Source organism: Pseudoalteromonas piscicida (assembly GCF_002744175.1).
Classification (GTDB): domain Bacteria; phylum Pseudomonadota; class Gammaproteobacteria; order Enterobacterales; family Alteromonadaceae; genus Pseudoalteromonas; species Pseudoalteromonas piscicida_B.
This window is the reverse complement of sequence record NZ_NKHF01000098.1, coordinates 1-57,671: the sequence shown is the minus strand read 5'-3', so window position 1 is coordinate 57,671 and position 57,671 is coordinate 1. Positions and strand designations below refer to the sequence as shown.

54 protein-coding genes and 2 tRNA genes (1 of these 56 running past the window's edge) are annotated in these 57,671 nt (G+C 44.4%); 21 read left to right on the top strand and 35 right to left on the bottom strand.

All coding sequences use genetic code 11. The features are described from left to right. The 4 genes from CEX98_RS19600 to CEX98_RS22950 form a co-directional block, all read right to left on the bottom strand. Positions 1 to 485 carry the 5' portion of an MBL fold metallo-hydrolase gene (locus CEX98_RS19600; protein WP_099643688.1) on the bottom strand. 265 nt of this gene lie to the left of the window's left edge, so 485 of the gene's 750 nt are visible here — the first part of the coding sequence; it begins with the start codon at positions 483 to 485; its stop codon lies beyond the left edge, outside the window. A gap of 126 nt (positions 486 to 611) precedes the next feature. Further along, positions 612 to 704 (bottom strand) — tRNA-Ser (locus CEX98_RS19595). Positions 705 to 722: 18 nt separating this feature from the next. Then, positions 723 to 813: transfer RNA gene (locus tag CEX98_RS19590), tRNA-Ser, on the bottom strand. A 222-nt stretch (positions 814 to 1,035) separates the two neighbouring features. Then, positions 1,036 to 1,179 carry a hypothetical protein gene (locus CEX98_RS22950; protein WP_172439810.1) on the bottom strand — a complete coding sequence of 48 codons (144 nt, stop codon included), beginning with the start codon at positions 1,177 to 1,179 and terminating at the stop codon, positions 1,036 to 1,038. Between the two features lie 285 nt (positions 1,180 to 1,464). On the opposite strand from CEX98_RS22950, the gene CEX98_RS19585 reads away from it, so the two are divergent. Then, entirely contained in the window at positions 1,465 to 2,307 is an 843-nt protein-coding gene (locus tag CEX98_RS19585; protein WP_099643687.1) for a diacylglycerol/lipid kinase family protein, read from the top strand. A gap of 41 nt (positions 2,308 to 2,348) precedes the next feature. Here CEX98_RS19585 and CEX98_RS19580 read toward each other — a convergent pair whose 3' ends face one another. Continuing rightward, positions 2,349 to 3,263 (bottom strand): DMT family transporter, encoded by a 915-nt coding sequence (locus tag CEX98_RS19580; protein ID WP_099643686.1) that lies wholly within the window; start codon positions 3,261 to 3,263, stop codon positions 2,349 to 2,351. A gap of 108 nt (positions 3,264 to 3,371) precedes the next feature. On the opposite strand from CEX98_RS19580, the gene CEX98_RS19575 reads away from it, so the two are divergent. Then, on the top strand, positions 3,372 to 4,823 hold the full coding sequence (locus CEX98_RS19575; RefSeq protein WP_431520167.1) for a PLP-dependent aminotransferase family protein: 1,452 nt from the start codon (positions 3,372 to 3,374) through the stop codon (positions 4,821 to 4,823). Positions 4,824 to 4,846: 23 nt separating this feature from the next. Here the strand turns inward: CEX98_RS19575 and CEX98_RS19570 are convergent, their stop codons facing one another. Beyond that, complete coding sequence (locus tag CEX98_RS19570; protein ID WP_099643685.1) at positions 4,847 to 5,632, bottom strand: YggN family protein; 786 nt, start codon at positions 5,630 to 5,632, stop codon at positions 4,847 to 4,849. Between the two features lie 287 nt (positions 5,633 to 5,919). On the opposite strand from CEX98_RS19570, the gene CEX98_RS19565 reads away from it, so the two are divergent. Next, positions 5,920 to 6,105, top strand: a complete 186-nt coding sequence (locus tag CEX98_RS19565; RefSeq protein ID WP_099643684.1) for a PA3496 family putative envelope integrity protein — start codon at positions 5,920 to 5,922, stop codon at positions 6,103 to 6,105. Positions 6,106 to 6,265: 160 nt separating this feature from the next. Here CEX98_RS19565 and CEX98_RS19560 read toward each other — a convergent pair whose 3' ends face one another. The 3 genes from CEX98_RS19560 to CEX98_RS19550 form a co-directional block, all read right to left on the bottom strand. Further along, the gene (locus tag CEX98_RS19560; protein WP_099643683.1) at positions 6,266 to 6,712 is read right to left on the bottom strand and encodes a c-type cytochrome; all 447 of its coding nucleotides are present in this window, start codon (positions 6,710 to 6,712) and stop codon (positions 6,266 to 6,268) included. Positions 6,713 to 6,901: 189 nt separating this feature from the next. Next, positions 6,902 to 7,366, bottom strand: coding sequence for a DUF2721 domain-containing protein (locus tag CEX98_RS19555; RefSeq protein ID WP_099643682.1), 465 nt, complete (start codon positions 7,364 to 7,366; stop codon positions 6,902 to 6,904). A 12-nt stretch (positions 7,367 to 7,378) separates the two neighbouring features. Continuing rightward, positions 7,379 to 7,885: a TlpA family protein disulfide reductase gene (locus CEX98_RS19550; protein WP_099643681.1), complete on the bottom strand. Its 507-nt coding sequence runs from the start codon at positions 7,883 to 7,885 to the stop codon at positions 7,379 to 7,381. Between the two features lie 121 nt (positions 7,886 to 8,006). On the opposite strand from CEX98_RS19550, the gene CEX98_RS19545 reads away from it, so the two are divergent. Continuing rightward, entirely contained in the window at positions 8,007 to 8,435 is a 429-nt protein-coding gene (locus CEX98_RS19545; protein WP_099643680.1) for a YqaA family protein, read from the top strand. 24 nt (positions 8,436 to 8,459) lie between these two features. Here the strand turns inward: CEX98_RS19545 and folX are convergent, their stop codons facing one another. The 6 genes from folX to CEX98_RS19515 form a co-directional block, all read right to left on the bottom strand. After that, on the bottom strand, positions 8,460 to 8,825 hold the full coding sequence (gene folX / locus CEX98_RS19540) for a dihydroneopterin triphosphate 2'-epimerase (protein WP_099643679.1): 366 nt from the start codon (positions 8,823 to 8,825) through the stop codon (positions 8,460 to 8,462). A gap of 7 nt (positions 8,826 to 8,832) precedes the next feature. Continuing rightward, positions 8,833 to 9,387 carry a GTP cyclohydrolase I FolE gene (folE, locus tag CEX98_RS19535; protein ID WP_099643678.1) on the bottom strand — a complete coding sequence of 185 codons (555 nt, stop codon included), beginning with the start codon at positions 9,385 to 9,387 and terminating at the stop codon, positions 8,833 to 8,835. Positions 9,388 to 9,393: 6 nt separating this feature from the next. Further along, positions 9,394 to 10,110, bottom strand: a complete 717-nt coding sequence (gene folM, locus CEX98_RS19530) for a dihydromonapterin reductase (RefSeq protein ID WP_099643677.1) — start codon at positions 10,108 to 10,110, stop codon at positions 9,394 to 9,396. Between the two features lie 74 nt (positions 10,111 to 10,184). Then, positions 10,185 to 11,021, bottom strand: a complete 837-nt coding sequence (gene nadE / locus CEX98_RS19525) for an ammonia-dependent NAD(+) synthetase (RefSeq protein ID WP_099643676.1) — start codon at positions 11,019 to 11,021, stop codon at positions 10,185 to 10,187. 62 nt (positions 11,022 to 11,083) lie between these two features. Then, the gene (locus CEX98_RS19520) at positions 11,084 to 11,710 is read right to left on the bottom strand and encodes a YceH family protein (protein WP_099643675.1); all 627 of its coding nucleotides are present in this window, start codon (positions 11,708 to 11,710) and stop codon (positions 11,084 to 11,086) included. A 75-nt stretch (positions 11,711 to 11,785) separates the two neighbouring features. After that, positions 11,786 to 15,166: an ATP-binding protein gene (locus tag CEX98_RS19515; RefSeq protein ID WP_099643674.1), complete on the bottom strand. Its 3,381-nt coding sequence runs from the start codon at positions 15,164 to 15,166 to the stop codon at positions 11,786 to 11,788. A 194-nt stretch (positions 15,167 to 15,360) separates the two neighbouring features. Here CEX98_RS19515 and CEX98_RS19510 point away from each other — a divergent pair, with 194 nt between their 5' ends. Beyond that, positions 15,361 to 17,649, top strand: a complete 2,289-nt coding sequence (locus CEX98_RS19510; RefSeq protein WP_099643673.1) for a penicillin acylase family protein — start codon at positions 15,361 to 15,363, stop codon at positions 17,647 to 17,649. Positions 17,650 to 17,715: 66 nt separating this feature from the next. Here CEX98_RS19510 and CEX98_RS19505 read toward each other — a convergent pair whose 3' ends face one another. Continuing rightward, positions 17,716 to 18,795: a GGDEF domain-containing protein gene (locus CEX98_RS19505; RefSeq protein WP_099643672.1), complete on the bottom strand. Its 1,080-nt coding sequence runs from the start codon at positions 18,793 to 18,795 to the stop codon at positions 17,716 to 17,718. A gap of 203 nt (positions 18,796 to 18,998) precedes the next feature. On the opposite strand from CEX98_RS19505, the gene CEX98_RS19500 reads away from it, so the two are divergent. Beyond that, positions 18,999 to 20,525, top strand: a complete 1,527-nt coding sequence (locus CEX98_RS19500) for a carbon-nitrogen hydrolase family protein (RefSeq protein WP_099643671.1) — start codon at positions 18,999 to 19,001, stop codon at positions 20,523 to 20,525. 2 nt (positions 20,526 to 20,527) lie between these two features. Then, complete coding sequence (locus CEX98_RS19495; RefSeq protein ID WP_099643670.1) at positions 20,528 to 20,842, top strand: DMT family transporter; 315 nt, start codon at positions 20,528 to 20,530, stop codon at positions 20,840 to 20,842. Here CEX98_RS19495 and CEX98_RS19490 read toward each other — a convergent pair. Further along, on the bottom strand, positions 20,829 to 21,698 hold the full coding sequence (locus CEX98_RS19490; RefSeq protein ID WP_099643669.1) for a DMT family transporter: 870 nt from the start codon (positions 21,696 to 21,698) through the stop codon (positions 20,829 to 20,831). The two genes, CEX98_RS19495 and CEX98_RS19490, sit on opposite strands and share 14 nt — an antisense overlap. A gap of 316 nt (positions 21,699 to 22,014) precedes the next feature. Here CEX98_RS19490 and CEX98_RS19485 point away from each other — a divergent pair, with 316 nt between their 5' ends. Then, complete coding sequence (locus CEX98_RS19485) at positions 22,015 to 22,401, top strand: MAPEG family protein (protein WP_099643668.1); 387 nt, start codon at positions 22,015 to 22,017, stop codon at positions 22,399 to 22,401. On the opposite strand, the gene CEX98_RS19480 is transcribed toward CEX98_RS19485, so the two are convergent. Then, positions 22,379 to 23,098, bottom strand: coding sequence for a pseudouridine synthase (locus CEX98_RS19480; RefSeq protein ID WP_099643667.1), 720 nt, complete (start codon positions 23,096 to 23,098; stop codon positions 22,379 to 22,381). The genes CEX98_RS19485 and CEX98_RS19480 overlap by 23 nt on opposite strands. 79 nt (positions 23,099 to 23,177) lie before the next feature. Here CEX98_RS19480 and CEX98_RS19475 point away from each other — a divergent pair, with 79 nt between their 5' ends. Further along, positions 23,178 to 23,483 (top strand): DUF6482 family protein, encoded by a 306-nt coding sequence (locus CEX98_RS19475; protein WP_099643666.1) that lies wholly within the window; start codon positions 23,178 to 23,180, stop codon positions 23,481 to 23,483. A gap of 2 nt (positions 23,484 to 23,485) precedes the next feature. Here CEX98_RS19475 and CEX98_RS19470 read toward each other — a convergent pair whose 3' ends face one another. From CEX98_RS19470 to lptM, 8 genes are all read right to left on the bottom strand, one after another. Beyond that, on the bottom strand, positions 23,486 to 24,358 hold the full coding sequence (locus tag CEX98_RS19470) for a dTDP-4-dehydrorhamnose reductase family protein (RefSeq protein ID WP_099643665.1): 873 nt from the start codon (positions 24,356 to 24,358) through the stop codon (positions 23,486 to 23,488). Between the two features lie 298 nt (positions 24,359 to 24,656). Next, entirely contained in the window at positions 24,657 to 26,168 is a 1,512-nt protein-coding gene (locus CEX98_RS19465; protein ID WP_099643664.1) for a peptide MFS transporter, read from the bottom strand. A gap of 84 nt (positions 26,169 to 26,252) precedes the next feature. Next, complete coding sequence (locus CEX98_RS19460) at positions 26,253 to 26,954, bottom strand: HAD-IA family hydrolase (RefSeq protein ID WP_099643663.1); 702 nt, start codon at positions 26,952 to 26,954, stop codon at positions 26,253 to 26,255. 2 nt (positions 26,955 to 26,956) lie between these two features. Further along, positions 26,957 to 27,880: a tyrosine recombinase XerC gene (xerC, locus tag CEX98_RS19455; protein WP_099643662.1), complete on the bottom strand. Its 924-nt coding sequence runs from the start codon at positions 27,878 to 27,880 to the stop codon at positions 26,957 to 26,959. Continuing rightward, positions 27,877 to 28,503, bottom strand: coding sequence for a DUF484 family protein (locus tag CEX98_RS19450; RefSeq protein ID WP_099643661.1), 627 nt, complete (start codon positions 28,501 to 28,503; stop codon positions 27,877 to 27,879). The genes xerC and CEX98_RS19450 overlap by 4 nt, the downstream gene beginning before the upstream one ends. Further along, positions 28,500 to 29,330: a diaminopimelate epimerase gene (gene dapF, locus CEX98_RS19445; RefSeq protein WP_099643660.1), complete on the bottom strand. Its 831-nt coding sequence runs from the start codon at positions 29,328 to 29,330 to the stop codon at positions 28,500 to 28,502. Before dapF ends, CEX98_RS19450 begins: the two co-directional genes overlap by 4 nt. 127 nt (positions 29,331 to 29,457) lie before the next feature. Further along, complete coding sequence (lysA, locus tag CEX98_RS19440) at positions 29,458 to 30,711, bottom strand: diaminopimelate decarboxylase (protein WP_099643659.1); 1,254 nt, start codon at positions 30,709 to 30,711, stop codon at positions 29,458 to 29,460. A 1-nt stretch (position 30,712) separates the two neighbouring features. Continuing rightward, the gene (lptM, locus tag CEX98_RS19435; protein WP_099643658.1) at positions 30,713 to 30,889 is read right to left on the bottom strand and encodes an LPS translocon maturation chaperone LptM; all 177 of its coding nucleotides are present in this window, start codon (positions 30,887 to 30,889) and stop codon (positions 30,713 to 30,715) included. 155 nt (positions 30,890 to 31,044) lie between these two features. Between lptM and cyaY the strand changes: the two genes are divergently transcribed. The 7 genes from cyaY to add all read left to right on the top strand — a co-directional run bounded on the left by cyaY (position 31,045) and on the right by add (position 38,183). Then, positions 31,045 to 31,365: an iron donor protein CyaY gene (gene cyaY / locus CEX98_RS19430; protein ID WP_099643657.1), complete on the top strand. Its 321-nt coding sequence runs from the start codon at positions 31,045 to 31,047 to the stop codon at positions 31,363 to 31,365. After that, entirely contained in the window at positions 31,365 to 32,021 is a 657-nt protein-coding gene (locus CEX98_RS19425) for an alpha/beta hydrolase (RefSeq protein ID WP_099643656.1), read from the top strand. The genes cyaY and CEX98_RS19425 overlap by 1 nt, the downstream gene beginning before the upstream one ends. 43 nt (positions 32,022 to 32,064) lie before the next feature. Beyond that, entirely contained in the window at positions 32,065 to 32,949 is an 885-nt protein-coding gene (locus tag CEX98_RS19420) for a DUF2914 domain-containing protein (RefSeq protein ID WP_099643655.1), read from the top strand. Between the two features lie 103 nt (positions 32,950 to 33,052). Next, positions 33,053 to 33,991 (top strand): hydroxymethylbilane synthase, encoded by a 939-nt coding sequence (gene hemC, locus CEX98_RS19415; RefSeq protein WP_099643654.1) that lies wholly within the window; start codon positions 33,053 to 33,055, stop codon positions 33,989 to 33,991. Then, positions 33,992 to 35,809, top strand: coding sequence for a uroporphyrinogen-III C-methyltransferase (locus tag CEX98_RS19410; protein ID WP_099643653.1), 1,818 nt, complete (start codon positions 33,992 to 33,994; stop codon positions 35,807 to 35,809). Then, positions 35,806 to 36,909, top strand: a complete 1,104-nt coding sequence (locus tag CEX98_RS19405; protein WP_099643652.1) for a heme biosynthesis HemY N-terminal domain-containing protein — start codon at positions 35,806 to 35,808, stop codon at positions 36,907 to 36,909. Before CEX98_RS19410 ends, CEX98_RS19405 begins: the two co-directional genes overlap by 4 nt. Before the next feature lie 278 nt (positions 36,910 to 37,187). After that, on the top strand, positions 37,188 to 38,183 hold the full coding sequence (gene add, locus CEX98_RS19395; protein WP_099643650.1) for an adenosine deaminase: 996 nt from the start codon (positions 37,188 to 37,190) through the stop codon (positions 38,181 to 38,183). 20 nt (positions 38,184 to 38,203) lie between these two features. Here add and CEX98_RS19390 read toward each other — a convergent pair whose 3' ends face one another. From CEX98_RS19390 to ubiD, 3 genes are all read right to left on the bottom strand, one after another. Beyond that, positions 38,204 to 38,611, bottom strand: a complete 408-nt coding sequence (locus CEX98_RS19390) for a CBS domain-containing protein (RefSeq protein WP_099643649.1) — start codon at positions 38,609 to 38,611, stop codon at positions 38,204 to 38,206. 140 nt (positions 38,612 to 38,751) lie between these two features. Beyond that, a complete protein-coding gene (fre, locus tag CEX98_RS19385) occupies positions 38,752 to 39,465 on the bottom strand; it encodes an NAD(P)H-flavin reductase (protein WP_099643648.1) in 714 nt (237 codons plus the stop codon). 77 nt (positions 39,466 to 39,542) lie between these two features. Continuing rightward, entirely contained in the window at positions 39,543 to 41,015 is a 1,473-nt protein-coding gene (gene ubiD, locus CEX98_RS19380; RefSeq protein ID WP_099643647.1) for a 4-hydroxy-3-polyprenylbenzoate decarboxylase, read from the bottom strand. A gap of 309 nt (positions 41,016 to 41,324) precedes the next feature. Here ubiD and CEX98_RS19375 point away from each other — a divergent pair, with 309 nt between their 5' ends. Further along, positions 41,325 to 43,937 (top strand): sensor domain-containing protein, encoded by a 2,613-nt coding sequence (locus tag CEX98_RS19375; protein ID WP_099643646.1) that lies wholly within the window; start codon positions 41,325 to 41,327, stop codon positions 43,935 to 43,937. Between the two features lie 256 nt (positions 43,938 to 44,193). Here the strand turns inward: CEX98_RS19375 and CEX98_RS19370 are convergent, their stop codons facing one another. Then, complete coding sequence (locus tag CEX98_RS19370) at positions 44,194 to 44,979, bottom strand: tetratricopeptide repeat protein (RefSeq protein WP_242441769.1); 786 nt, start codon at positions 44,977 to 44,979, stop codon at positions 44,194 to 44,196. A gap of 74 nt (positions 44,980 to 45,053) precedes the next feature. Continuing rightward, positions 45,054 to 46,448 carry a M20/M25/M40 family metallo-hydrolase gene (locus tag CEX98_RS19365; protein WP_099643644.1) on the bottom strand — a complete coding sequence of 465 codons (1,395 nt, stop codon included), beginning with the start codon at positions 46,446 to 46,448 and terminating at the stop codon, positions 45,054 to 45,056. 162 nt (positions 46,449 to 46,610) lie between these two features. On the opposite strand from CEX98_RS19365, the gene dbpA reads away from it, so the two are divergent. Next, the gene (gene dbpA / locus CEX98_RS19360) at positions 46,611 to 47,993 is read left to right on the top strand and encodes an ATP-dependent RNA helicase DbpA (protein WP_099643643.1); all 1,383 of its coding nucleotides are present in this window, start codon (positions 46,611 to 46,613) and stop codon (positions 47,991 to 47,993) included. On the opposite strand, the gene CEX98_RS19355 is transcribed toward dbpA, so the two are convergent. Then, positions 47,982 to 48,566, bottom strand: coding sequence for a DNA-J related domain-containing protein (locus CEX98_RS19355; protein WP_099643642.1), 585 nt, complete (start codon positions 48,564 to 48,566; stop codon positions 47,982 to 47,984). The genes dbpA and CEX98_RS19355 overlap by 12 nt on opposite strands. 71 nt (positions 48,567 to 48,637) lie before the next feature. On the opposite strand from CEX98_RS19355, the gene CEX98_RS19350 reads away from it, so the two are divergent. Continuing rightward, a complete protein-coding gene (locus CEX98_RS19350; RefSeq protein WP_099643641.1) occupies positions 48,638 to 51,475 on the top strand; it encodes an ATP-binding protein in 2,838 nt (945 codons plus the stop codon). On the opposite strand, the gene CEX98_RS19345 is transcribed toward CEX98_RS19350, so the two are convergent. From CEX98_RS19345 to trxA, 3 genes are all read right to left on the bottom strand, one after another. Continuing rightward, positions 51,472 to 52,734: a methyl-accepting chemotaxis protein gene (locus tag CEX98_RS19345; protein ID WP_099643640.1), complete on the bottom strand. Its 1,263-nt coding sequence runs from the start codon at positions 52,732 to 52,734 to the stop codon at positions 51,472 to 51,474. The two genes, CEX98_RS19350 and CEX98_RS19345, sit on opposite strands and share 4 nt — an antisense overlap. A gap of 142 nt (positions 52,735 to 52,876) precedes the next feature. Further along, positions 52,877 to 54,136, bottom strand: coding sequence for a transcription termination factor Rho (rho, locus tag CEX98_RS19340; RefSeq protein ID WP_099643639.1), 1,260 nt, complete (start codon positions 54,134 to 54,136; stop codon positions 52,877 to 52,879). Between the two features lie 205 nt (positions 54,137 to 54,341). Next, positions 54,342 to 54,668, bottom strand: a complete 327-nt coding sequence (gene trxA / locus CEX98_RS19330) for a thioredoxin TrxA (protein WP_099643637.1) — start codon at positions 54,666 to 54,668, stop codon at positions 54,342 to 54,344. A gap of 91 nt (positions 54,669 to 54,759) precedes the next feature. On the opposite strand from trxA, the gene rhlB reads away from it, so the two are divergent. Both rhlB and gppA read left to right on the top strand, forming a co-directional pair. Further along, positions 54,760 to 56,037, top strand: coding sequence for an ATP-dependent RNA helicase RhlB (gene rhlB / locus CEX98_RS19325; RefSeq protein ID WP_099643636.1), 1,278 nt, complete (start codon positions 54,760 to 54,762; stop codon positions 56,035 to 56,037). Positions 56,038 to 56,088: 51 nt separating this feature from the next. After that, positions 56,089 to 57,597 (top strand): guanosine-5'-triphosphate,3'-diphosphate diphosphatase, encoded by a 1,509-nt coding sequence (gppA, locus tag CEX98_RS19320; RefSeq protein ID WP_099643635.1) that lies wholly within the window; start codon positions 56,089 to 56,091, stop codon positions 57,595 to 57,597. The last annotated feature ends 74 nt before the right edge of the window (positions 57,598 to 57,671 follow it).

Sequence of the window (57,671 nt, the reverse complement as noted above, 5' to 3'; positions counted from 1 at the left end):
CCACTTGGTTGATGAAGTAAGCTAATGTCTCTATCTGTGTGGCCTGGAGTATGAATGGCTTGCCATTCGTCAAAGTAAGGTAAGTTATCGCCGTCGGCCAAGAAAAAGTCTGGTGCTAAACGTCTTGGATACCATAAGTTGCGCTTGGGTTTACGCTTTCTTCCTGCAACCCACAGTGCTAACGCCATATCCGATAGGTGCATCATGATACCATCAATACCACGATACCACTGACTAGGGGCATTTGCAGTTGCTATTTTGGCGCCTGTTCGGACTCTGAGTCGGTGGGCTCCGCCAGCATGATCTGGGTGCATATGAGTCACAACAATAAGCTTAAGTGCACTGAGCGGCTTTTGAAGTTGTTGAATAAAGTTGCAGACCAAGTCAACGTCTGCACGACAGCAACCATCTAGCAATAGCAGGTCAGTGCCGTGTTCAACTAAATAGATATGTTGAATATATCCTTCTAAGATATGGATCTTCATTGTTTGCCGTGCTCATTTTCCCAATCAGATCTCAACATAGCACAGGTTAAAGACATCTGACCAGTTATGAGATTGGTAAATTACAGGCATAAAAAAACCGCAATTAAGCGGTTTCTTCACAAGTGATGGCGGAGGGGGAGGGATTCGAACCCTCGATAGGGCTACAAACCCTATACTCCCTTAGCAGGGGAGCGCCTTCAGCCACTCGGCCACCTCTCCGACGCAATACTTTAAAAATGGCGGAGAGATAGGGATTTGAACCCTAGATACGCTATTAACGTATGCCGGTTTTCAAGACCGGTGCTTTCAACCACTCAGCCATCTCTCCATGGGCAAAGATAATACTTAGCGATTTAGGCGCTGTAAACCGTTTTTAAACTGTTTGCTTAAAAAATGTGCTAAAAGTGTGGTTTTTTTAAAATTGTGCGAGAAATTAGCGGCTTGAAAGGTATATTTTGAACAAAAATGCTGGTTGCTTTGGTGGTTTTATGGTCTATTGGAAGGCGCTGACAGGAGCATGGTGGGTTGGGGCACCATGCTCCGTGCAGACTTACTTATACATAATCACGTCTTTTAACGCTAAGTGTTGACCACATACAGCCAACCATTTCGTCCAGTTAATACGACGTTTAGCAGGCTTTGTTTCGTTAAATGTGTTTTGTGATGGGCTGCAAGGCGCAGCTGAATTAAGCATGTCTGACTCCTAATTTGGTTTAATTGAAAACAAGGCTATTTTGCACGCAATTTGTTTAATTTTAAAACGATAAAAATTGTGTTTTTCAGATTAAAATAACTAATGGATTAATGTGTTGTTCATCCTGAGGTATAGCGTTGTTTTGCATGGTTATGCGTTGTTGTATCATAGGTGTTTTTTTATAACTTTATATAAAACAATGTGTTGTGCATTTTGTTGATTTGGTTCGATTGTTTGTGTGGTTTTTTATTCATATAAACTGATTTTTTGAATTTAAGGGGTTTTATGCTGGTGGTAGTTAACCCGTTAGCTGGGGCTGAGGGCAAAACACAAAGCGCGTGGTTAGCGCAGCAATTACAGCAAAAAAAGTGGATGGCAACGTGGTTTTATACCACTGGAAATTTTGTCGCTGATCGGGCGGCTATTACTCAGGCTGCGACAATGCACAAGAGCGTGGTTGTTATTGGAGGGGATGGGACTTTGCACTTGGTCGCCAACGCTATCGCGGAGCTGACCAATACCTTAGCTCTCTTGCCAGCTGGCACAGGAAACGACTTCGCTCGGCAGTTTACATATTCAAATGAACAGTGGCGTGCGGCGGTCTTTTCAGACCAAGTGGTCAGTATTGATCTTGGAAAAATTGCAGAGCGCTGGTTTGTTAATGTTGCAGGGATCGGCTTTAATGCACATGTCATGAATAATTTAGGGCAAAAAAAGCGCCTAGGTAAGTTGAGCTATACTTGCGCGGGGCTAATGTCATTGTTTACGGCTAAGCCAATCCACTACGAGATGCCAGAATGGCCAAATACAGGAATGATGCTACTACTTGCCAATGGCAAACATTTTGGCGCTGGATTGACTCCTGCACCGATGGCGCGTCTTGACGATGGCAGGTTGGAACTATTGTGGTTTACTCCGGGTAATCATTGGCAGCGGGTGATGTTGTTTATCAAAATGATTTTCAAGCGCCATATGAATGATAGAGGCCTACACCACAAGCGAGTTAGCGTTTTGCATATTGCTCAACCAGGATACGATGTAGAAGCCGATGGAGAGCTGATAGGGCAGACTCCAGTTACGATAACGTGTCATCGTCAGGTGCTGAACATAAAAAAAGCGCCATTATAAAATGGCGCTAAAAAGTAAGAAGCTAAAGCATTGGTAAGACTTCAACTTCTAACTGGGGACCGAATGGCCAGCCATGCATAAATGCGATTTAGCGGTGTTAACACAATCGCGTTACCTAGGATGACCAAAATAAATCCAATAAAGGTATTTTGTTGCCATTCAAAGCCTTCAAATAAAGTACTCAAAGCCACGGCAACAAACGGAAATAAAACAATCAAATAACTGGCTTTCTCTGGCCCTATATTTTTGAGCAAAGAGAAGTAGCAGCCAAAGGCAATAACTGTCCCAAACACACTCAGATAAATGAGAGACCACCAATAGGAAGCAGGTGCTTGGTTGACAAATTGATGTTCGCTGAAAGCAATATAGGTCGCGAGCATGATAGCGCTGTAAAGCATACCCCATGCATTTCCTGCCATTACATCAATTTGCTGGTTTGAGTTGCGTACGCTTACCATGTTTCCGAGCGAAGCAACCACTGTTCCCAATAAAGCTAATGATAACCCCATGAAGGCCTCGCTTTGCAAATCAAATGCGACCAAGTCGTGCCAAAACAAGCTGACTATCCCAAGCGTGCCTAGGGACGCACCAAAGTAGATCCTTTTGGCAATAGGTTTAGCAAAAAACAGTTTGGTATTAACGATGTTTACAACTAGCAGCAAAGAAAACGCGATTGAAGCCATTGCTGAAGTCAAATGTGCTTGAGCCCAGTATAAGAAAAGGTAGTTGGCGCCAAAGTTACACAACGCAAGTAGGACAAAAAAACCATGATCGCGACGGCAAAATCGCATGGGTAAGCGCTTATAAAGTACAAAAGCCCACATACAGATAGCAGCAAGACCAAAACGATAAAATAGCGAAACAAACTCATTGATGCTGCCAAGTTGATACTCGATAGCAAGCCAGGTTGATCCCCATATCAGCACAGTAATGGTGTAAAGAAAAAGATTTTTCATGATCGGCTCTAGGTTAAAACAGCAGTAGAAGTGTGTAGTGTACGCTGTTATTCTGTATAAGCTATATACAGAATTTGCTATTTTATACCTATACAGATTATTTTATTTATGAGCACAGTGATACAGCGAAAACAGTCTGCCTTTTTATACCAACAGGTGATCCAGATGATCTTGTCGATGGCGGAGCAAGAATCTATCTTACCAGGAGAGAAGCTACCGTCTCTTCGGGTAATGGCACAAAACCTGAGCGTCAGTATTCCTACGGTAAAACAGGCTTATCAAGCGCTTGAAGACCAAGGCAAAGTGATTGCCAAAGAAAAGTCTGGGTACTTTTTATGTGAGCGCGCCTCTCATCACGACTCACCAAAGCGGGCGAGGTTGCCAGCAAAGCCTGTGGTCGTCAATAAGCAAGCATTGATAGAGCAAGTCTATAAAGGGATCCACCAACCACATACTATTCCCCTCGGCATTGCTAACCCGATTGCCATTGCTGGTACGGAGCAGGTACTTGCTAAAATTATGCGCCGTGCGATGAAAGAGGCGGGTCATGAGCTTATTAATTATGGGCCTATGGATGGCCTAGATAGCTTGAAAAAGCAAATTGTACGTCGTTATCTGGACATGGGGTTGGCCATAGATATGGATGAGGTGGTGATCACTAACGGCGCTCAAGAAGCATTGGCCATTGCACTTCAGGCAGTGACGAAGCCTGGCGATGTTATTGCAATAGAATCTCCCTGTTATTTTGGCATTGTTGAATTAGCCGAAAATCTTGGGCTTAAAGCCATCGAAATACCTGTGTGTCCAGATGACGGTATTTGGCTTAACGATTTAGCGCGTGCACTTGAAAAGCATGATATTCGCGCCTGTGTGTTTTCTACCAGTATTAATAATCCGCTGGGTAGCTTTATGCCAGATTCAAGGCGTGCGCAGCTAGTGGCGCTGCTAGAGCAACGTGGCGTGGTGTTAATAGAAGATGATGTGTATGGTGATTTGTATTTTACTGAGCAACGAGGCATGCCCGCACAAGCATTTAGCCAAAGTGGCTTAGTGATCACTTGTGCTTCGTTTTCAAAAACTGCAGCACCTAGCTATCGAGTGGGTTGGATGGTCGCCGGTCAATTCAGTGCAAAGGCAAAGCGTATAAAGCGTGCGCTGAGTTGCTCTTCTTCTTTAATGAATCAATGGGCGCTTGCCGACTTTCTTAGCTCCGGTGGTTACGAGCGACACTTAAAGCTAGTGCGTAAACGGCTAATTGAAAATCGTGATCGGATGATCCATGCTGTCAACGCGGCATTTGGCGATGAGGTGCGAGTAAGCCGTCCACAGGGAGGTTGTGTGCTATGGCTGGATTTAGGAAAGCAGGTAGATGGAGCGTTACTATTTCAGCGGGCGCTAGAAGCGGGTATAAGCATTACACCTGGAACTTTATTTAGTGCGAGTAAGAAGTATCAGAGCTGCATCCGTATTAGTTATGGTCTACCTTGGGACGACTCAGTTGAGCAGGCGATTGAAACGCTCGGAAAGCTTGCACAAGCGCAAAGAAAAGGCTTGGCATAGCCAAGCCTTAAACTGCAGCGATATTATTTGAATTTAAATAGCTGATATTCAGACATTTCAGGAATCGATTTTGCGACAATGGTTTCGTGGTGTGCAATCTGCTCAAAATCACCACACAGCGCATCGGCTTTTTGCTCGATAGACTTGGCTTGCTGTTCTACTTTGGTCTCGATTTGGGTCGCAAAGTTATCCATGCGTTGCTCAAAGGCGCTCATGTCACCGTTTGAATCTGACATTTCACTACCAATCGCAACAAGCAGGCTGCCAATTGATTGCATCATGGCGCCTTGTACAGCAGTTTCTATTTTCTCTTCAAACTGTTCATCAAAATTATCACCGAATTCGTCAAAGGTTTGTTTACCCATCACAAATGCACCTTGCTGGTAGAATGTGCCCTGTACTTGCGCTTCAAGGTCGTCGATAACTGTATGGATGCTGTCTAAGCTGGTTAAGTTGAAAGTTTGTGCTACTTCGTTCAATGCAACACCAGCTAACTTTATGCCCTCAAATGCGATATCGGCTACTTGTGGTAGGCGGCCTCGCAACTGATCGCTATATTGCGTTAGCATGGTTTTTTGCTGTTCACTAAGAGTAATATACTCGCCATTGAGTTTAAGCTCACCTAGGTGAGTGATTTCGGCTGTTTTGCTTTTCGCTGTGGTGATCACTAAGTTATCTGGGGTGATCCTAACGTCATTTTGAAATTCTACTTCACAGTTATCACCGCTAAAGGTGATGTTATTTTTTTCATGGGCGGCAACTGTGGTTGTCATCAATGTTGCTGCGGTTAATAGTAAAATTTTGTTCATGGTCGATCCTTATTGGCTCAGTGACGAAAATAGTACTTCAAGAACAATGCCAAAAATTAATTCTATATAAATCATTTGGTTGTGCTCTTATCAGTAAAATTGCAGCATCCAAAAAGTGATCAAATTGACTAAAATATAGTGGTTTTAGTCACCATTAGAATAGCGATAAAAAATTTTTATTGTAAAGATAAGAAACTCTCACTTTTCAGAATGCAAATTTAGCGCTAAATAGTGATCTTGAGAGACGGCTCTCATTTTTATTAATGACTATTTATTTGGAGTAAGTTGTGGGTAAGACATTCTCTTACGATGCACTTGATGATGATTTTGCTGATGATGAATTTGAAAAGTTGGGTCGTAACCAACACGATAAGCAAAAGCGTAAAGTCAAAAGAAAGCTAGACGACTACTTAGAGCAAAAACGCCTACGTAGAAATCTAGGCGAAGATGATTTCGACTATATTGACGATTAATACCGTGCGTCGGTGACTAGTTAGCACTGAAAGGCTGACGTTATAGTTTGCGTGAACACGCAGATGGTGGATGTTGTCTAGCAGAGCAAGGCCAAGGTTTGCATATCGTGTATGCTAACCTCAGGCCCTATAAGCAGCCGCATTGATGCGGCTGTTTTGTTTAGTCTTTAAATGACTTATGGCAGTCTTTACAGCCTTTTGCCCAATCTTTAAATGCTGGAGCAATTAACTTCTTGTCACCAGATTCAGCTGCAACCGCTAGGGCTTGAGCATACTGTGCAAATTGTTTTGCTTTGCCGTCAAATTCAGCTCTTTTTGACCAAATTGCTGGTAATGCGTCAGTGCTTCCCTTATCTGAACCTTCAATAAAGGCTTCCCATGGCATTTTTGACAGGTGCGCTGCGTTTTGAGCTCGTTGCTTAAATACTTCAGCATCGAATGGCACTTTGCCTTTTAACATATCTCCCATATTACCAATTTGGTAACGGATTAATTGAAAGGATGCTTGACGGTATTCGATCGCATCATCAGCTGATTCGAACATAGTATTAGCTTGTGCAGTGGCTGCAAGACAGCTAAATAATGTGACGGTAAGTAGTTTCTTCATAATAAACCCCTAATAATTTATCCCTATTTTCAATGTAACTTATAAAGTTAATCAAGCAATTGCGATAAGTGTCAGCGGTGACGGCTGAACACATGAACGGTAATACCATTTTGCCTCAAAGTATTAAGTAAAATGGTATCATTGACGCATATCTGTCGTACTAATTTTATTTCTAATCGTGAATCGGTATTAGCTTTCTATATCTTTAAATATCATGCCTCTGCGCATGCTCCGTGTCGCGAGAAAAATCTCGGCTAATAAAGACACAAATGCACCGATAAGTAAAACCATCGCGGCAATAAAGCATGATGACAAAGTAATACCCAGTGGCATACTGTACAGGTGTGACATGAACAGTAGCATAACCACAGCACATACTAGCAGCGCACTCAAGACACTCATACTAAATGCCACGTGAATAAATCGAGACCGTTTTAATAATGCGCGCATTTCACGACTAAAGTGCATTTTTAACTCTTCGTCTTGGGTCGTGTTAATTTTTCTGTCCAACAGCCGGGCTCTGTCTGTGATCCTTGCTAAACGATTTGAAAGCACACCTAAGGTCGCAGCAATACCTGTAATTAAAAAAACAGGCGCAACAGCCGTTTGGATTACTTTAGCCATTGTGAGAATGCTGACGACTTCTGGGTTCATATAATTACCTCGTTAATTCCAGTGTAAATTTGATAGTGTATTAGGCTGCTCGCCAATGAGCGTTTGGCGCACTTTATTTTGTTCATCGAGCAGTATGAGTCTTGGGATCCCTTTGTTGGCATAAGTGCTATAAATGGCTCTATTTGGGTCTGCAACAAAGTGAATAGGTAGTGCCATGGTGTCATTAAATTGTTTCAATGTCGCTGAGTCCTCCTCGCGACCAATGGCGATAACCGTTAAGTCTGGTTGGTTAAGCAATGGTGACTGTTTAAGCTCTTTCAACAAACGTTGAGAGTCAGAGCACCAAGTTGCAAATAATATCACGAGCTTTTTGTGGTCAGCATCAAATGCTATGGCGTTATTGTTGATATCAGTTAGGTTGAGGTGTTTAAAGCTATCACCAGTTTGAACATAGGTTTGGTATGCCTGCTCTGTTGGCGCTTCGCTGGATGCTTTGCATCCGCTCAGTCCAGTTGTGAGCATAGTTGCCAGCAGCAAGGTTTTTATCGTTGTTTTCATGCTTTATCCTTGTTAGCGAGTGAGTATTTTTGCAGTACGTTGCACATTTAAGTATATTGCCCCACTTAACTGATTTCTGAAAGCCCAATTTCTACTACCTCTTGGTATCACAGTCGTTACTATGATTTATCTTTCGTTATTTGGACTTGCGTTTGTTGCTGCTACTTTATTGCCTGCCTCTTCTGAGCTGGCGCTCAGTGGGTTGGTGACACAACAGCAGGGGGAGTTATTATGGTTATGGGCTGCGGCAACCTCAGGTAACTTACTCGGGAGTTGCGTGAACTATTACTTAGGTTGGTTTATCGTCAAGTGGCGTGATAGACGGTGGTTTCCTGTTTCTCAAAAGCAGTATGAGAGAGCATGCGGGCACTTTAATCGCTATGGTAAGTTTTCGTTGCTTTTTGCTTGGCTTCCTATTGTCGGCGATCCACTGACTGTAGTCGCAGGCACACTGAGAACGTCATTTTCATGGTTCTTGGTGCTGGTGGCGTTAGGTAAGGGGATCCGCTACGCGCTGGTGATATTCCTTGCCTTACAGGTGATGTCGTAAGGCAAGGACGAGCTGAGCTTGTTGCTATTCGCTTTTATGCCAATCGAGCGTCAGTGAAACTGAGTCTGCAAACCTTAACGCGTGGGGTTTATCAACCGTGACTTTTGCGTAGGTAACAGCTTGGTGCTGATGGCATTGAGATAAAATGTCGGCAACCAGTTTTTCAAGTAATAAAAAGTGACCTTCTTCTACCAGTGAGATGACGGCTTTAGTTACGGTTTTGTAATTGAGCGCATGGGCGACGTTATCGTGGTCTAAGCAGGCGGTATCTGCTGGGTAGTGGATTTCAATATTGATCACCACATCCTGTTTCTTCTCGCGCTCTTCTGGGTTGAACCCAATAAATGTGCGCAGCCGTAAATTTGTTACTTTGATAATGGCATTTGACATTGCGTGCTTATCCTTTCACTAACTGCAAAAACTCATTACGGGTTTTAGGGTCGCTTCTAAAGTTACCTAACATGACGGAAGTGCGCATGCTCGAGTTCTGTTTCTCAACACCGCGCATCATCATACACATGTGTTTTGCTTCCACAATCACACCCACGCCCTTAGCTCCCGTTACTTCCTCAACCGCTTTAGCGATTTGATGTGTAAGTTGCTCTTGGATCTGAAAACGGCGTGCAAACATATCAACAATACGTGCAAATTTCGATAAGCCAAGGACTTTGCCATCTGGAATATAGGCAATATGGCAACGGCCAACGAAGGGCAGCAGATGATGTTCGCACATAGAGTACAGTTCGATGTCTTGAACCAGTACCATATCATCGGCATCCGATGAGAATACAGCGTTGTTGGTAATTTCATCTAATGTTTGACGGTAACCTTGTGTAAGATACTCCATCGCTTTTGCGGCACGTTTTGGCGTGTCCAGTAGGCCTTCACGGTCGGCGTCTTCGCCAACAGCCTCGATAATTGATTTATAACTTTGTTGTAATTCGTCTTGCATAGTGTGTTACCTCAAATGGCGGCCACCATCGATTTGTATTGTGCGTCCTGTCATATAGTTACTGTTGAGTATCATTTCGACGCTGTTTATGACTTCTTTGCTACCAGGTTCAATTCCCATAATAGACTTTTTCAACGTTTTTGCTTTGTATTCCTCACTATCATCTTGATTAAAAATAATCAGTGATGGTGCGATACTGTTCACCTTGATCTTAGGTGCAAATTTGGCTGCAAATGATCGTGTAAGGTTATCCAATGCGGCTTTACTCGCAGCGTAAGCAATGTGCTTTGGACTACCTTTTTCTACTACATAATCAGTAATGTGGATCACATCAGTGATGGATCCACCCGCCAGTAGCAGGTTGCTCAAAGCATGATTGAGCAAGTAGGGAACTTTAGCGTGAATTCGCATCATGTTGTCAAACAGTGCCGAATAATCGGAGTTGTGCGCTTCACAATCCCAACTAGAGGCGTTGTGAATGATCCCGCGAAGTGTTGCAGTGTGAGCGCTAATTTCTGTGCTCAGTTTAGCAATCGCATCTGGCTCATCAAAGTCGGCATGAATGCAGATCACCCCTTGTGACTCTAAGTCATCGATCACGTCGTGTCTGGTTCGATAAGTCAGGATGATAGGTTGCTGACTCGCTATAAAGTGGTTAACCATAGCAAGTCCAATACGCTGTGCGCCACCGGTAATTAAGATAGGTGCAGCTGCTGGGCTCATAAATCAGTTACCTTGAGGAGTTAAAAATAATAGCTAACAGGGTGCACTGGTCGCGGGCACCCTGAAAAATGGGATTATAGTTCGTCGTAAACTGTCGGAATAGGCTGACGCTTATGTTGTGTACGTTGATAAATGGCGATCAACTTTTCACTTACCGCGTCACTAACAGGCTTGCCTTCAAGGAAGTCGTCGATATTATCATAGCTAAGGCCAAGCGCTTCCTCGTCGGTTAGACCTGGGCGATCACACTCTAAGTCAGCGGTTGGTGCCTTGCTTACTAATTCTGCAGGCGCACCTAAAAATGCAGCTAGTGCACGAACTTGACGCTTTGATAGGCCAAATAAAGGCGCCAAGTCACAGGCGCCATCACCAAACTTGGTATAGAAACCCGTGATGTTTTCAGCGCTGTGATCCGTACCTACAACTAAGCCTCGTGTCAGTCCTGCAATTTCATATTGAGCAACCATACGTTGGCGAGCTTTGACGTTACCTTTAATAAAGTCAACGCTGGCTTGAGAAGGTAAAGCCAGATCGCTACCGGCCATCGCAGCCAAAGCTTGTTCATGCATCGCGTCTGTGCCTGGTTTGATGTTAACAGTCAGGCGTTTACTTGGCTGGATAAAGTCAAGTGCGAGTTGGGCTTCATCCTCATCTGCCTGCACACCATAGGGTAAGCGCATGGCTATAAATTGATATGCTCCAGTACCATGCTCTGCGTTTAGCGCATCAACGGCAAGTTGACACAAGCGTCCACACGTTGAAGAGTCAACCCCACCGCTGATCCCAAGCACAAGTGTGAAGCAGCCAGAGGCTTGTAATCTCGCTTTTAAAAAAGAGATACGTCGGTTAACTTCAAATTCTGGGTCAATAATTGGCTGGACTTTCATTTCCGCCATGATTGCTTCGCGCATACAGGTTCCTCAATACGATTGTGGGGCAATAAACTTCTATTATGTTGTTGTAGGCGCGTTTTTTAAAGCCCTAAATGCTGTTTGATTTCGGCAAGCTCTTGCTTGAGTTTATTAATCTCAACCATTAACTCTTCAATATCGTTATTACTAGCAGCACTGACAGTTTGTTCCGTTGATGCTATCGCCTGAATATCCTGATCACCGAACAGGTGTTGATAGCGGCTTTCTCTTTTACCTGGCTCGCGAGTAAGTTTAATCACATATTCAAGCTCTTGCATGGCATTGAGCGTGGATTCAACTTCCTGTACTGATGCAAATTCGGCGAGACGATTGCTGCGAGTACGCAGTTCTCCTGGAGTTTGAGGGCCACGTAATAGCAATAAGCAGAGGATGGCTTTTTGTTGCGCATTCACTTTAAGGTGACCAAAGTCACTATTACAAAAGCGCTGACTATATTTATCTACGCGGCCAGATAAGGCTTCATCGCAAGTAATTAAACGCTTTTCTTGTAAGCGATTAAGTGTATCCAGTACTTGGTGCTGAGAAAGCGCCATTACAGGGTCGCGGTTTGACTTTTGATTACATGCGTTGGTCAGGCCATTCAGTGACATAGGATACTGTTCTGGCGTAGTCACTTGTTTTTCTATTAGGCTACCCAGTATACGTTGTTCATGAGCATCTAGTTGCATCGCTTTCCTTATTTATTGTGATTTTACAGTTAATATAACGCCAATAAATCGACTAGCAAAGCGCGCTCGATCACTTTATTGTGCACTAGGTGATCGCAATTGTGTTTCTTTGGGGGGAAGTAGTTCGAGCAATTTGGTTTTGAGCGCATCAAAATCAATCGGTTTGGTGAGGTAATCGTCCATACCAGCATTGATGCATTTTTCCCTATCACCTTGCATCGCATTCGCTGTTAACGCAACGATGGTACAGTGTTGGTGGACTTTGCCTGCCACGCCTTGGCGAATTTGTTGTGCAGCTTGATATCCATCCATTACCGGCATCTGACAGTCCATAAAAATCAAGTCGTAAGGCACAGCGATGGACTGTAGATGTGTAAGTGCTAACTCTCCATTTTCGGTACAAACCACGGTAGCGCCCAATCGCTCGAGCATAGTTACCGCAACGGTTTGGTTTATTTTGTTATCTTCCACCAAGAGTATCGAACAGTTCAAATCAATATTTTCGTCACTGCCGATGCCAGATGCGTTATGTTTTGGCGTAGAAGGGTCTTTATACTCAGCGTTAAATACACGCAATGCGGCGTGAGGAGTAATGGGGTAATACACACAATCACAGTAAGAGAACTGTGCCACAGGCTCATCGCTTTGCTCTCCCATGGCAATGACGTGAACGATTTGCTGTTCTAATAACAACGATTGTAATGCATTTTGCTCGGTCTCTGAGGCGGCATTGAGTAGTGCGGCATCCAAAATAACGGCGAGGTGATTAGATGGCTGTCGCAGCTGCGTCATTAGCATATCTAGTCTATTGGTGTGAAGACAGGCTATATGCCAAGGCTTCAATAATTTGCTGTAGTCTTCTATCACTTCAGTCAAAATATATAAGGTTGCATCGTCAGATTTTTCATGGGGAATAATGGGAGTTGCGGCACTCAATAGCACATTGCAAGAAAAGGTACTGCCCACGCCTTCTTTGCTAAACGCTTGCAAATCTCCTCCTAAAAGCTGACTAAGTTGCTTTGCAATAGTAAGACCAAGACCTGTACCACCATATTGACGTGTGGTCGATAAATCAGCTTGGGTAAATGAGTCAAATACCTTCTTTAGCTTTTCTTTCGAAATACCAATACCGGTATCTTCAACGCTACACCAGAGTTTAGTTTGCTCGCCGGTTTGTTCCGTATGGCAGCTTAAAGTAACCGAACCATCATGGGTGAATTTAATGGCATTACTCAGTAGATTATTGAGGATCTGCTTGAGTCGATTAGGATCTGTTTGCGCGGTGTGGACTTTCATGCCCGACAAGTCAATATGCAGGCGGTTATTGTTAGCCTGTGCTGATTGAGTAAACCCAGATAGCATATTGCTGAGCATTTCAATTAAGTCGAACTCAACAAACTCAATCGTGAGTTTACCGGCTTCTATTTTAGAAAAATCGAGAATGTCATTAATTATCGTGAGCAATGACTTAGCTGAGTTATGTGCCAAAGACAATTGATGATGCTGTGTTGGTGTCAGTTGTGAATGCATGACAAGTTCTACCATTCCCATCACCCCGTTTAGTGGTGTGCGGATCTCGTGGCTCATACTTGCTAAAAATTCGGCCTTCATTTTGGCAGACTGCTCCGCTAAGTCTTTATCAATGATGGCTTGGTTTTTTGCCCTTTGGTGGGCTCGGTTAATAAATAAGCTACCGAGCATGGCAGCAATTGACTTCATCAAACGAATATCGCTTTGTCCCCAGTCAGGGTTTTCAATTTCATATTCTGCACAGAGTACGCCTAAGGAATTATTTTTGTGACTTATTGGGCAACAGAGCATTGCTTTGATCTCGAATGGCTCAAGGTAAGTCGTGGCTAGCGAGAGTGTGGCCGGGTGTGTTTCTGCTTGTTCAGCAGCGATTAACTGACCATTTTCGATTTCACTGAAAAACGCTTGAGCAATCAATTTTCGCCATGGCGGGAAATGGGCTAAATTATCTACGGTAGAATTTGAGAAGCAAACAGGAAAAAGCAGGCTTTTGTCGTCATTAAACTGCCAAATACTAATTTTGTTGGCATCTACTCCTTTTTTGCAGGTTTCAGCACACAGAGATAACGCTTTATTGAGGTGGTTATTTAAAACGGCCTCGTGTGAACTTAGATAAGCCAGCAATTCGTTATTTTTGGCAAACTTGTCATGCTCCATTTCCATGATTTTGCGCTTGTGTATGTTTTGAATTGAGCCAAAAATATGGGTGGTGCGTTTACCGTTTCGAATTGATTTTGCTTTTACTAAAACCCACAATTCCTCTGCGTTGGCGTTGGCGTTGGCGTTGGCGTTGGCGTTGGCTGTGTGGATAATAAATTCTTCTTCAAATTCAGCCCCCGTTTTAATCAGCAGGTTAATACAATCTTGCAAACGCTTTCTGTGTAACCCTGGTTTAAAGAACTCGGTGGTATTCATCCAGGTAGGTTGAAATTGTGCGGGTACATCGAAAATACTCCGCGTCACGTCTGACCAAATAATGTCGCGTGTATTTACGTCGATTTCCCATGCGCCGACTTCTGCTAGAATCCCCATATTCGTTAGAGACAAGGCATTACGTTGGAGCTGCGATAACAAACGAGTAATAAAAATAAATGCAGCGATAAAAATAACAATAAGCGCGATAATGGCAAGGCGAAATGGCCAAATGGCTGTTGCCTCAGGCTGCCACCCAATTCTGGGGACGGCGTATAACTCCCATTGCCCTGAGGGGACATTAACGCTGAAGGCGATAGGTGCTAATGCATGAATATTTTCATTACCGTAAAAGTACTCACCTTCGCGGCCTTTACCATCGATACCTTGTATGGCGATGAGGTATTGGCTCTCTAAAGTTTGTAAATTTGCCTGTTGATAGAGGCTATCCATATCCAAGACCACGGACAATAAGCCCCAAAACTGTGCTTTTTCCTTAAATACGGGGACTCTGGCGATTAATCCTGTGCCGCCTTGTAATAACTCTAAAGGGCCTGCCATTACAATCTCGCGACTCTCTTTGGCGAGCAAGGCGCCATACTTTTGCGTAGGGTGGCTTTGATAATCCAAACCAATGGCCTGTTCATTACCCGCTAGTGGGTAAATGTAATCGAGCCGCATATTTGGTGCTGCCCCGACATTTCTGAGAATTTGACTACTGTCGAACAGGGGTTTGGCGAGTTGCTCAAAACGCTGCTGGGAGAGTGCGCTTTGGTCGGCAAGAGCAATACCAAGCCCTCTTACGAGTTGAACATTTTTTGCTAATATTCCTTCAATTTTTGTGCGATAGACATTCACCTCTTCGGTCGAGCGGCTTTTTTCTATTGCAACCAAGCGACGATAATTCACTTGATCGACATACCACGCCACAGCAATGATCACGACTAGCAGTAGCCAGAAGCTGTATTTCACAAAGCGAAACTTAAGCGGTGATGTCGATAGTTCAGATATCATGGTGCTTATGTATTGAAGACGATGACTTAACTATAGTTCAGTCCACGCAAAGCGAAATCTAATTAAACAAATAAAAATGCTTTAACTTGATTGTCTTATAACTGTGACACAGTCGAGAAAGTTGGTTTATTGTGCGATGACATGCTATATCTTCTAGGCATAAATTTGCGCTGCCCATATTGTTAAGGATGCTTATGCTTACTTGGATTAAACGAATTGCTGTCTCATTGCTGTTATTGGTACTTTTAGGTACTGCTAGTATTTATGGTCTGCTTGCTTTGAGTCTACCGGCGTTAGACGGTAAAGGCAGCACAGCAAGTATAGAACATCCAGTTACGGTAGCACGAGATTCATTGGGGCAGGCCGTGGTGTCTGCGAGCTCAAGAGCCGATGCCGCATACGGGCTCGGTTTTGCTCATGGTCAAGACCGTTTTTTCCAGATGGACCTGTTACGCCGCAATGCTGCAGGTGAACTTAGCGAACTATTTGGCGCTGCAGCAATTGAACTAGATGAGCGTATGCGCTTCCATCAATTTAGAAAGCGAGCAAAGCATATTGTGATGTCCATGCCCAGTGCGCACCGAAAAATGCTTGAACGTTATACTCAAGGTGTAAATGATGGCCGCATGCAATCTGGCTTTACAAGCTTTGAATATCTACTACTCGGTGCAACAGCGCAGGCTTGGCAGCCTGAAGATAGTCTACTAACCATTTTTAGTATGTATCTAGACCTACAAGCGGCCACCTATGAGCGAGACGAAGCGCTGATCGCGCTAGAACAGAGATATGGTCAAGAGATGCTGGATTTTTTATTACAGCCAAGCCAGTACCAAGCCGCCTTAGATAACAGTGTGATTCCAACTGAGCCAGTGACTATTCCATCATTACCACAATCCGTTGCTGCGGCGGTTCAACCTAAGCCGATTGCTGACTCGCCACTTTATGGTAGTAATAATTGGGCGGTAACTGGCGCATTGACTGAAACAGGTGCCGCAATGCTTTCTGATGATATGCACCTTGGATTGAATGTGCCATCAATTTGGTATCGCGCACAGCTTAACTATCAACATCAGGGTGAAGATATTCAGGTAACTGGGGTAACGTTACCGGGAGCGCCTGCAATTGTGGTTGGGAGCAATAACAAGATAGCGTGGGGCTTTACCAATGGCTACCTTGATACTGCGGATTGGGTGGAACTCACGGCTGACACTGAAACGCAGTTTATTGCCGAAACAATTAACTTACCTGACGGTAAGGTACATACCTATCAATTAGAAATGAGTCCATTTGGTCCTGTGAAGCAAATTGGCGAACGCAAGTTTGCACTCAGCTGGGTGGCGCATCAATCTTATGCGGTAAACCTTGAACTGGTTCAACTAGAGCTATTAACACGCGTAGACGAAGCAACGGCGCATGCCAGTCAAGTTGGGATCCCCGTTCAAAACCTGATGGTTGTAGATAGTCATGGCGGGGCAGCATGGACGCCAATGGGAGCGATACCTGCTCGTCAGCATGCGTATGATACGGCTGTCAGTGCGAATGAATATGAACCAACATGGCAAGAAAATGAAGTGGAGCGACCGCAAGTTCAAAACCCAGCCAATGGTAAACTGTGGACTGCAAACTCCCGCGTTGTATCGGTCACTGATAACCAACGTTTTGGTGATGGTGGCTATGCACTTGGTGCTCGAGCAGTCCAGATCCGTGATGGGTTGTTGGCTAAGGAGCATTTTACCGAGGCTGATTTTTATCAACTACAACTAGACAACCAAGCTAGATTCTTAACACCATGGCATAACGCTTTGGTAGCCTTATTGCGCGGCCAGAATACGTCAAACTATGAACAGGACTTAGCACTACTGAGTGACTGGCAAGCTTGCGCCTGTGAAGACTCTGTAGGGTATACCTTAGTAAAAGCATATCGTAATGCCGTTATCGATACTCTCTATGCTCCGATAGAAGCCGCGCTGCAACAAAATAAGTTATCACTGCAGCCACTTAAGCGTTACCTAGAGCCTGGACTTTGGCAGTTGCTTGAGGCACAACCTGATAGTTGGCTTGGCTCGCACCAATCATGGTCAGACCTTCAGCTCTCAGCCTACCAATTGGCTAAGCAACAGCTCAGTGAGCGTTTTGGTACTAACATGGCGGCATGGCGCTGGGGGGAGGTAAATGCATTGAAAGTTCAGCACCCGTTTTCAAAGCAAATCCCTATGCTGAGTGGATTATTAGACATGCCAACGGTACAAGGGTTTGGTGACTCTTTTATGCCTGCGGTGCAGGGCAAAGCATTCGGGGCTTCTCAGCGATTTATTGCACAGCCAGGACATTTACAAGATGCGATCCTTACGATGGCTGGTGGCCAGAGTGGACATCCACTATCACCGTTCTATCGCTCAGGATTTAAGGCTTATGCTGAAGGCAAAAACACCCCACTGTTGCCACAAGCGCTGACGCATACCATTGAGATTAAACCAGAGTAACCGAGCAAAGGGGAAACCGAGCTATTGCACGGTGGAGTCATACCTAGCTCATGCAGGTTAAAGACGTTAGGGGGCTGATGAACTCTCCTTAAGCCTAGAAATTGTTGGCGCGACTGAAATGCGGTTGCGCCCATTATGTTTGCTGTCGTAAAGGGCTGCGTCAGCATGTGAAATGGTGGTTTCAAAACTGTCTTGATGATCCCAACTGGCAATACCAAAACTCATTGTTACGGTGAGTTGACTGTTTTGAAAGTGTATATTTTCAATGGTAAGACGAAGTTGCTCTATCCGGTGTATTGCTTCTTTAGTTGAACATGGTGCGAGTACTATCAAAAATTCTTCGCCTCCCCAGCGCACAGCAATATCTGCAGGACGAATATGTGATTTAATGGTATCTGCGACGTTTTTTAAAATTTTATCTCCTTTGTCGTGTCCATAGGTGTCATTGATCTGTTTAAAGTGATCGATATCAGCCATGACCAAACACAAAGGTGAATGCGTTGAGACGCAGCTTTCTTTTGCGTGACTAATAAGCTCCCGAGCATAATGGCGATTAAACATCTGTGTTAATGGATCATGTGCGGCAAGCTCTGCGAGTTTGTCTCGCTGTTGAACGGTCATTTTGCGAATGTGACTAATGGTGTAGATCATCGGTATGCCACAGATAAGCACATTAGCAAAGTGCACAAACGGTACTAAATCTGGATAACCGTATTGGTATGGTATATCACCAAAAAGTAGCTTTAGGGTTGCAAATAAGGTGATAAGCAAAACGGAATAAATCACGGCGTTGCGCAACTTGAGTTGATAGTCTAACAGCATTAAACAAGACACGGTCCATAAATAGTATTGGAACCCTAAAGCCATGCCTAAATATGCACAGACCAGTGTAGCGTGGATTGCAACCTCAAGGCAAAACACACGCAGGGCAACAGACGGTTTGTCAGTATCTATAAACTTAATGCCAACGTACCACATGGCTACGCTACCAATGTTGACTATTGCCAATGCGGTCACTTCTAAGTGCCAAAAAACCCCAATTAAGCCAACATGTAGCCACATACAATAGACAGCTACTCGCCGTAATAATGCGAACTTCATTGCTTCTACTTGGTCTGGCTTGCTGTAGGGGTGATATTTAGTCAAATGTAAGCTCTTGAGATATTCACAATAAAACAAGTATAGAAGCTCAATTTTGATTTGCTGCCTATTTACCGAGGTTTGGATAAGGAATAGGTTAACGCGTGTTTTTAAAGTCTACCTCCGCTAAACTCAAGTTATTCGCTCAGTATTCAGCAAGGTGAACTGTGTTAGAGTGATAAGTTGATAACATAAGCTTTGGAGTTGACATGTCTATAGAAAAAGCGCGGATCACGCTATGTAACCTAGAAAAGTCCGACTACGACCAAGTGAAATTATTAATGGATGAAGCCTATCCAGACCTCGGGGGGGCATGGCCAAGTCATACGATATTTAGACTGATTGATCAGTTTCCTGAAGGGCAAATTGGAGTAAAAGATGGCGATCGTATCGTCGGTATTGCGCTGAGTGTGCAAGTTGACTACCAGACATTTTCCAATCCACATACCTATGAAGATATTGTTGATGCCCATAACCGTATCTTTAGTGATAGTAATGCCGATGCGTTGTATGGCCTTGATGTGGTCATCGCGAAAAGCCACCGTGGTTTACGGTTAGGTCGACGCTTATACGACGCACGAAAAGAGCTATGTCGTCAGTATAACTTACGGGCAATCCTCGCGGGCGGTAGAATTCCACTATACAAACAGTATCACGGCAGCATGTCGCCAATGGAATATATCAACAAGGTTGACCATAAAGAGTTACATGACCCTATTTTGAGCTTCCAGTTAGCCAATGACTTCCAAGTAAAGCGTCTGTTAAAGCAGTACTTACCTGAAGACCAAGATTCTGAAGGATATGCGACATTGTTGGAATGGAATAACATTCTATTCGAACCTACAGATACGGTGATCGAAAGTAAGAAAACGATAGTGCGAGTAGGGGCGGTGCAATGGCAAATGCGTCGCGTTGGATCCGTTGAAGAATTAATGAAGCAGGTCGAATACTTTGTTGATACGGTATCAGACTATCAAAGTGACTTTATCCTTTTTCCTGAGTTTTTCAATGCGCCCTTGATGGGACTCGATAACTACAAAAACCAAACCGAAGCAATTCGTGCATTAGCAACGTATACCGAGCAATTCCGCGAAGCAATGTCACAAATGGCAATCGAATATAACGCCAATATTATTACCGGTTCGATGCCATTACTTGAAGGTGACAAGCTCTATAACGTGAGCTATCTCTGCCATCGTTCGGGCAAAGTTGACGAGCAGCGTAAGATCCATATAACCCCTCACGAAGACTATGACTGGGTGATTAAAGGTGGTGATAAAATCGAAGTATTTGACACCGATGCGGGTCGAGTCGGTATTCAAGTGTGCTACGACGTGGAATTTCCAGAGCTATCGCGGATCATGGCAGAAAAGGGGCTAGATATTCTCTTCGTACCGTTTTGGACTGACACCAAAAACAGCTACTTACGTGTGCGTCACTGTGCACAGGCCCGAGCCGTGGAAAACGAGTGTTATGTGGTGATAGCCGGAAGCGTTGGTAACTTACCACAAGTAGAAAGCTTAGATGTGCAATATGCGCAATCGGCAGTACTCACGCCATCTGACTTTGCGTTTCCTCATGATGCGGCGCTCAACGAAGCAACACCCAATACAGAAATGCTACTGTTCAGTGATTTAGACTTAGATAAGCTCAAAATATTGCACAGTGAAGGCACAGTGCGTAACTTACGCGACCGAAGAAAAGATCTGTATTCTGTGGAGTTGAAAGAAAAGTAACAATGGCATGGATTTACTTAATTATGGCTGGTCTTTTTGAGATAGGCTGGCCTGTTGGTCTGAAAATGGCACAGCAAGCTGATACAAGATGGTTAGGTATCCTAATCGCAGTGGGCTTTATGGCACTGAGTGGATGGATGCTCTGGTTGGCGCAAAAGCAGATCCCGTTGGGGACATCTTATGCCGTTTGGACTGGCATTGGGGCTGCGGGGACATTTTTAGTTGGTATTTTCTTCTATGGTGATCCAAGCAGTTTTATGCGCTACTTGGGTGTACTATTGATCATCAGTGGCGTTATTGTACTTAAGTTAGCATAACCAAAATAGCCGCGACTGCGATGAGTAAGAGTCCCATTGAGTCGCGCTTCTTGACCGGTGCTTTGAGCCAAAAAAATGAGATAAGTAAGGTAAAAAATACCTCTATTTGCCCTAGCGTTTTTACATAGGCAACATGTTCTAAGCTCATTGCACTAAACCACCCAATCGAACCAACACAGCTGCTGATGCTAATTGCTAATGTGAGCTTGCGGCGCTGCCATAATATTTTCCAAGACTGTGGTTCTCGTGCTGTTAAATAAAGGCTTAATATAAGGGTTTGAGAAAGGAGTACGAGTAATAATACCCAGGCTGCACTATGAGGGAAAGGTAAGCCTGACGCGATACTTGCTTCACGCACCCATAGTGAGGTCAGTGCAAAGCTGGTGCCGCAAGCAAGCCCTAAAAGGGCGGTTTTACCATTGCAAGCGCGCAAGCTAAATCCACTTAATAGCAATACAGCAACGGCGCCGATAAACACCCCGAACCAGCCAAGAAACGTTAAGCTCGAGCCAAAAAATAGCACGCCTAATATGGCCGCGACTAATGCCTCACTTTTGGCAAGGCCGGCTCCAATTGCATAGTTGTTTTGTTTAAATAATACGACCATCAGCCCAGTTGCGATAATCTGCATCACACTGGCGCCAAGGACATAGCTCAAAAACGCGCCATTTGGGGTAATCTCAGCGGCGGGCTGAAACTGATATAGACACCATAGATACAAGCCTGCCAGTGGGCTGGCTAAAATAAACCGTGCGAGTGTGACACTAGCGGTAGTGGCATCGTTACTTAGTTTACTTTGCCAGGCGTTACGCCACGCCTGAGCAAACGCTGCCAACAGGGTAAACAAGATCCACATTTGATACGACTCAAATTAGTATGGTTGTCGCTCAGCATACCGGATAAGCGCTTGCTGGCGTAAATTAATTGTGTTGATAGTGAAAATAAATCAACGTAGTTTCAATAAACTGCATGTACTTCTTCTACTCATGCTGACTATTTTACTGGTGCGACAATTTGCCACATTTTAAAATCTCAAACTTACGCTATGATAAAGGCTGATGCTACGAAATTGGGCCATAGGTAGAGGTTTGCAAACCGACTTATGGCTTTTCTTTTGGTCGCTATTCTGCTCTACTGAGAATAGAGAATTTAAAAGGGTCAAGGAGTGTCTTGTGGGTATTCTTATCATTTGCGCCATTCTAGCTATTTTACTGCCTTATTTTGCCAAAATTCCTGTGGCTGTAGCCATGAATCGAGAAGGCGGGTATGACAATAAACACCCGCGAGAACAGCAAAAGAAGCTGACTGGGCTTGGAGCTCGAGCCTTAGCTGCACATCAAAATTGTTTTGAGTCATTAGCTGTATTTGCCGTGGCTTTAGCGGTGGCTTTTGGTACACAAACTTACACTCCACTTATTGAATGGTTAGCCATTGGGCACATTGTGGCACGCGCGTTATATTGTGTTTTGTATTGGGCTAATATTGATGTTTTGCGTTCTATTGTTTGGGCGTTAGGGTTGGGCTGCGCGATTGCAATTATTGTGGTGTGTGGCCTGTAGCGTTGGGCGTTAGTTGCAGTAAGCTTGGAGGAATTTCTTTGATTTCTGCGCGCTCGACTTGTAACTCCGTTAAGGTTAGGTTGGCTATGCGCACACGATATAAATCAATAACGCGATACCCACAGTAGTGTGCCATTCTTCTGATCTGGCGATTAAGACCTTGGCGCAAAATGATCCTAAAGCGGTCACGCGCTATCTGCTCTACGCGGCAAGGTAGAGTTATTTGTCCTTTTACCGGCACCCCTTGAGCCATGGTTTGACAAAAGCCAGCATCCAATGGTTTATCAACCTGTACTTCGTATTCTTTTTCTTGATGGTGGTCTGGGTGTATAAGTTGCTGACAGAGTGCGCCATCATTGGTGAGCAATAATAACCCTCGACTGTCTTTATCTAATCGGCCAATTGGATAAACTCGGCATGATTGTGGGAGCACATGATAGATGCTTGTGGGGTCATTAGGGTTTACTTTGCAGTCTATTCCTACAGGTTTGTGATACACAAAGAGTCTTCTAGCCTGTGGAGCAGCCACAGGTTGGCTATCCACGATAATATCATCGGTGAGATCTACATGATCAATATGATTCGCTGGTCGGCCGTTGACCGATACGCGACCTGCATCAATTAAGCGAGAGGCTTGTCGTCTGGAACAGATACCACAGTGACTGAGATACTTGGCCAAGCGCATGGGATAGGACATAGATGACAATGATCATTTATTAACAACAGTGCGTATTGTAGAGCAACTGAGCGTTTGGATCTATGTACTGGGAGTACCGATGGCAATTCCGTTTTCTAAGCTAAAGCAACATCAACCACTGCAAAAGGTGATTGTACACTCGATAGACTTGGCGCTTTACCAAGTCAGTGTATTGATCAATAACGTAGAATCCTATGTTACAGAGGAAAATGGTGAGTTTATAAAAGCGCATAACCCATTACAAATTCAAAAGCGTATGGTGGATATTGCATATATGGAAATGGTGATTAGGCACCAAAGTGCCTATGACGAAATGATTGGGCACCCAGTGTCTGGTAATCACAATACGCTAGAGGTGCCCTTTGGTCGTAATGACTTGTTCTGAATTTAATTTATGTGTTTGCCAAGTACCTCACGAATAGCCGTAGCAAAGTCGCGCTGGTGGCTAATGTTTAGCTGACGTAGCTTAGTATCTTGCAGTGCGCAGTCTTTGGGTCTGATGGCGTCTGTACTTGGCTGACTTAGCGGGATAATCTTCTCAGTTGGCAGTTGTAGTACGTCAGCCATCACTAGGGCCATCTCATATTTGGTCAACGCTTGATCACCACTGATATGGATAACTCCAGTGGTATCTGGGTGCTGCAACAGGTCATTGAGTGTCAGTGCAATATCGTTGACATGAGTTGGATAACGCACCGCCCAGTGGTCTTGGCATGAGGCTGGATCAGCTAAAAGCTGCTTAGCAATCACAGTGACTGCTGACTCTGCTAGTGTTAACACTTCACCATATAAAACAGGTACTCTGACGATGGTATGGGCGCTGCTGTTGGCAGCAATAGCACGCTCAGCTGCTTGTTTGGTTTTGCCATAAAAATTCACTGGGTTAGTGACGGCGTTTTCTGCATAAGGGGCTGAAGTACCGTCAAAGACATAATCCGTGCTAATAAAAATAAAGCGAATATGACGCGCTTTACAAGCGGCGGCTAAAAACTCAGTGGCGGCAACGTTAAGTGCTAATGTTGCCTCTTGGTCATGTTCACACTGCTCAGGCCTACGCTCAGCGGCGGCATGGATCAGTACATCCGGTGTATGTGTATCTAGAAACTCAATCACTTCAGTATGGTTGCCCAAATCCAGTTTATGCAGGGGGGCGACTGCGCGGCTAAAACCACATCCAATGATTTCATGGTCGCGACTTAACTCTTGGCAAAGTGCTCGGCCAAGCAGGCCCGTTGCACCGGTGATCATGACTGTAGACATAGAACTGCATCCTTTTTTGAAAGAGCTTGTACAGTAACAAAATTAGTGAGAAAACGGTATTACAGTGCTAATTGCGGTGCAATAAATTCATCGAGAGATACAGTCAAACGGTAGGATCCAGTCTATGAGCGCGTAGAGGTTTTTAGTTAGAATAAATCGATGATCAAGCACTGCCCTATTGCAAGCAATTTTACGCAGTAGTTAGGATAGCAGCAGCTGGATAACAAGTTGTTATTCCGAGTTCACTCATCACAATGATGAAAGATGCAGGAGTACATACTCCCACATCTTAAGATAGTTAAGCGGTTTGCTCTGTTAGTGGTTTTTCTGGTTGTTTTTCCCAGTGTTTGGTTTTTAAGCCAAGTACACCAACAAAGACACCAATACCAATCGTAAACAGGGCAATTTGCAGGTACAGATTTGGTAAGTCTTCAATATTATTAGGGTCGAAGCTGCCAGCCAACAGGCCTGAGAATATATTACCGATAGAGTAAGTCAGTACAAAGACCCCCATCATTTGTCCAGCAAAACGTTTTGGTGACAGTTTACTGACCGCACTCAATGCGACTGGGCTTAGACACAGCTCGCCCACCGTATGTAAAAAGTAGGTAGTAATTAACCACATAGGTGCAACTTGCAGGCCTTGTGCGGCGTACTGTGAAGCAAAAAACATCACAATAAACCCACTTGCCATGATGATCAGACCAATTGCACATTTTACGCTGTAGGTTGGGGTGATCATACGCTTGGCTAGGTTAATCCAAAGCGCTGCAAAGAAAGGTGATAAGATAATAATGAAAAAGGCGTTGGCAGATTGAAACCAAGCTGTGGGAATACTAAAGCTGCCTATTAAGCGGTCCGTATAATCACGAGCAAAGAGGTTAAGCGAAGAGCCAGCTTGCTCAAAGCCAGACCAAAAGCAGGTAGAGGCAACGCAAACCAAAAAGAGAGCCCACATTCGGCGCTTTTCATTTTCATCTAGGTTTCCAGCAAAGTAGATATAACCATAGTACAAGAAAAACGTAATGGTGAAAGCGAAGGCTACATACTTTGCCAGTACCACAGGGTTTATCACGAGTACGCCAGTAAATGCAGCAATGGTAACTGCTGCGACAGCCGCAATTGCAAGGCCTATAGCACTCCATGCTTTTACGCTCTCTTTTCCTTTCATGGGGTTAGTTGGCTCGTTACCGACAGTGGCAATATGTTTGCCTGTTAAACGATACGTGATAAGACCGACTGCCATACCGACAGCCGCTGCGCCAAAGGCCCAGTGCCAGCCGACATTTTCCATAAAGTAGCCGCAAACCATATAACCAATCACAGAGCCTAAATTGATCCCCATGTAATAAATGGCGTAACCACTGTCACGACGATTATCCTCATCATTATAGAGCTGCCCAACCATGGCACTGATGTTTGGCTTTAATAAGCCCGTACCACTGGCAACAAAGATAAGGCCCACAAAAAAAGAAAACTCGCTAGGAATGGCGAGAATAATGTGGCCACACATGATGATGATCCCGCCGTACCAAACCGCGCGTTGACCACCAAGCAGGCGGTCGGCTATCCATCCGCCAGGTAACCCTAAGAAATACACTGAACCGGTATAAAGACCATAGATTGCGGCTGCAGATGCGACAGTAAAACCAAGGCCTTCTTGTTGTAAGGTTGCCGTCATGAAAAGCACTAACATGGCACGCATGCCATAATAACTCATTCGCTCCCACATCTCGGTGAGAAACAGTGTAAACAGACCTTTTGGATGACCAAAAAAGCCTGTGTCACTTGTTGTGTCCTGTGATGACATATTTCACTTCCATTATTATCGTTTTTTGGAAGTCAATATTAGTACGTTATTCGAGCACCGAATGCAACCGCATGAATAGAAACATTACATCATGTTTTTTAACATCTGTATGTCATCTATTTCCAAATTGGCCAATCCTTTGTACTGATATTGAGCGAAGTCATTACGAAGCCATACGCTTGCGCACCCCGCGCGATGTGCGCCTTGAACATCGGTATCTAAACTATCGCCGACATGGAGTAACTGACTTGGGGTGATATCAAAATGCTGACAAGCAAGATGATATAGCTCAGGGTGAGGCTTTGCACGGCCATCAATACCAGCGCGAAGTACTAAGTCAAAACTGTCTCTTAGGTTAAACTTTTCGACCTCGACATTGCCATTGGTAATAGCAATGATGTGATACTGCTGGCGCAGCTGGGCGAGTAGTTTGATAACAGCGTCGCTAACTGTAATATTACTGCGGGCGTCCGCAAAAGCTTGATAAGCGCGCTGTGCTTCTTGTTTGCTTCTAGCTGTGTTGAAACCCAACGTGCTAAAGCCCCATTCAAGCGCAACTTGGCGCCAGCGCGTGACATCCTCGGCAAGTTTACTATTTTGTTTTAGCACTGCGTTACGACACTCAAGCCAATATGATCCTCCTTTAGCTTGCCATTCGGGGATGGTGCTTAGGTGTGCGTTCATTGCTTCAACCGCAGCAATGATGATTGGTCTGTTGTCGTAAAGGGTATCGTCTAAATCAAAACTGATGGCCTTGATGTTTGCAATGGACTTATTAAATCGCATAGTCACTCGTCTTTTTGCTTTTTCGCTCTGGGGTGAGCGCTATCATACACTTTTGCTAAATGTTGGAAATCTAAATGGGTGTAGACCTGCGTAGCCGATAAACTCGCATGCCCTAACATTTCTTGAACAGCGCGTAGATCGCCGCTGGACTCTAACATGTGACTCGCGAAGGAGTGTCTGAGCTTGTGGGGATGGATGGGGGTACTCACCCCTTGTTTTAACCCCCATTCTTTCATTCTCGCGCGGACATGGCGAGGGCTTATTCGGCGTTTTAATTTACTCACAAAAAGCGCAGGCTCTTCTGGGGAAGCAAATTGCGCTCTGAGCTGGAGCCAATCATCCAATGCCTTGAGCGCTTTTTTGCCTACAGGCACAACGCGCTCTTTTCCACCTTTACCCAGTACGCGTATTTCACCGTCTTTAACATCCAAGAGATTTGCGCCAACGAGCTCGCTTAATCGTAAACCACTAGAGTACATTAATTCCATCATGGCTTTGTCACGCACCGCTAAAGCATCTTCAGGTTGAATTTCTAGTAGCTGTCCCATTTGGTCGACATCAAGGTTCTTTGGTAGCGGTCGTTGAAACTTAGGTCCACGGATCCCTTGGGCTGGGTTTACGAGTGCTTGTTGTGATTGTGATTTTTGCTTGAGAAACCTATATAAACTTCGAATACAGCTGAGTTTTAGGTTAATGGTTCTGGGGCTGTAATCTTGACTGCGAAGCTTCATGCTGTAGCGACGGATCTGTTCACCACTGACCTCTAGCCAAGATGGTGAGTGGTCACAAAAATATTGAGCTGCTTGGATAAGCTGGGTTTTATATTGAGTTAGTGTATGGTCTGAATAATGTTTTTCATGACGAAGATACGCCATAAAGCTATCTACAGGTTGAAGCCAAGGTTCTGACAGCGGCGTTTGAGTCATGCCAGCGCTTCGAGCTTTAAGGATAAGGTTTGGATAAAGGCCGTGATCAACATGTTGTCGTGTTGGGGCGAAAAGTGTTCAGGAGAGCGACTTGCAAACGCTAAAATAAAGCGTCCCTTCTCAGACGCATCGACACGGTATAGCGCCACTGAGCCCACCTCGATATCGTCAAACAGTAGCGCTGCAACTTGTTGGCTCACTCTTCCCAAATAACAATCGCTCTTGGCGAGTTTGGTTGCCATTAACTCTGCATAGCCATCATCAACGGCAATGAGCTTACACGCTTGAACATCTGGGTGTGCTTCAAAACGCTGTGCCAGTGCCTGATTAATCGCGCTGATCTCGGTGCAGCGCATAATTGCCAATTGGCACTCGCTCAGCTGCTTGAAAACCAGTTCATTTGCTTTGGCGTAATGAAGCATTTCTTTCATTTGTTGCTGTAGTGCACTTACCTCATCACGGAGCATGCGCTGTTGGTGCAACGCTAAGTTTGGCAACCCTTGCTGCTGGTGGTGCAATTGCAAATCTAACATCACATAAGGGTGGCGAAGCAGAAAATCAGGATGCTTTTTAAGGTGGTCGATGACTAACTGCTCTGTTGAATTGGCTTCTTTTTTGGTCATATTGCAATTTGCCCATCAAAAACATGCTCAGCGGGACCGGTCATCTTAACTATCTGGCCCTGTCCGCCCCAACGTACTTGTAGACTTCCACCAGGAAGGTCGACTCTGACGGTTTCTTCGAGTTTGCCCTGCATTATCCCCGCGACAACAGCTGCACATGCGCCCGTGCCACAGGCAAGTGTTTCACCAGCACCTCGTTCCCAAACCCGTAATTTTACGTATTCACGGGATATAATCTCCATAAAGCCAATATTGGCTTTTTGTGGGAATCGTTCGTGGTGCTCAAGCAGCGGACCCAGCGTATCGACATCTGCGGTTTCCACGCTATCTACGACTATCACACCATGTGGGTTGCCCATAGATACGGTACTGCAAAATACGGTGTGCTCATCTGCTCTTAAAATATAGGTGTTCTCTTGCTTATTTGCACGAAATGGAATGGCTTGTGGATTAAAGTTCGGTTTGCCCATATTCACAGTCACTTGACCGTCTTTCTCGGTATACAGTGTGATGTTGCCACCTTTGGTCGAGACACTCACTTTGTGCTTGTTGGTGAGGCCTTTCATGCGAACAAAGCGGGCAAAACAACGGGCACCATTACCGCATTGCTCTACCTCATTACCATCAGCATTGAAAATACGGTAGTGGAAATCTAAGTCTGGGGAATAAGGCGCTTCAACCATCAATAGCTGATCAAAGCCAATGCCAAAGTGACGATCTGCTAGTTTTTTTATTTGGTCTCGAGACAAAAACACGTTTTGGGTGACATTATCAATCACCACAAAGTCGTTGCCTAAACCATGCATTTTTGAAAAGTTTATAAACATAGAGTGGTTATCTTTTGGTATAAAACCATGGCCTCACTTTGCTAATACTTTGCCATGGATACCTCAACGAGGGAAGCGACTTAATGTTAAGCCGAGTGTTATCCCTCTCGGACGTATCCATATCGGATTATTGTGGTAATAATTGTTCATATTGCCACAAAGATTCTAGTGGCTCCCGTTGACGAACCAAATGGTGCTGGCCATTATCAACCATGACTTCGGCACAGCGTGGACGTGAGTTGTAATTTGAACTCATGGTAAAGCCATAGGCGCCAGCACTGCGCTGCACGAGTAAATCTCCCGCTTTGATTTTTAGTACTCGGTCTTTTCCTAAAAAGTCGCCAGTTTCACATACAGGGCCAACCACATCATAATTGATGGCTGCAACATCGTCCCGTGGTCTCACAGGGACGATGTTTTGCCAAGCTTGGTAGAGCGACGGACGCAGCATATCGTTCATTCCCGCATCCACAATGGCAAAATGCTTATGCTCCGTGGGCTTAATAAACTCAACCTTAGTCACTAACACGCCGGCATTAGCGGCAATTGCACGGCCTGGTTCAAAGATGAGCTCTAAATTATTAAACGGTGCTAATCTTGCTTTGATTTCAGCGGCATAAGCACTAGGATGTGGTGGCTTTTCACCATCATACGGTACGCCAAGGCCTCCGCCGATATCTAAATGATGCAAACAAATGCCCGCTTTTTCTAATTGTGTGATCAATGCGAGAACTTTATCTAGAGCTGCTAAAAATGGGTTAACTTCAACTAGCTGAGAACCAATATGGAAGTCGATACCAACCACTTTCAACCCCGGCAGGGCATAGGCCAGCTGGTAGGCATCAAAAGCAGCTTTGATATCAATACCGAATTTGTTTTCTTTTAAGCCCGTGGAAATATAGGGGTGTGTTTTGGCGTCGATATCTGGGTTTACACGTAATGAAATCGGCGCAGTCTTATCCAGTCGAGTGGCTACGGCACTAATGCGGTGAAGTTCTGCAATGGACTCCACATTAAAACATTTTATGCCAGTTTCAAGCGCAAAGGCGATCTCGTCTTCGGTTTTTGCGACACCGGAAAATACGACTTTTTGCGGGTCGCCACCGGCTTTGAGCACTCGAGCAAGCTCGCCCTTTGAGACGATATCAAAACCAGAGCCAAGCTGAGCTAATACATTCAGTACTGCGATATTGGAATTCGCTTTTACAGCATAACAAACTAAATGAGGGTGGCCAGCTGCAGCATCCGTAAAAGCGTGATAATGCCGCGTTAAGGTCTTTTTTGAATACACATAGCAAGGTGTACCATATTGCTCAGCTATCGTATTAATGGCAACGTCTTCAGCGAATAGTTCGCCGTTTTGATAATTGAAATAATCCATGTTAACGCTCCTGATGTTCTGCTTCTGGCGCCTTAGGTTGTGCTGGTTTCGGTTGGTTCTGTTTTTTGGCCTGTTGCTCAGGTAAATATAGCGGACCACTTTGACCACAGCCTGATAATCCGATTAAAGTAGTAAAAACAAGTGCCGTTACGCTAAATTTATAAGGTGTCGCTTTCATTAGATAATTCGTGTCAGTGCCTTTATAATCGCAGAGTAACAGAATTGGTAAAAAAAGCAGCTTTTCGCTATTGAAATTTCGTCTTCATCAAATAGCTAAAATAGCGAGCTAAGCTTAGGCATCATGCCGCAGTGCGTCAGTAAGAGGAAATCACAATGACAGAAAGTGAATATCATGAGTTAGCCGATGCGCTAATGTTGACTATTGAAGAGCAAATTGATGATTGTGACGCTGACTTAGACTATGAGTCAGCGTCGGGCATTCTCGAAATTATTTTTCCAGACAAGAGTAAAATTGTGATTAATAAGCAAGCGCCTTTACATCAAGTATGGGTAGCAACTAAGTTTAATGGTCATCATTTTGAGTTACGCGGTGAGCAGTGGATTGATAATCGCTCTGGTGCTGAGTTTTGGCAATTTATGAGCGATGCCGCATCAAAGCAAGCCAATACACCAATAGAGTGGCAGCACGATTAATGTTGGAATTCGTAGATTATCCTGCCAAAGCGCAGCACAAAGCGAGTATTATTTGGCTTCATGGTTTGGGCGATTCAGGTAATGGCTTTTTGCCAATTGCCCCAGAGCTAAACCTACCTGACGAACTGGGGGCACATTTTATCTTCCCTCACGCACCTGAGCAGCCGGTCACCATTAATGGTGGCATGGTGATGCGCTCTTGGTACGATATCAAGTCATTTGATCTGGATAAAAGAGCTGATGAGCAAGGTGTGAGAAACTCTGCATCACAGGTCGAGGTGCTTATTCAGGCTGAATTAGACAAGGGGATCCCAGCCCATCGCATTATCCTTGCTGGGTTTTCTCAAGGGGGGGTGATCGCGCTTCATCTTGCACCGCGTTTAGCTGTAAAACTGGCAGGGGTCATGGCACTATCCACTTATATGTGTGTGCCAGAAAAGCTCGCGACAGAAGCGGTACAAAGTGAGTTGAATATTTTTATGGCTCACGGCAGCGCAGACCCTGTTGTACCAATGTTTGCAGGACAGCAAGCGTTTAATACGTTAAAGCAACATGGTTATGAGGTAAGCTGGCAAGATTACCCAATGGAACATCAGGTATGTCTTGAGGAGATCAAGGCCATTCGCACTTGGTTAATTGAGAGACTGAGCGACTAATCACGCGCGGTAGAATACTAGTGACAGATACAGGAGCAAAGCAATGTCACAAAAAATTGTCATAAAAACGTCGGTGAGTAAGCAACCTTCAGCGCCTACAGCGGTGACCTACCAATGGCACTGGAAACGCATTTTTATGGCAACGGCAGCGTTTGCTGGCATTGCGACCGCGGGGATTTATGGCGTGGTAGATAGCGTCAATGCAGATGAAGATAACACTCAAGTTGCTCTGTATCCCAATACTCAGGCTGAAGAAGCCAACATTACAGAGCAGATTGCGGAGTTTGAACCAGAATCTCGAGCTGCGCAAAGTGAGCAACCAAGCACCGCTGTACTAGAGCCTGAAAATTCTATTGAAGCACCAGCGGTGACACTAGCGTCGGCTTCTCTTGCCACAGCTGCCATTGAAGTGGCGGATGTTGCCGAGCTAGATAGCTCACAACAAACTACTGAAGAAACAGAAACAGAAACAGAAACAGAAACAGAAACAGAAACAGAAACAGAAACAGAAACAGAAACAGAAACCAAGAAGCAGTTCAATGCTGATGCACAGATTGCAAGTGTGGCACTAGGGGCAAAGATTGACACTCAGTTTATTAGCCGAGCAGTGTTGACGCACATGGTTGAAAATCGCGAACCGACAAACGTCCTAAAAGATATTATTTCGACGACACAAATTGATGACAAGCTATATTTTTTCACCGAAGTTCATGCACTAAAAGGGCAAGTCATTTCGCACTTATGGTTTCATCAAGACGAGTTAATGGCTGAGGTTGAATTGCCGATCCATGCTACTCGCTATCGCACTTATTCGAGCAAGAATATTATGCCGAGTCAAACCGGTGATTGGCGAGTAGAAGTGGTGACCGGAACGGGTCAGTTGTTGGCCCAGAAAACCTTTCGTATCGTCGACAACAGGCAACAATAAGAGTAATCACAGGCATCATAAAAGCGGCTGTAGGCCGCCATTGTACCAATATAAAAACCTTACAGTGGCAGATTGGCTGCTGTAGTGAAGCAAAAGGTAAATCATGACAGAACAAGTTTCCGTATTACGTATCGCAACTCGTAAAAGTGCACTGGCGCTATGGCAAGCCGAGTTTGTGAAAGCTGAGCTTGAAAAGCACCATGCGAACTTAAAGGTCGAGCTGGTCCCTATGTCGACCAAAGGCGATAAAATCTTAGACACCCCATTGGCGAAAATAGGTGGCAAAGGATTATTCGTAAAAGAACTTGAGCAGGCTATGTTAGAGGGGCGGGCAGATATTGCTGTGCATTCAATGAAAGACGTACCTGTTGATTTTCCTGAAGGGCTAGAGCTTCATACTATTTGTGAGCGTGAAGATCCAAGAGATGCATTTGTTTCCAATACTTACAAATCGCTAGCAGAATTACCTGAAGGCGCAATTGTTGGAACGTCCAGTCTTCGCCGTCAATGCCAAATTCGCGCAGCAAGACCGGATCTGGTTATTAAGGACCTACGTGGCAATGTAAATACACGTTTAGCCAAGTTAGATGCCGGTGAGTTTGATGCCATTATTTTAGCAGCTGCAGGCCTGATCCGTTTGGAAATGGCTGAGCGAATCGCCAGCTTTATCGAACCTGAAGATTCACTACCAGCTAACGGGCAAGGTGCGGTTGGTATTGAGTGTCGTAGCGATGATGCGCAAACAAAAGCGTTTTTAGCACCACTTGAACATACCGATACACGGATCCGAGTGCTTGCTGAGCGAGCAATGAATCGCCGCTTAGAGGGTGGATGCCAGGTGCCTATTGGCGCTTATGCAGAAGTGTCTGGCGATCAAGTGCACCTAAGAGGGCTTGTAGGCGCGGTTGACGGCAGTGAGATATTACGTGGCGAGTGCACAGGCACTGTCGCTGAAGCCGAGCAGCTTGGCATACAACTGGCTGAGTCATTGCTGGCACAAGGCGCAGATAAAATTCTTGCAGAGGTTTATAAGGACGCTTAAATGAACATTGTGCTAACTCGACCCGTTGGAAAGTCTGAACCATTATCTGAGTTACTGACGCAGCAACAGATTAGTTCGATAATTTGCCCAGTACTACAGTTAAATGAAATTGCGGTCAGCGATACCGCAAAGGCCATGATTAGCGAAGCTGAGTTAGCCATATTTGTTTCACCCGATGCGGTGCGATACTTTCACCAACTGTCGGCACCGCTAGCGAGCCACTGTAACACTTTCGCCGTTGGTGAAGGGACCGCAGAAGCTATCAGACAAACTTTAAATCGCACAGCGAAATATCCCAAGCAAGCTGACTCTGAAGGGCTGCTTGCACTACCTGAGCTAGACGCTGTAGATGGCAAAAGGGTGCTCTTAGTAAAAGGAAAAGGCGGCCGTCCAGTTATTGCACATACCTTAAAAACACGCGGAGCTATTTTAGATAGTTTAGTGGTTTATGAGCGAACAGCGGTTAAAACACAGTCTGATAGCTGGTTAGACCACTGGCGAAGCCAGCAGATTGAGGGTATAGTCATAACGAGTAATAGTGCGGCGGACGCTATTTTTAATACCCAGTCGTCAGCCCACAAAGCGTGGTTGGCCCAGCGCATTTTCTTTGTTGTGAGCCAACGTATTGCTGAGCACTTACAGCAATCTTATCACATTGAACAGTCTCAAATTGTGGTATGTCATGGCCCCGATAACCGAGCCATCGCAGGGAGTATCATCGACTATACCAAACAGCAAGGGCGCAAAATGACTCAGTCTGAATCGCAAACAAAGAATACGACAGCGCAGCAATCGACACCAGCGGCGCAACCTCCCTCGGCAGCACATCAGCATAAGGTCGGGATCAGTAAAGTAGCACTTTTAGCGCTGTTGGTTGCATTAGGCAGCGGTGCTGGTGCGGGTTATGTCTATTTACAACAACAGCAACAGTTGCAACAGACATTGTTGGCCAATCAGGCAGTGAATGCTGAAAACCAGCTACTAAACACCCAATTGAGCAGCACTAAGTCACAGCTCCAGCGGGTCGAAAAAATATTAGATTCGCTGCAAGATAATGTTGCAAGACAATTGGCGGAGCAGCAACAGCAGGTAGAAACACAGCTGATGCAAACGCTTGCGAAGGCACAGCAGCAGGTGAGTGGGGCCGTGGCTTCAGAAGCGCTATATTTACAGCGTTTAGCTGCATTTAAAGTGACGGCAGAACAAGACTACCAAGGTGCTGTGGCGATTTTGCAGCGCTTACTAGAAACGCTAGAGCCGCAACCAAACACGACGGTTGTCAGACAAGCAATTGCAACAGACATTGCAGCACTGCAAGCAATGCCAAAGCCACAAACCGAGTCATTATACTTTGAGATCCACGGTTTATTATCTCAAGTTGATACGCTGACTATTAAAACCAAGCAGATCCCAAAAGCGAGCAAAAATGACGATGCTTCGTTATCACCAGAGGTTGATGATTGGAAAGCCAACCTGAAGCGCTCGTGGCAAGGCTTGGTTAATGATTTTATTACTGTTCGTCATCATGACGAAGTGGTGATAGACCCACTTCTGGATAAAAACGAGCAAATGTTGATCCGAGCGCAACTACGAGCTTATTTAACACAAGCGCAAACCGCACTGGTAGATCAGCAGGCTAGTATTTATTTCAGTGCACTAGATAGCGCGGCAGACACACTGAAGCGCTACTTTGATACGCAACAAGCGCCTGTTATTGCAATGCAGCAGGCTTTAAGCAAGCTGAGCCGTAGTGAAGTACAACGCCAAGATGCGATCGAGCTTGCCACGCCTGCGGCTGTGAAGGGGTGGCTACAATGATGGCAAAAATCGTCACCTTCATATTAATCTTCATTGCATTAGCTGCAAGCCATTTGCTGATCGATGAAAGAGGCTATGTGCTGATCTCCTTTAATCAAACTACGATTGAAGGTTCCATAGTGTCATTTAGTATTTTATTTTTACTGGTGATCACGGCGTTAGTTTTGCTAGGTAAAGTTACACGCTGGTTATGGCATCGAGTGGTAAATACAAAAGGGCACTTTTCAAGAAAGCGCCGCTTGAAAGCACAGCAAGCTTGGAACGAGGGCTTGTGGCTATTCATTAATGGTGAAGTAGAGCAGGCCGCCACGCTACTGAGCAAGGTACCGCAACCAGAAGCGCGTCAGGATTATGTGCGTGCCATCGCTGCAAAAGCTGCGTTAAAGCAGGGGGATGTAGTGAAAGCTAATACTGAACTCGAAGCGATATCACAGGACAACCAAGGTCAATTGGCTAGTCTATGGCTAGAGGCCAATAACAGCGAGCAAGCACTTGCCTTGCTAGACAATAAAATGACAGGTACTAAACCTACTTCAGCCGTACTTAGCGGTTATATTCTGGCTTGCGTGCAGGCTAAACAGGCCGAGCTTGCGGTAGCGCAAATTGCCAAGTGGTATAAAAAGCTCAATTGGAGTGATACACAATGGCAGAGTATATTTGAACGTATTTTTGTCGATGCAGCGGCACAAGCCGATGTGTTATTCAATATGTTGCCAAAAGCAGTAAAAGCACACGCAATTCCTGCGTTAAATAAAGTGAAGTTGCAGCAAGGTCGGATCGAAGAAGTGACTAGTGAGATGAAAAAGTTACTTAAGCAAGGCCAGTATCATCAGTTGGCTGATTATCTGCAATACAGCACACAAAGTAGCAATGAGCTCAAGTTGGCATTACAGCAGCAACTGAAAAAACACCCAGACGATAAAGAACTCCTGTTTGCCTTGGCGTGTTTATGCAATGCAGAAGGTGACTATGAGCTTGCAGCGAAGATTTTTGACTCTTTAAGCGCGCATCCTTGGGAAGCAAGGTGGAGTAAACAAGCTCAACTAGCCTACGAAAAAATGCATACTTATGAGAAAGCGTACTTAATCGCAAAATCGTAACAAAAAAGCCTGTGCAGCAATGCACAGGCTTTTTTGCATTAAAGTTAGCTATACTGAGCTCATACTAATTTGTCTTACTACTTATACCAATTGAATTCAGTCTCCAATCAATTTGAAGGAGTAAATTCAACGCAGTTAGCGCTAATATTGACTGCCAGAAAAGCCCTAGTTATCCGAAGCTTGGGTAAATTAAGCAAATTGGTCTCAGACATATGTCCTTGCTATCTCTGCTTAGGTGCGTATGATCCCAAAAATTTTAACTGCAAATCGAGTCTCTTATGATCAATAACACACTTCCACTATTAGATTTACATCGCCACCTAGATGGTAACGTTCGTGCTACTACGATTTTAGAACTTGGCCAGCAGTTTAATATGGACTTACCAGCTACAGATATCGAAGGTCTACGTCCTCATGTACAAGTGCTAGACAATGCGCCAAATTTGATGGCGTTCCTCGCAAAGTTAGACTGGGGTGTAAAGGTGCTGGGTGATTACGATGCTTGTCGTCGTATTGCTGTCGAAAATGTCGCGGATGCCGTTGCTCAAGGCATTGACTATACTGAACTAAGATTTAGTCCTTACTATATGGCTAAAACCCACAACCTGCACCCACAAGGGGTTGTAGAAGCTGTCGTAGATGGTGTCCAAAGTGCAGTCAAAGGTCAAGATATCAAGGTGAACCTGATCGGTATCATGTCACGCACATTTGGTGCTGAGAAATGCCAATATGAACTAGACGCGTTACTTGCTTTTAAAGAGCAGTTGGTTGCGATTGATCTTGCGGGGGATGAGCTAGGCTTCCCAGGAGAGCTGTTTATTGAACATTATAAGCAGGTTCGCGATGCTTACCTTGGCGTGACGGTACACGCTGGCGAAGCTGAAGGCGCGGTAAGCATTTGGCAGGCTATTCAGGAACTTGGCGCGACCCGTATTGGTCACGGTGTGAAAGCAATCCATGACCCTGTACTGATGGACTATTTACGAGATAATCGTATCGGGATCGAGTCTTGCTTAACCAGTAACATCCAAACAAGCACGGTTGAGAGCTTAACGACGCATCCATTAAAAGCATTTTTAGATCATGGCGTATTGGCAACAATCAATACTGACGATCCCGCTGTGCAAGGCATTGAGTTGAATAACGAGTATAGCCATGCAGCCGCTGCGGCAGGCTTAGAGTTGAGCGACATCCACAAAGCGCAGCGCAATGCTGTTGAGATTGCTTTCTTAAGCGATGCGGACAAAAAAGCATTGCTTGCAAAGAAAGCGTAAGCTGAGAATGCTGTGTGGGATCACCCCGCACAGCTCAGATAACTTTCTTTGAGTGCCGCCACTACTTGACTGCGTGTAACAATACCTATGACTTTGTCGTCGTTAAGCACAGGATAAACCTTAGGGCTATTTTGTTGCATACGTTGTGCAAGGTCGACAACGGTTGTTGCGGCTTCAACGCTCAGTACAGGCGTTGCTAGTAATTCTCCTACTTGTACTTTACCATCACAAAAATAGCTGGAATTAAGCAAAGGCTTGAGCAGTTGTTGTTCTGAAATAAAACCAACAAGATGACGCTGTGCATCGATAACCGGCGCACCAATCAAATGATGCTTTTGTAATAAAGCAATGGCGTCGGTTAGTTCTGTCTCGGCTTTTAATACTGGAAAATCTGGTGACATGATGTCACGAACATAGAGTTTACTCATCATACTTCTCACGATACTGGTTAGTAATATGAGAGTAGAGGGAATTTAATGTTTGGTAAAATGGATTGTTTTGATTGGTACGTTCTGTTTTTTAAATGTGTGACTAATAGCTAGCCACACATAGTTATCCCGAGTTCAGGTTACTTAATAAATGCGAAGGCATCCGCATACATAAAGTCGCGCTCAGCGCCATGATTGATAAAGTCATCACGCACGATACCAATCATGTCAAAACGACCAGCCATATAAATGCTGTAAGGTTCTAAAGAAACGATATCTTTCATTACTGCGTGATGGACAAAGCCACGGTGGCCTTTCCATGTATCAGTCGCATTTTCTACCACAGGAATAAATTGGAAGTGCTTGTTAGATGCCGCCCATGCTTCCATTTCGGCTTTTGCATAGAGTGCCGACTCTTCCTTTACGCCCCAGTAAAATAGTACTGGCTGGTCGTAACCTGTTTCTGCTAAGTGATCCGCCATTGATTTTACGTAAGAAAAACCAGTGCCACCGGCGAGTAATACCAATGGACGATTTTGATCAGTGCGTAGCTGCGATACTCCAAGACCAACCTCTAGCGCTACGGTTTGTTTTGTATCAAACGCATGACGGAGATGATCTAAAGATTGCATGGCATAAGAGTCCGCGCCAGAAGCGCCGATATGCAACTCCAACTGCTCGGTTTTCGAAGGGCTACTAGCAATTGAGAAAGCACGCTTATCTTTTTCTCCAAGCACTAATTGCAGATAGTGGCCGGCTTCGAATTGGACAGCCTCTTCAGGCTTTAAAATAACTTTGTGAACAAATTCTGTGAGAGGTGTAATCGAGACAACCTCTGCTGCTAATACTTGCATGTGTTACCTTTATTAAGCACGTGGCTAAAGTCTGTGCACTCTAGCATAGCTGAGTGCACAATGTTAGATGATATATGTCATTTGATGGTGATCCCAAGGCTATCCCAAATTTCGTCAACGCGTTGTTTCACTTCAGGATCCATGACAATCGGTTCACCCCATTCACGGTCGGTTTCACCTGGCCACTTATTTGTTGCATCCATGCCCATTTTAGAGCCAAGGCCAGACACTGGCGAGGCAAAATCGAGATAGTCTATAGGCGTGTTTTCAATCAAAGTAGTATCTCTAGCCGGGTCCATACGCGTGGTAATCGCCCAAATCACGTCATTCCAATCTCTGGCATTGACATCATCATCGCAAACAATAACAAACTTGGTGTACATAAACTGCCGAAGGAAAGACCACACACCCATCATGACGCGCTTGGCATGGCCTGGGTACTGTTTTTTCATGGTCACTACGGCCATGCGGTATGAGCAACCTTCTGGTGGAAGGTAAAAGTCGACAATTTCTGGAAACTGTTTTTGTAAAATAGGCACAAACACTTCGTTCAGTGCGACTCCCAAAATAGCCGGCTCATCAGGTGGGCGACCTGTATAGGTACTATGATAAATAGGATCTTTACGGTGCGTAATATGCGTTACGGTCATTACTGGGAAATCATCGACTTCATTATAATAGCCAGTGTGATCGCCATACGGGCCTTCAGGGGCAAGCTCGCCGGGTTGAATATAGCCTTCAAGTATAATCTCAGCACTGGCGGGCACCTGTAGCTCGTTTGAAATCGATTTCACCACTTGCGTTTTGCTACCACGTAGCAAACCTGCGAATGCATATTCACTTAAGGTGTCAGGAACTGGGGTTACTGCGCCTAAAATAGTCGCTGGATCAGCACCGAGAGCCACAGAAACAGGGTATGGCTCCCCTGGGTGTTCTTTACACCATTCCTGAAAATCTAACGCGCCACCACGATGTGACAGCCAGCGCATAATGATTTTGTTCTTACCCAATAGTTGCTGACGATAAATCCCTAAGTTTTGGCGCTTTTTATATGGACCTTTGGTGACCGTGAGTCCCCAAGTGATAAGGGGTGCTGCGTCACCTGGCCAACAATGTTGGATAGGTAACTTTGTCAGATCAACATCATCGCCGCTCAACACGACTTCCTGACAGGGGGCCTTCTTCACTTCTTTGGCTGGCATATTCAACACTTGTTTGAATACGGGGAGTTGACCTATCGCTTCTTTGATCCCCTTCGGTGGCTCGGGCTCTTTTAAAAAAGCGAGTAGCTTCCCGACTTCTCTGAGTTCGCTAACGTCGCTCTGCCCCATACCCATTGCAACACGTTTTGGTGTACCAAATAGATTGGCGAGCACGGGAATATCATAACCAACGGGGTTTTCGAATAGGATTGCAGGTCCACCTGCTCGCAGCGTTCTGTCTGCTATTTCAGTCATTTCTAGTTTGGTGGAAATGGGCTGCTTGACGCGAACAAGTTCACCTTGTTTTTCAAGCTGAGCGATAAAATCTCGTAAGTCTTGGTATTTCATTGGCGCACTGTGAATTGAGTTTGTCTTAGTATATCAAGTAGGCATATTTTTCCTAGCTGTACGGGACGGGCGAGCAAATGGTTTAGTAAAACGAATTAATATTATTGCGAATAGAGTCATATTTCAGAACGTATCGCCTTGTCAGTTTGCTTGGTCAGGTGTATAAATTGTTATAAAAAGACGAGTGTGTTGAGTTGTTTTGATATGAAACAAGCAAAAATCGACTTTCGATGTAGCTCACATACCCTTTACGTTATAGTCGCTGCGATTAGATAAAACGATATCCTTAAGGGGCAGAGTTTGAAGTTGATGTCGAAATTGCTCGGTGTGCTGATGTCACTGTTATGCGTAACAGTACAAGCTGCTGAGCTACCTTATTATACCTTTTCTAACCACAGTGCGGTGATGTTGATCATCGACCCTGCAACGGGAGAGATCGTAGATGCCAACAAAGCCGCTGCGGCCTTTTATGGTTATAGCGAAGCTGCGTTAGAAGCTAAGGCAATACAAGATATCAATTTGTTTACAGCGGAGCAGGTTGCCAACGAGCGTCAGGCTGCGCTTAATGAAGGCCGCAATTACTTTATTTTTCAACATCAAGTTGCTGATGGCAGTACCAAGACGGTAAGTGTCCACTCCACTCCTTTCGAAGACAGTAATGGCAGACCTAAATTACTTTCTATTATTCAAGACTTGAGCGAGCAACGTAAGCTACAGCAAGATCTTTGGCATTATCAAGCAAACCTAGAGCAACAGGTTATGCTGCAAACCGAAAAGATCAAGCAAGCCAATATGGTGCAAGTTATCTTGCTAACGGCAGTGATTGGCGTGCTGATTGTATCTATGGCTGTATTGATGGCGGTGCTGGTGAGGCTCAGACACTCTAACCAACGTGCACAAGCTCAAGGAGCCAAGCTGAGTGCTATTTTTGATAGTATTAGTGCGTACCTCGTGTTTACCGATGAAACTCATCACATTGAAGCTGCCAATGATGCTGTGCTAAAAGACTTTGGGGAATTTGAGCAATTAAAATCCCAGTCTATCTATACCCTATTTGATGTACTGGACTCCGAACGTCTGTTGGATGAGGGCACGATAGAATGTAAGCTTGGAGGCCGCTTTGAATATCGTGACGTTCGTGTTTCGTGCGCACCTGTTGTCAGTGAAGCTGGTGCCAAGCTTGGCTTTATTTATGTTATTCAAGATATTACCGATGAGCTTGAAAATGAACGTGAGCAGCGCTTAGCAAGTACGGTGTTTGCTACTACGACCGAAGGGGTGTTGGTCTCAGACAAGCATAACCAAATCCAAATGGTCAATCGTGCCTTCACAGAGATCACAGGATATGGTGTTGATGAAGTCATTGGTAAAACGCCTGCATTATTAAATTCTGGGCGGCATGATGACCGATTCTTCAATCAATTATATGAAGCGCTTGTACACAAGGGGCACTGGGAAGGAGAAATTTGGAATAAGCGCAAGAATGGCGAAGTGTATCCAAGTTGGTTGCAGATATCTTCGGTCTTTAATGAAGCACGCGAAATCGATATGTTTGTTGCGCTTTTCAGTGATATTACGTCAAGAAAACGTAATGAGCAGCTAATGTGGCAGCAAGCCAATTTTGATAGCCTAACTGGGCTTGCCAACCGTCACCATTTCCACGTCAAGTTTGATTTAGCGTTAAAGCGAGCCGCACAGTTAGAAGAGAGCTTTGCGATTTGCTTTATTGATCTTGACCGTTTTAAAGCGGTTAATGACACTTTAGGACATCATATTGGTGACTTATTGTTAAAAGAGGCCGCCAATCGTATCAATGAATGCGTGCGTAGCTCAGACACTGTGGCTCGCCTTGGTGGTGATGAATTTGCATTATTGTTGCAAGATATAAGTTCAATCAATGACCTAGAGCACATCGCCAGCAAGATCTTAAGGGCGCTGGCCAACCCATTCCACTTAGAAGGGCATGAGGCCTATGTCTCGGGGAGTATGGGGATCACGCTTTACCCAGACGATGGTGTTGACCGCAAAATATTGCTACGTAATGCCGACAGCGCAATGTACAAGGCAAAAGAGCATGGCCGTGATTGTTTTCAATTTTATACCTCCGCTATGCACCAGCACGCTAAGGCCAGAAGTGTCTTAGAAAGCGCACTACATAAAGCGCTTTCTAATCGAGAGCTATCGCTGGTATATCAGCCTATTTTCTCACAGCTAGGAAACACAGAGGTGGTGGGGTGTGAAGTCTTGCTGAGATGGAAAAGTGAATTACTAGGCCATGTTTCGCCAGAGCAATTTATTCCTGTTTGTGAGGAGCTAGGACTTATTTTACCTATCGGCGAATGGGTGTTATACCACGCGTGTTCCCAAGCCAAGGCCTGGCAAGACAGCTACGGGCGGCCACTGTTTATGACAGTGAATGTCTCCAGCGTTCAATTTAAGCGCCAAGATATGGTTGCCCTTGTGAAAAAAGTACTCAAAGACACTCAACTTGAGGCAAAATATTTAACCTTGGAAATCACCGAGTCTGTATTAGTTGAGAACTCAGATAAGATACTGATACAGTTAAAAGCCTTGAGAGAGCTAGGTGTCGAATTGGCGATAGATGATTTTGGAACTGGCTATTCGTCGTTGAGTTACCTCAAGCGATTCCCACTATCTAAACTTAAAATAGACAAAACGTTTATCCGCGATTTACCTGATGACGAAGAAGACAAAGCGTTGGTAAGTGCTATCATTCTGATGGCCCATAAACTCAACTTGAAAGTCATCGCAGAGGGAGTAGAGACTCCTGCACAATGTATGTTCTTGAAAAGCTTATTGTGCGATATGACACAAGGCTACTTTCATTCTAAGCCTGTGGCACAGCAAGACTTTGAAGCTAATATCCTAACACTGCAGTACCACAAGCAAAGTCATAGCTAAGTGCAGTAAATTAACCTGAGCTTCGGATAGTTAATGCCTTTCTAGCGGCCAGTTTTAGTGCTAACTGCGTTGAATTTATTTCCAACAGACCAGCTATTGGTGCGTAAATTCGCCTTACCTATAAGGGTGTAGGTACCAAGGCGGCAGAAAGACGCGAGAGCGGGGTTATCCCCAAAACTCTCTGGCTAAATAAGGAAATAATCTAATATAAAAAAACAATGAGTTAGCTATTCTCTTATTCAGACTTCAGGTTAGATTAGCAGTTATGCGTTTTACATAGCTCAGTTAATGCCGCTTTTGCTTTATCGTTACCTTGCTTCGCTGCAAGCTGTAACCAATGAATTGCGGCTTTGAGGTCTTTTTCACCGCCTTCTCCATCACGCAGCATAGTTGCATAGTTATACTGTCCCCACTGGCTACCACTCGCAGCGGCAGCCGCGAACTCTTGCCTAGCCACTTGAAAGTCTGCTTTAACATATGCACGAACTCCAGCTTGGTTTTGTGCGGAAATACCGGGGCCGTGATAAAGCGGTTTTGGCTTTTTAAAACGGGGCCTGACTACCCCACCGAAGACATGGATACCAACAGGCCGATAAACAGCAACGATGGTATTGTTGTCCAGTAGTGCTAATAGCTGGTCTCTTTCTAGTGTAGACCTTTGCAATTTAAAGTACTTGTCGGTCATGAGCATACTGACGCGAATATCGCGGGTAATGTTACGCATGGTGCGGTAAGTATAGGCACCTTCTTTCACTTCAATGGTGTCGTCTGTCAGTTCAGTGATTTGCAATACTTGAAAGGCGGGGTCGTACACTTGCTCAGATTGCCTACCGGCATCAAAGATGATCAGATCATCGACCTTAGGTGCACTCAAATAGCCTTGGTAGCTGGCGATTTCTTGTTGTTTTTGATGATAAAAATACAACGCAACAAGGATGAATGTAGCTACACCAAGCAATATCTTGTGCTTATTGAGCTGTTCTAGCAAAGTATCGTAGAAGGAGAAAAAGTGGTTCTTGATTTCCATATTCTTATTATTCATTTTGAAAGCGTCTTTTGAGGGTAGACAACTTACTTTATAGGGACAAGCTAAGTTGCCCCTATAAATGTAAGGAGTTATTTCCCCGATATTTTTGTTTTAGCATCGGCTGCCATTAAGGCAAAGACAGCATAAGCCGCTGTGTTTTGCTTTAATTTGGCTGGGTCTACCTTGTCTAAGGTGTCATCGGCAGTATGATGATAGTCAAAATAATCCGTACCATCTTGATGTAGAGCGAAGATGGGAGCAGATGTGGCATTTTTGAACGGAATAAGGTCTGGACCACCATGAGCTCCATTCTTACCAATATAAGTAACGCCTAAAGGAGCAAGCTGTTTAGCGATTGCTCGTACTACAGGTAAGGAAGCTGCATTGACGTTTGACTCGAATGCATAAACTACATCAGCACCAAAGTCAGATTCTGAAGCGGCAACAATACGGTCTAGCTCAGCCTGATGCTTTTTAAAGTAGGCTTTAGCTCCCCAAAGTCCAAGCTCCTCAGCAGCAAAGAGCACCACACGTACACTACGCTTAGGTCTTTTAACGTCAGCGATGTGCTTGGCGGCAGCCATGGTGAGTGCTACACCTGCGCCATCATCCAGCGCTCCTGTGCCTAAATCCCATGAATCAAGGTGACCGCCAATGAGGACATATTGATCTGGGAATGTTGTGCCCGTGAACTCACCAATCACGTTGTAGCTGGTGCCTTCACCAAGATTTTCGGTTTGGATATTAAGTGATACTTTGACATTATGACCGGCACTCACAAGACGTGCTAACTGGTCAGCATCTGGATTAGCAACAGCCGTTGCAGGAATTTTAGTAATGCCTGTTTGATAGTGACTGCCTCCGGTATGGGCAAAACGGTGGTGACTGGTACTGACTGAGCGCATCATATACGCAATCGCCCCTTTTTTGGCGGCTTCTACGGCACCGCTACTGCGCGCCTTTACTGCAGGTCCGTAGCCGTTACCATCGATATCGCGATTCATACGATAGTTAATGAATGCAATCTTACCTGCTAGACTATTGTTAGGTGCAGCTATTAGTTCATCTAGCGTTTCAAATAAGACGATTTCACCACTCAACCCATCTTTTGGTGTGCTAACACTATTCCCAAGAGCTGTCAGGTGTAGAGGTTGTTCGCTCGGTACTAAGATTTTGGCCGACTCATGATAGCGGCGCCACTCTGGAAAAGTTGCTTCTTCTAACCATACTTTGTCAAATCCAAGCTGCTCGAACTGCGCTTTTGCCCATGCGACGGCTTTTTTATCGTTTTCGGTGCCAGGCAATCTTGGGCCAACTTCGGTAGTGAGTGACTCGAGTAACTGCCAACTCAGGTTACTTTGGCTTGCAGCTTCTCTAACTTGTTTTACATGCTCGAGTTGCTGTTGGCTAAACTCTTCAGCTTGAAGTGTCGTGCTTAAGCCTATACTCAAAAAACCAAATGCTAATAGTGATCTAAACTTCATGATAGTCCTTGGTAGAAATAAATTGCGTGAGAATTAAACCACAGATCTCGGGATAAGTCTGAGTATTGCGTTAAGGAAAGTGGACTGAACCACAATAAGCGATTAGAGAATCTGCCGAATTGGTATAAAATGCGAGATTAAGATAGCGAATAGGAAAGCACCGTGTCGATAACCTCATTTTCTCAACTTCCTCTCAATCAGTTCCTAGCTAAGCGTTTGGTTGACCTTAATTATATGGTGCCAACGGCTGTTCAGGCTGTGAGTTTACAACCTGTACTCGAAGGGCACGATTTGGTGATCAAAGGGAAAACAGGTTCCGGTAAAACGCTGATTTTTGCACTCGCTATACTCAATAAACTACAAACTGAAATAAATGAGGTGCAAGCACTCGTACTATGTCCAACGCGGGAGCTTGCCGATCAGGTGGCACAAGAAATAAAAAGCGTAGCGGCACTGATTGGCAACGTAAAAGTACAAACATTATGCGGCGGAGTACCTATTGAGCCTCAACAGAAAGCATTACAGCATGGTGCGCACATTGTTGTTGGTACACCAGGACGAGTTGAAGAGCACGTCTTTAATGGCTCATTAATACTTACAGACACGCACACGCTTGTGTTTGATGAAGCCGACCAAATGCTGGACATGGGCTTTACCGACACCTTAGCAAGTATTGTGGTGTACGTGCCTGAAGCGCGACAAACACTGATGTTTAGTGCGACCTATCCTGATAAAATCATGAAGTTGGCAACCCAATATATGCGCACGCCGCAGTTCCTTGAAGCCAATGAAGAGCAAGTCCATCACCGCATTAAACAAACCTTTTATAAATTAGATAACAACAAAATGCGCTTTAATGCTTTAAGGGTATTATTGATGCAGCATCAACCGCAAAGCTGTATCGTATTTTGTAATACTAAGGCTGAAACCAAACGGCTTTTTGAAGAATTACGTCAAACTGGTCTTGCTTGTGTAGAGCTACATGGCGATTTAGATCAAGGAGAGCGTGAGTGGTCCTTACTCACCTTTGCCAACAAAAGCGCCAACATCTTGGTTGCAACCGACGTCGCGGCACGAGGCTTAGATGTTGATGAGGTTGAGCTGGTTATTAATTATCACTTGGCGCTAGAACCACAAACCCATATTCATCGAGTTGGCCGCACCGGTCGAGGAGATCATAAAGGGGTTGCAGTATCACTCTACGGAGAAAAAGAAGCGTTTAAAGTGAAGCAGCTAGCGGAGATTTATGGACAAGAGCTGAAACATGGCACTTTACCAAGTCACACGCTGTTAGAAAAACCCGCTTATAAGTCCAATATGGTCACGTTGATGATTGAGGGAGGAAAACAGCAAAAGCTTCGTAAAGGGGATATTGTAGGTTGCTTAACCGGTGAGGATGGTATTAGTTTTAAACAGATCGGTAAAATTAATATTTATGATGTGCAAGCGTTTATTGCTGTAAAGCGAGAAGCGGTAAAGCCTGCACTGCGTAAACTCAATAACAGTAAAATCAAAAATAAGCGCTACAAAGCGTTACGAGCGTAAACCATATTTGAGTATCTCATACTCATTCATGAGCCGCTTAAATGTTTCCTCATCACCCGATTTATCGGGGTGGTGAGCAAGCGCTAACTTTCTCCAGCTGCGACTGAGTTGCTTGCGGTCGTATTTTTCAGGGAGTTGCCATCTTGTCCTTATGCGGTTGAATTCTTCAGGAGCTAGGGGGGCGGGTTGACGGGCTGAGCCGAATGCAAAGCGTTGCCAAAAGCTATCTAGTAGTGTTTCGACTTCTTCTCGGCTAGTTTCATAGTGCTGCCAATCCAAATAGTAGTTTCTGAGGGGGTCGTTTAGTTCGAGCTGATCACCGTCAGTTTTCGGACCAAGGTAAATATTAAGGGCTTCAATATGTAAATATTGATTGTCAGCGATAAGCTCTTGCTGAAGCTGATAAAGCGCATTCATGATAAGAAAATTGCGTTTAAAGAGGTTTTTATTCTCATCATCATCTAGCCTAGGTAGCTGATCTTGCTCTAATAGTACTGCGGCAATCGTATGTACTTTCCAAGGTTGGCTTTGACAAATTATTCTAAAAATAACATCTGTTAGTGGATTGAACATTGTCGCCTCTTAAGTCTTGGTGTATCTTCACACTACCACGCAGACTAAATGATAGGCAATGGAGAGCAGCAATGAATTTACTGGGGCAATTAAAGTCATGGTCTGCGATTGCCTGTTGCTTTTATCTTTCCTGTGCTTTTTACACAATTCCGGTGTTTGGTCATGGTGCGCTTTCGGAGCGTATCGCTGAAATGAAGCAAATCGCTGATTGGAAACAACAGCAAATACTTGGCAGTGAGTTACTGCTAGAGCAAGGACTAAGCAGTGAAAATCGAGTCGATATTCTTCTTAACCTCGCTAAAACGGCCTACGAACTTAATAAGTTCAATGACGCCTTGGTTTACCTAGCTAAACTCGATCTTAGCACGCAATCAAGCCCGCTTAGCGACACCCATTTCAAAGCAGTAAAACTTCAAGGGATCAGTCACTTTTATCTTGGACATTATCAACAGGCTATCGATTTTTACTCGCGAGCCTTGAGGCTCGCAGAGCAGCGTAATGTACCAATTGAAATGGCTAACTTAAATAGTAACCTAGGTCTTGCCTACTTTAAAAACGCTGCACTCGATTTAGCACTACAGCATTATCTGAAGGCTGATGAGCTTTACCAAGAGTTTGGAAGTGCGCAGGACCATGCAGACATCTTATTGAATATTTCGGGCGTTTACATTCGCCAAGCAGCCTATAGTAAAGCCGAAGAAATGCTGCACTCAGCATTAAAAGCATTTAACAAACTCAACGATGAATACGGTGAAGCGCTTGCCCATGCCGATCTCGGTGTACTCTATACCGAGACTAAACGCCCTTTGTTAGCAAAAGCTTCTTACGAGGCTGCAATCGCTTATTATGAGGCGCAAAATGATGTACGCCACTTGTCTTTTGAGTATGTCAATCTGGCGCTCCTTAGCTATTCACTTGACTCATTAGAGGAAGCTGAAAAGAACGCAAACTTTGCACTGTATTATGCAGAAAAAGCACAAAACCCCGCTAACCTGATGGAAGCGCAATTTGCGCTCGCTAAGATATTATTTGCACAAGGGCGGTTTGCTGAAGCGCAGACGAATGCCGAGAAAAGCCTAGCTGCAAGTAAGCTAATGCATGATCAGAAAGGGGAAAGACTGGCATTACGTTTATTGGCGTTGATAGCGACTGCTCAGGGAGATATCAAAAGCGCGAGAGAGTACGACTCACATGCTGTGGAAATCCAAAGGCGGCTGATGAATGATGATGTACTTAAGCGGATCAATGACTATCGTGCCAAGTACGAGGCCAGTGAGCTTAGCCGAGAAGTGGAAGTATTAAAGCAGGAACAAAAGCTACAATTACTAAAAGAAGAACAGCGTAGTCAGTTACTGTTGTTAGGTGGGATCATTGCCTTATTGACGCTATTAACTATGTTTGCCCTGTATCGTCGTAAAATCGAGCAAAAAGCGAAAATTGAGTTAAGCCAAAAAGTGGCCTTGAGAACCGCAGAATTACAACAAAAAGCGGACGAGCTAAAAGCAGCGAATCAGGTTAAAAGTCAGTTTTTGGCGAACATGAGCCATGAGATCAGAACGCCACTGACAACTGTATTAGGTCATGCTGAAGATCTGTTATTGGAGCAAGACTTAGGTGTGCAAGTTCAAGCCTCCATCAAAACCATCTACAATCAAGGGTTACACTTACGAGATCTAGTCAATGATATTTTAGATCTAAGCCGAATAGAAGCCGAACGACTAGAGCTAGAAGCAACGGAGTTTGCTGTATCGGCACTTGTTGCCGATTTATATGACATGTTTCAACAAAATATCCAGAGCAAGCAGTTAGAGTTTATTGTTTGCGATCAAGTACGTGAAAATGCATACGTGCGTCTCGACTATATTCGCGTTAAGCAAATACTCATCAATCTTTTGAGTAATGCTTTGAAGTTTACCGAACAGGGAAGAATAGAGTTTATTATCTCTGAAGCACCTCATGGTTTGCAGTTTGTCGTCATGGATACTGGAATAGGAATGAGTGAACAGCAAATAACACGGATATTTGAGAGCTTCCAGCAAGCCGATAACAGCATAACAAGGCGTTTTGGCGGTTCTGGTCTTGGACTTAGCTTGTCTAGTCAACTGGCCAGAATGATGAATGGCGAAATCAAGGTACAAAGCACGATCGACCAAGGGAGTACGTTTTCTTTTTATGTGCCATGTACCGTCTACCTAACTACGACAACGTCTGATATTCAGCAACTACAAAGTATGCAGTCAAGACTATCTGGCACTGTGCTGGTTGTTGAAGACCATCAAGAAAACCGCCAGCTATTTTCGCGTATGATCGAACGTACCGGCGCAACGGTGTCTATGGCAGAAAATGGCGCGAGGGCAGTGGAACAGTGTCTCAGTGACTTTCCCGACTTGGTACTGATGGATATTCAAATGCCCGGAATGGACGGCGTGGAAGCGCTTAAACTTATTCGTGCTGCTGGTTATGCGGGGCCTATTTACGCGTTAACAGCCAATGTGCTTACAGAAGAAGTACAGTCTTACATCAGTTCGGGATTTACTGGGCATGTAGGTAAACCAATCAACAAAAATGAATTGCTTGGAGTGCTAAATGCACATTTGAGCAAAGAGGTGAGTGATAGGTCCTGTGATACGTTGCATATTGATTTAACCGACTTACGTGATAGCTTTGCCAGCACCTTTGAGCAAGAGCGATATTTACTTATTGATGCATGGCAAAACAAGGAGTTGCTCACACTCCAAGCGATCAGTCATAAGTTGGCCGGTGCAGCGTCTATGTTTGAGTTTCCAGAGTTGGCGAAAATTGCCATTGAATTTGAAAAAGCGCTCAAGCAAGGCGATGAAGACCAATACCAAGCACTGTTTCTTGCCATGTGTGACCAATTGAAATCGCAACAATCCTTGGCTTCTTAGAATAACTCTACATCGCTCGAATTTTGCTGTTGTTCACCCTCTGGTATTGACTCATCGTTTATTGATACTCGAGAGGTATCCTTTCTTGAATCTATATCTGGTGTGTACTCTGAGATATGAAACATGGATAATTTCTCATGAATACTCTGAGATAATGCTATCAGATCTCGATTAGAAACCGCCTGGATTTTAGTACTAGACAGAGCGTCAGAGTTCAATAAAACCATAGACTCAATGCTCTCTTGTGCTTCATCAGATGCTTGCTTTTGCTCACCCACTTGCAGGTGGATATCATGCGACATTTGGTTTATCGACATCATGGCGTTCTCTATTTCATCAACTTCCTTTGTCGACGCTTCGCTTAATTGTACAGTGTTATCAGTCTCTTTGAGAGCCGCCTGCATAAGCTCGTAAACAGAATCCGTACCTGATTGGATTTTGCTTATGACTTGACTGACTTCTTTGGTTGATTGGCTTGTTCTTGCTGCTAAGTGTCGTACCTCATCGGCAACAACAGCAAATCCGCGACCCAGTTCACCAGCACGAGCTGCTTCTATCGCAGCATTTAAAGCGAGTAAATTAGTCTGCTCAGCAATGCCGTTTATGACTTCAAGCACCGAGCTGATTTCATTACTATCTGTTTTGAGTACTTCTATCTGCTCACTGGTTTTCTTAATGTTGTCTGCAAGAGTTAACAGGCTTTGCTGGCTTTTATCCGTATCGACTCTGGTCTTTTTTACTGCACTTGTCGCATTTTCCACTGAGGCATAAATTTGTTCTAGGCTGGTGTCTAAACGTGCTGAAATCTCTAGCATTGACTGTATCGACGTTGCTAAATATTCACCATGAGTATGCTGTAGCGTTGCTTTTTGTGTCATCGAGGCGTAAGTATCCCGGAGGCTGTCTGCCATAGGGTGGAGTCGTGAGGATGAAGCGTATACTTCACTAATAATGTGTTCTATCACAGCAAAGCAGTCATTCATCAAAAGACATGATTTGGAAATATGGCGGTCTTTTTCATCAAAGCGGTAGGTTAGGTCAACACCACTTTCGCCAATAAAGTTTTGTGCAAGGTGTTCCATGTGTTTTTCTGCAGAACTGGCTCTTTTAAAGCATAAGAATTGCAACAGCGCACTGACTGTAAGTGCACTAATGGCAACCGCTACTTTTAGCGAATCTGAAGAAAGCAATGTAATTGCCAATGTTACAGAAGCCAGATTAAACAGTGTTACAGCGGCGAGAATACGACTAGGCTTCATGTTATGTCCCTAACTACGATCATTGTGCCAAATATAATTTAGTTTGATTAGGTAGGTATAGAACAAAAACAGCAAGTTGGCGAACCACAAAAGCAAAAAGCCAGCATTTGCTGGCTTTTCAATAATTAGACTCTAAGTCTACTTACTTTCGACGCATTGAGTCGAAAAACTCATCGTTGGTTTTGCTCATAGAGAGCTTATCAATGAGGAATTCCATTGCATCGATTTCACTCATTTCATGAACTATCTTACGTAGGATCCACATTTTCTGTAGCTCATCGGTCTTTGTGAGTAACTCTTCACGACGAGTACCTGAACGGTTAAAGTCGATAGCTGGGAATACACGTTTTTCCGCAATCTTACGGTTTAGGTGTAATTCCATATTACCAGTACCTTTAAACTCTTCGTAGATAACTTCATCCATCTTAGAGCCAGTATCAATTAGTGCTGTTGCAATAATGGTTAAGCTACCACCTTCTTCAACATTACGTGCTGCACCAAAGAAGCGCTTAGGCTTGTGTAGTGCATTCGCGTCAACACCACCGGTTAATACTTTACCGGATGAAGGAATAACGGTGTTGTAAGCGCGAGCGAGACGTGTAATCGAATCAAGTAGGATAACAACATCTTTCTTGTGCTCAACTAGACGTTTTGCTTTTTCGATAACCATTTCAGCTACTTGAACGTGGCGGTTTGCTGGTTCATCAAACGTAGAGGCAATAACTTCACCTTGAACAAGGCGCTGCATCTCTGTTACTTCTTCCGGACGTTCATCGATTAGTAGCACCATCAATGTTGCGTCTGGGTTGTTGTACGTGATGGACTGGGCAATGTTCTGTAGAAGCATTGTCTTACCAGCTTTTGGTGGGGCAACAATAAGTGCACGTTGACCTTTACCGATTGGAGATGCAAGGTCTAACACTCGTGCGGTAATATCTTCTGTACTACCGTTGCCTCGTTGCATAACTAAACGCTCGTTAGCGTGAATTGGCGTTAAGTTTTCAAACAAGATTTTGGTGCGAGAGTTTTCAGGTTTATCGAAGTTAACTTCATTAACCTTCAATAATGCAAAATATCTTTCGCCATCTTTAGGTGGTCTGATTAAACCACTAATGGTGTCACCGGTACGCAGGCTGAAACGTCTAATCTGGCTCGGAGAAACATAAATATCATCAGGGCCTGCTAGGTAAGATGCTTCTGAAGAACGTAAAAAGCCGAAGCCATCTTGTAAAATTTCTAAAACACCGCCGCCGTATATATTCTCGCCGCTTTTCGCGTGCGCTTTCAAAATAGCAAAAATAATATCTTGTTTTCTTAAACGAGCTACGTTTTCAAGTCCCATGGACTCAGCAAGTTTTACAAGTTCATTGATTGACTTGTCTTTTAATTCGCGTAAATGCATATTGGTGGGTTCTTTATTACAGTTGTCATTCTCGTTAGTTTCACGAGAGAGGTTGATTTGATAAAGCTTAAAGGTTTGTGGCTTTATAAGTTAGCAGCTAGGCGTCGGGTCGTCCAGTGTTTATACAAATTTTATTCTATTAAAAATGATATAGATCAGGGGTACGACTGCGGCAACATGGCCGCAGTACACCTAACAACCTGAATTATAGGTTGTTTTCTAGGAACTCAACAAGTTGAGTCTTAGATAGGGCGCCAACTTTAGTTGCAGCTACCGCACCATCTTTAAATAGTAATAGTGTTGGGATACCACGAATACCATACTTAGGTGGTGTGCCAGCGTTTTGGTCGATATTCAATTTACCGATTGATACGCGGTCGCCGTGAGATTCAGCAACTTCATCCAGAATAGGCGCAATCATTTTACATGGACCACACCATTCAGCCCAGAAATCTACTAGTACAGGCTTGTCAGATTTGATTACGTCAGCCTCGAAGCTGTCATCAGTTAGTTGGATAATTTTGTCGCTCATTACGCTCTCCGTTAGAATTAGGCGAAATATTTAATGCGTATTTAAACACTCTTGTTTCTTATTGCAAGTTTAAACGTTATGCTTTATTGCTATGACTAAGACACATTTGACCAATAAAAAATTCAACGACTTTGCATTAGCGCCGGAAGTGGTCGCCGGTTTACAGGAAAATGGCTTCGAATTTTGTACGCCAATCCAAGCAAAGTGTATACCTTACATCTGTGAAGGCCGCGATATTGCAGGCCAGGCACAAACTGGTACGGGCAAAACTCTAGCGTTTTTGACCGCGACCTGTCATCGCCTAATGCAGACCAAAAAGGATAAAAAAACGCAACCTCGTGCACTTATTATGGCACCAACTCGAGAGTTGGCTATCCAGATACATAAGGACGCGCAAGTTATTGCGCCACGTTGTGATCTTAAACTCGCCCTTGTATATGGTGGTGAAGATTACGAAAAACAACGGGTGCAATTAGAAAAAGGCGCGGATATTTTAATTGGAACAACAGGGCGTTTAATCGATTTTTATAAGCAGGGTGCTTATAACCTCAATGATATCGAAGTGGTGGTACTGGACGAAGCAGACCGAATGTTTGACCTTGGCTTTATTAAAGACATTCGTTATTTGTTCAACCGTATGCCAGGTCGTGAAGAGCGATTGAATCTACTATTCTCAGCAACGTTGTCATACCGAGTGCAAGAGCTTGCATTCGAACATATGACTAACCCTATCCATGTACAAATTGAGCCAGACGTTAAAACGGGTAAGCGCATTCAAGAAGAGCTATTTCACCCGTCCACAGAGGACAAAATACCTTTACTGCTGACATTGATTGAGGAAGAGTGGCCTGACAAGGCGATTATTTTCGCTAATACTAAACATAGCTGTGAAAACGTATATGAGTGGTTGAAGGCTGATGGGCATCGTGTAGGTTTATTGACTGGCGACGTAAATCAAAAGAAACGTCAATCTATATTGGCGCAGTTTACTCGTGGTGATGTTGATTTATTAGTAGCAACAGACGTTGCAGCTCGTGGACTCCATATTCCCGAGGTAAGCCATGTGTTCAACTTTGACTTGCCAGATGATAGAGAAGATTACGTGCACCGGATCGGTCGTACTGGTCGAGCTGGCGCTTCTGGTCATGCGATTAGCTTCGCTTGTGAGCAATATGCATATAATTTACATGAGATCGAGGAATACATTGATCATGCTATTCCGGCTTCTCATTATGATAAAACAGCATTATTGACGGACTTGCGTGTACCGCAAGTAAATAAGCGTCGCCATTCTGGGCATGGTAATAGTAATAATAAGCAACGTGGTGGTCGCCGTAACGGTGGCTATAGAAAACCACACTCCAAGTAAACTTGGATACAAAAGTAGTAAGCGCTGAAAGCGATTTGTTGAGGTTTTAAAGTGGCAAAGACTGCTTCGAAGGAAGATATTTATGCTGTTATCGACTTAGGGTCTAACAGCTTTCATATGTTGATAGCTAAACATATGACAGGTGGTATTCAAACGATTGGCCGTGTGAAAAGGAAAGTGCGACTTGCATCAGGACTCGATGACCAAAATGAATTATCGCTAGAGGCAATGCAAAGAGGGTGGGAATGTCTCGCTTTGTTTGCAGAGCGCTTACAAGATATACCAAAGCGAAATGTGAGTATTGTTGCCACTGCAACGCTGCGTTTAGCTATAAACGCGGATCGCTTTATTGCCAAAGCAGAGCAAATACTTGGCCACAAAGTCAATGTTATTAGTGGTGAAGTAGAAGCGAAAACGATTTACAAAGGAGTTGCTCACACCTCTTCTTGCCAAGGTAAGCAATTAGTAATCGATATTGGTGGTGCCAGCACTGAGGTGGTCATTGGTAAGGGGTTTGATGCTTTACTATATGAAAGCCTCAATATGGGGTGCGTGACCTATCTTGATCGATATTTTAGTGATGGTCTATTAAGTAAAGCTAATTTTGATGCTGCTGAGAATGCTGCAGCCAAAGTTATCAAGCCTATTCAAGGTGACTACAAAAAGCTTGGGTGGGAGTTGGCAATTGGTGCGTCAGGTACAGTTCAAGCAATTCAAGAAATCTTTGCAGCAATGGGGGAGAGTGAACAGCTCACGCTATCTAAGCTGGAAGAAGTAAAATACAAAGCAATAGCATGTAACACGATTGCGGCACTCGATCTTCCGGGATTAATAGAGGAAAGGCGGCTAGTTTTTGTTTCTGGGTTGGCTATTCTCATCGCATTGTGTAAATCGCTCGAGATCCAAGCTATGGGACTTGCAGGTGGCGCGCTTCGAGAAGGGGTGTTGTATAGCATGATCCCAGACTTCCAAGCCGTAGATATCTGTCAACGTACGCTAGATGGTTTTACACAGCGCTACCATGTAGACAATGAACAAGCGCTCCGCGTTTATGAAGTCGTGTCTGATATTGTAGCGCAAGTATCTCATGCATGGGAATTGGATGAACAAAATTGTCTTCACTTGGCCAAAGCAATCGCTTCTCTTCATGAAATCGGTCTGCTCATCGACTACAAGCAATATCATAGACACAGTGGCTATATCTTAGCTAACACTGCTATGCCTGGTTATAGTAAGGCGCAAAAAGACATTATTGTTGCTGTAGTCAAAAATCACAGAGCAGATCTCCTCGCTAAAGACTTCGAAAAGCTTGGGTGTCATCTTGATTACGCTAAGCTACTTTGTGTTGTTGTCAGGCTGGGTGTCTTATTATCAATGCGCAGGAAGGATGATGTTTTACCTAAAGTTGGCGTTACGACTAGCAAAATAGAGAAAAAATCTCTAACCATGCAATTGCCAGAATCTTGGCTATCACTTCATCCTTTGATGCTTGCAGAACTTACCCAAGAAGCTGCCTATCTATCTAAGTTTGGCTGGGAATTAAAAATAGAGCGCATTTAGCGCTCATTTTGTTTGCTAAACATGCAAAAATGGTGTGTTTAGGGTGATTTTCATTCGAACGATCTATTTTTCGC

Excerpts from the sequence above, each read along its gene's own strand:
- CEX98_RS22950 (WP_172439810.1), bottom strand. The coding sequence starts at position 1,179 with ATGCTTAATTCAGCTGCGCCTTGCAGCCCATCACAAAACACATTTAAC.
- CEX98_RS19585 (WP_099643687.1), top strand. The coding sequence starts at position 1,465 with ATGCTGGTGGTAGTTAACCCGTTAGCTGGGGCTGAGGGCAAAACACAA.
- CEX98_RS19580 (WP_099643686.1), bottom strand. The coding sequence starts at position 3,263 with ATGAAAAATCTTTTTCTTTACACCATTACTGTGCTGATATGGGGATCA.
- CEX98_RS19575 (WP_431520167.1), top strand. The coding sequence starts at position 3,372 with ATGAGCACAGTGATACAGCGAAAACAGTCTGCCTTTTTATACCAACAG.
- CEX98_RS19570 (WP_099643685.1), bottom strand. The coding sequence starts at position 5,632 with ATGAACAAAATTTTACTATTAACCGCAGCAACATTGATGACAACCACA.
- CEX98_RS19560 (WP_099643683.1), bottom strand. The coding sequence starts at position 6,712 with ATGAAGAAACTACTTACCGTCACATTATTTAGCTGTCTTGCAGCCACT.
- CEX98_RS19555 (WP_099643682.1), bottom strand. The coding sequence starts at position 7,366 with ATGAACCCAGAAGTCGTCAGCATTCTCACAATGGCTAAAGTAATCCAA.
- CEX98_RS19550 (WP_099643681.1), bottom strand. The coding sequence starts at position 7,885 with ATGAAAACAACGATAAAAACCTTGCTGCTGGCAACTATGCTCACAACT.
- CEX98_RS19545 (WP_099643680.1), top strand. The coding sequence starts at position 8,007 with ATGATTTATCTTTCGTTATTTGGACTTGCGTTTGTTGCTGCTACTTTA.
- folX (WP_099643679.1), bottom strand. The coding sequence starts at position 8,825 with ATGTCAAATGCCATTATCAAAGTAACAAATTTACGGCTGCGCACATTT.
- folE (WP_099643678.1), bottom strand. The coding sequence starts at position 9,387 with ATGCAAGACGAATTACAACAAAGTTATAAATCAATTATCGAGGCTGTT.
- folM (WP_099643677.1), bottom strand. The coding sequence starts at position 10,110 with ATGAGCCCAGCAGCTGCACCTATCTTAATTACCGGTGGCGCACAGCGT.
- nadE (WP_099643676.1), bottom strand. The coding sequence starts at position 11,021 with ATGCGCGAAGCAATCATGGCGGAAATGAAAGTCCAGCCAATTATTGAC.
- CEX98_RS19520 (WP_099643675.1), bottom strand. The coding sequence starts at position 11,710 with ATGCAACTAGATGCTCATGAACAACGTATACTGGGTAGCCTAATAGAA.
- CEX98_RS19515 (WP_099643674.1), bottom strand. The coding sequence starts at position 15,166 with ATGATATCTGAACTATCGACATCACCGCTTAAGTTTCGCTTTGTGAAA.
- CEX98_RS19510 (WP_099643673.1), top strand. The coding sequence starts at position 15,361 with ATGCTTACTTGGATTAAACGAATTGCTGTCTCATTGCTGTTATTGGTA.
- CEX98_RS19500 (WP_099643671.1), top strand. The coding sequence starts at position 18,999 with ATGTCTATAGAAAAAGCGCGGATCACGCTATGTAACCTAGAAAAGTCC.
- CEX98_RS19495 (WP_099643670.1), top strand. The coding sequence starts at position 20,528 with ATGGCATGGATTTACTTAATTATGGCTGGTCTTTTTGAGATAGGCTGG.
- CEX98_RS19490 (WP_099643669.1), bottom strand. The coding sequence starts at position 21,698 with ATGTGGATCTTGTTTACCCTGTTGGCAGCGTTTGCTCAGGCGTGGCGT.
- CEX98_RS19480 (WP_099643667.1), bottom strand. The coding sequence starts at position 23,098 with ATGTCCTATCCCATGCGCTTGGCCAAGTATCTCAGTCACTGTGGTATC.
- CEX98_RS19475 (WP_099643666.1), top strand. The coding sequence starts at position 23,178 with ATGGCAATTCCGTTTTCTAAGCTAAAGCAACATCAACCACTGCAAAAG.
- CEX98_RS19470 (WP_099643665.1), bottom strand. The coding sequence starts at position 24,358 with ATGTCTACAGTCATGATCACCGGTGCAACGGGCCTGCTTGGCCGAGCA.
- CEX98_RS19465 (WP_099643664.1), bottom strand. The coding sequence starts at position 26,168 with ATGTCATCACAGGACACAACAAGTGACACAGGCTTTTTTGGTCATCCA.
- CEX98_RS19460 (WP_099643663.1), bottom strand. The coding sequence starts at position 26,954 with ATGCGATTTAATAAGTCCATTGCAAACATCAAGGCCATCAGTTTTGAT.
- xerC (WP_099643662.1), bottom strand. The coding sequence starts at position 27,880 with ATGACTCAAACGCCGCTGTCAGAACCTTGGCTTCAACCTGTAGATAGC.
- CEX98_RS19450 (WP_099643661.1), bottom strand. The coding sequence starts at position 28,503 with ATGACCAAAAAAGAAGCCAATTCAACAGAGCAGTTAGTCATCGACCAC.
- dapF (WP_099643660.1), bottom strand. The coding sequence starts at position 29,330 with ATGTTTATAAACTTTTCAAAAATGCATGGTTTAGGCAACGACTTTGTG.
- lysA (WP_099643659.1), bottom strand. The coding sequence starts at position 30,711 with ATGGATTATTTCAATTATCAAAACGGCGAACTATTCGCTGAAGACGTT.
- lptM (WP_099643658.1), bottom strand. The coding sequence starts at position 30,889 with ATGAAAGCGACACCTTATAAATTTAGCGTAACGGCACTTGTTTTTACT.
- cyaY (WP_099643657.1), top strand. The coding sequence starts at position 31,045 with ATGACAGAAAGTGAATATCATGAGTTAGCCGATGCGCTAATGTTGACT.
- CEX98_RS19425 (WP_099643656.1), top strand. The coding sequence starts at position 31,365 with ATGTTGGAATTCGTAGATTATCCTGCCAAAGCGCAGCACAAAGCGAGT.
- CEX98_RS19420 (WP_099643655.1), top strand. The coding sequence starts at position 32,065 with ATGTCACAAAAAATTGTCATAAAAACGTCGGTGAGTAAGCAACCTTCA.
- hemC (WP_099643654.1), top strand. The coding sequence starts at position 33,053 with ATGACAGAACAAGTTTCCGTATTACGTATCGCAACTCGTAAAAGTGCA.
- CEX98_RS19410 (WP_099643653.1), top strand. The coding sequence starts at position 33,992 with ATGAACATTGTGCTAACTCGACCCGTTGGAAAGTCTGAACCATTATCT.
- CEX98_RS19405 (WP_099643652.1), top strand. The coding sequence starts at position 35,806 with ATGATGGCAAAAATCGTCACCTTCATATTAATCTTCATTGCATTAGCT.
- add (WP_099643650.1), top strand. The coding sequence starts at position 37,188 with ATGATCAATAACACACTTCCACTATTAGATTTACATCGCCACCTAGAT.
- CEX98_RS19390 (WP_099643649.1), bottom strand. The coding sequence starts at position 38,611 with ATGAGTAAACTCTATGTTCGTGACATCATGTCACCAGATTTTCCAGTA.
- fre (WP_099643648.1), bottom strand. The coding sequence starts at position 39,465 with ATGCAAGTATTAGCAGCAGAGGTTGTCTCGATTACACCTCTCACAGAA.
- ubiD (WP_099643647.1), bottom strand. The coding sequence starts at position 41,015 with ATGAAATACCAAGACTTACGAGATTTTATCGCTCAGCTTGAAAAACAA.
- CEX98_RS19375 (WP_099643646.1), top strand. The coding sequence starts at position 41,325 with ATGTCGAAATTGCTCGGTGTGCTGATGTCACTGTTATGCGTAACAGTA.
- CEX98_RS19370 (WP_242441769.1), bottom strand. The coding sequence starts at position 44,979 with ATGAATAATAAGAATATGGAAATCAAGAACCACTTTTTCTCCTTCTAC.
- CEX98_RS19365 (WP_099643644.1), bottom strand. The coding sequence starts at position 46,448 with ATGAAGTTTAGATCACTATTAGCATTTGGTTTTTTGAGTATAGGCTTA.
- CEX98_RS19355 (WP_099643642.1), bottom strand. The coding sequence starts at position 48,566 with ATGTTCAATCCACTAACAGATGTTATTTTTAGAATAATTTGTCAAAGC.
- CEX98_RS19350 (WP_099643641.1), top strand. The coding sequence starts at position 48,638 with ATGAATTTACTGGGGCAATTAAAGTCATGGTCTGCGATTGCCTGTTGC.
- CEX98_RS19345 (WP_099643640.1), bottom strand. The coding sequence starts at position 52,734 with ATGAAGCCTAGTCGTATTCTCGCCGCTGTAACACTGTTTAATCTGGCT.
- rho (WP_099643639.1), bottom strand. The coding sequence starts at position 54,136 with ATGCATTTACGCGAATTAAAAGACAAGTCAATCAATGAACTTGTAAAA.
- trxA (WP_099643637.1), bottom strand. The coding sequence starts at position 54,668 with ATGAGCGACAAAATTATCCAACTAACTGATGACAGCTTCGAGGCTGAC.
- rhlB (WP_099643636.1), top strand. The coding sequence starts at position 54,760 with ATGACTAAGACACATTTGACCAATAAAAAATTCAACGACTTTGCATTA.